The sequence below is a fragment of the Cryobacterium sp. Y57 genome (assembly GCF_002929505.1).
Classification (GTDB): domain Bacteria; phylum Actinomycetota; class Actinomycetes; order Actinomycetales; family Microbacteriaceae; genus Cryobacterium.
In genome coordinates this window covers 1-57,671 of sequence record NZ_PJJL01000058.1, presented here as the reverse complement: position 1 = coordinate 57,671, position 57,671 = coordinate 1, and the positions used below count along the sequence as shown (strand labels likewise).

The window sequence follows — 57,671 nt, the reverse complement described above, 5'->3', positions numbered from 1 at the left end:
GTGTTGTGCGAATTCGGTTATCTCGGTTGTTGAGCGGTAGCTCTTGCAGAGCTCGAGGCAGTCGGCTTCGGGGAAGATGCTGAAGATCGTCTCGAGGTTCGAGGAGCTGAACGGGTTTACCGACTGGTTCGAATCGCCGAGGATGGTCATGTTGCAGGCGAATAGTTTTCGTAGGACCGCGTATTGGATAGGGGTGTAGTCCTGCATTTCGTCGACGAGGAGGTGGCGGATGTCTTCGTAGCCGTCATGTCGTGCGGTCGTGATGAGCGTGTAGATCAGCGGTGCGACGTCTGAGTGTTCGATGCGCTTGTGGTCCAGCATCGTGAAGTGTGCTCGACGCGACGGCTCATCGTAGAAGGCTCGGTAGAGCGCGAACGCGTCCTTGAAAGGGAACATTGCCCGTACTTGCTTGCGCACGCTGGTCGAGTCAACGGCGCTCCACTTGCCATGCCTGTCTAGAACACGCTGCTTCATCAGGTGGATCGCGCTGTCGGCTACCCGGTCGAGCCGGGTATAAATGGGTGAGGTGTGACCGCTCGCGAAGGCGTCCGCCACCCAGTCGGCGCTCACCCGCTCTGAATGCTGCCCGATCTTATCGGGCGTGAAGTCGTCCGCCCGGACCGCTATCCACTCGTGCAGCTCTCTGACGAACTCCGGGGTCGCTTTGGCGCGCATGCGATCGGCGGCATCATGGTCAACGTTGTCGAGGAGGCCGCTGACCTGCTCGCTGAAAGTCTGGTGCTGAACAACTTTGCTGAGGAAGCGCTTGGCGATGCGGTCCAGATCGATCTCCGCGACCTGCTCCTCGCCGAGCTCCGGCAGCACATCGGCGATGTAGTCGGCAAACACCTTGTTAGGAGACAGGATCATGACGTTGCTGGATGACAGCGTGTCCTTGAACCGGTAAAGCAGAAAGGCCAACCGGTGCAGCGCGATAGAGGTCTTTCCTGAACCGGCAACGCCCTGCAGGATGAGCACCTTGGCAGTCTCGTTACGGATCACGGCGTTTTGCTCCCGCTGAATGGTCGCGACGATGTTGCGCATCTTGTCGTCGGCAGACTCGCTGAGTTCGCGCTGCAGGACTTCATCGCCGATGTTGATCGAGCTCTCGAGCGAATACTGCAGGCGTCCAGCCTCAATCTTGTACTGGCGCTTGCCTACGATCTCGCCCTCGGCGACCCCTTCGGGCGCGTCGAACGTTGCCGGGCCGGTCTCGAAGTCGTAATAGAGACTCGAAACCGGCGCACGCCAGTCATGCACACGGAGGTCTTGGGTCTCGGGGTCCCAGAAGCCGCGCACACCGATGTAATAAGACTTTGCCGAAACAGTGTCAGCGTGGTGGAAGTCCACTCGCCCAAAATAGGGTGAGTTTCTGAGCCGCTCGAGAGAATCGCGGGATGTGACCGCAGAATCGCCGATCGCTACGGATGTCGCCATCTGCATGCGCGCATTTGCTTTCTCGGCGTGATCCATATCGCGTTGCTGCTCCCACAGTTCGCGCTTTTGTTCGTCCATCGCAAGTTCCGAACGGTCGATCGAATCGATTAAGCTCGCGTGGGCCGATTCCACAAGCTCGAGCGTTTTCGCGAGGTAGCGATGTTCACCCGCTTCATCTGTGGCGGTGGCGTCTGTCATGAGTTTCTCCTGCGGCGGTGCACCCGACGTGCGCGCTCCGCGTCAGAGGTGTTCGCGGCGTCATGGGGCGTTCAAAGTGGTGGGGGAAAACACACCAGAACTCAACCCTAACGTTTATGTTAAGTTGAGGTCTTGCTGGATCTCAGTTGAGCATCGAACGCGGTCGAGTGAGGGCAAGCTGGGGGTCTCGGTGACCCGCGGACCAGCTTTCTTAGGGGCAACCGTTGTAGCCGCACAAAAATAGGGGTTCGACGTTAGCTTCGGGGCTAGCACACTGGTACCCGTAGGCTGAATCGTCGCTAATTCGCGGTCGCGCTCAGCTTTTTGAGCCCGGCTGTTGGCGTCGGAATGCCCACCGAGCGGGGCCGTGAAGGCCGAGAGACAGCCCGGCAATCGTGAAGTATCCCAACGCCGTCCGCCACGATTCGGCTGGCGCGCCTGCGGAGACAAATGCGGTCGTCAGGCCCACGCACCCGGTGTAGCTTGCGATTATCAGCGTTCCCGAATACACAGGATAAGATCGCCACGCTTTAGGGGTAAATGCCCACAGAATCCTGGCGCGCTCGGATGACCGCGTAGCGTCGCTGTCGGGCTGCTGCTTACGCGGAAGATGAAAATGAACACGGAGTAACCGATGGGCGGCCAGTGCCATAACAAACACCAACACGGATGCACTGGCGAGTAACCAATGCGGCGGCGCAGATGACCTCATCGCCAAACTTCCAAAAACGAGCACGCTCGCTGCAGCCAGATACGCGCTTGCGAGCGCAACCACCGCGGTGCGATGAAGCCGCCGTTCATCCGAGTCTCGAGCGGGTAATTCCATTGCCGTGCTCCCTACGATTTTGACCCGCAAAACCTGACGTAGACTCCAGCCTAAATCAAACCTCACGTAAGGGTTGATTGATGCAGCAGGAATACGTCCCGTAGAGCGCATGCCGAGTGTGCCCCTTTGGCGTTGCACCTCGGGCTACTTTTTTGCCCGAGCGCGCATCGGGAAAGATTGTGGTCGTGCGGCGCGATTGGCTTAAAACAACTCTTACGTTAGAGTAGGGTCGACTGTTTGCTATGGATGCAGACAGGAACGGGAGAAATGAATTCATACGTTACGCACGTACCGCGCCGCCACGAGCAGGAAACTGGGTACGTCACGCTTGAACCGCGTCGAGTCGTTGGCCCGACCGGCTATGTAACTCGCTCCGCCGCCGCATCGATTCCCGGCCGTTATGTTTCACCCATTGCAGACGAAGCGAAGGTACGGGTGCCGCTCCATGGACCTCGGGCGGCTCCGAGCTCGGTGTTCCAATAAGTCATTATCGACCGCAGACGGCCGAGGGGTGAGCTGAGCAGTGTGTAGTCGAAGTCGAGCGTGTCGGGATCAGCCTCGACTTACTCTTTCGAAACGTGAACTATAGCGAGATCCGCCGGTGCCGCCGCGCCCAGGAGGAGGATTTTTTCTTGCCCAATGAGATTGCGCAGCGGTATGCCACGGGGGAGCTGACTCGAGTCCAGCTCGTTGATGAGCTCGGCCGGTGGGCCTACCCGTCGGAGGTTTCGACAGACGGTTGTGACTGGCTCCTGGTGTCGACCTCTGAGTCATTCGACGAAGTGGGGCGCGCACTGAGTGAGGGGCTCATTGATAATGCGATTTACGATGCGATCTTGGATTGTGCTGCGAATTTCTCACAATCATCCCGGGCGCGGTATGCGGCGATGCCTCTGATCAAGTGTTACTTGTCATAATCGACATTATCAGCGCGTCGATTCAATCTCGCGGCTGTTAAGCGCGCTATCCAAAATGTAGATGTTGGCTTCTTCGCTGGTACCGTGGCGCCGGTCAGGCGCAGGGCGACACCCCTCTCGATGGTCTCTTCGATGTGATTTACGCCATGCATCTCACACTGTCTATGTACCCGCGACGCCCCGACAGCCCCCTTGGGCCAATTCGCAGACGTGGCAACATTTTGGCATTATTTGAACGAGATTGCTCCGTTCTGTAGCATGGCGAAATAATTGAGAAGCCGCGTAATCATGCGGATTTGAGGGCTGATTCGGCGTCTTATTGGCGGCGCCTTAGGTTTCAAATCCCAACGGTACAGCCGCGAATACCCCCGTTACCTTGTTCGTGGCTTCGGATGGTGTGAAGATCTGGGGTGTTGGCCCGTCGATTGACCGCGTGTCGGGGCTTGATTCGGTCGAAGCCGAAATCATTCGTAGTGCGGATGCCGGGACTTGACGCCGTGGATCAGGTCACCGCGACTCTTTGGCGAAATCGCCCGTGAAACACCGCTCGCGTGGCTGCGTCCATCCGATGGCTCATAACTAAGTGCGTCGCGATGAACGGGGCTAGGCTCGAGTTTCAGTTCCCACGTGGAGCGTTGGACTTTTGGCCGTTTGCTATGAGACTCACCAGGATCACAGCCATCATGCCCCTTTCTAAAACCCCGCAGAAACCCCGCATTTACCCCGCAGATTGAAATTCGCATGGGGTTGAGAGCGTGATCACGCACCCAGTGTTTCACAGGGATCAACGACCGTATGAGGCCTTCGTGACCACAATGAGTCGGGTTCACGATAATCGTGGTTTCGCGGGTAATACACCCGCAACTACTGATCGGGATGGCGGGTGGACGCTCGTATGTAAGCCTGCGCGATTCGCGCCGCCCAGTTCAGATGACCCTTGGCCCTGGTATGGTACGCGTGCACGACAAGGAAAGACTTGACGTACACACTTATATTCAACGTTTATTGCCACGAGACCCGCCGAGATGGGCCGAGGTGGTGAGATAATGGTGACGACATCTTACGCAAGAAGGTCCTGATCAGATCGAGATAAGTCGAGATCAATCGAGGTATAAATGCGCACTCGGTCTCGGCTCCAAAGGCCCCGGCGCAAACCGTCGGTCCCGGGTTCAAGTCCCGGCCGCCCTACTGTAAATTTGATCTGATCAGGGTTTCTTGTCTGTACCGAAAGGGCAAGGCTTGACGCACTCAACGTTTATTAGTCTTTTATTCAAAATTAGCCGCCTTTTCCACGTGCTCGCAGAGAAGGTGCACGACCCGGTTCGAGTTGTCTGGGATGACCTCGAACACCTACGGGTTATGGACACTGAAAAACTCTTGGGGCTGGGTCTCGAGCCCGTTTTGACGACAAGCGAGCTCGCCGAATATGTCGGCGTGCAGGTGCAGGCCATCTATGACCTGCGCACCGACGGTCGCGGACCCTCCGGCATTCGAGTCGGGCGAGAGATCCGCTACCGTATCTCCGATGTTCGGCGATGGCTCGACAGTCTGCACGAGCCTGAACCGGCTCTGGGCGATCGTGGGGGCGAGCGCTAGTGGCGGGGCGACCACGCCTGCCGATCAGCACGTTCGGATCGATCACAACCGTCAAGCTCGGCCCAGGACGGTTCAGGGCGACGACCGTTTTCCGTGACTGGGACGGACAATCCCGACAGATCGGGGCGACGCGTGAGAGCCGCAACGCGGCGCAGGCCGCGCTTAAGGTCGATCTGGCCGCGCGTCTGCGCACCGGTGGGGCAGGGGACTCGCTGACCGCGAGCTCGCCGTTTCCGCTGCTCGCCGAGGCATGGATGGAGGACGTGATGCTCGATGTCGACCGTTCCCAGGGTACGAAAGACACCTATCAACGCGAGTTGCGCGTGCTTGTTCTGCCCTACTTCGAGAACTTTGCGATTCGGGAAGTGACCGTTGGGCGCATTGAGCTCTTTCTTCGGCAGCAGAGGGAGAAATCGTATACGCGTGCAAAGCACTCCCGTACGATCCTCGGAATGATCCTGGCCTTCGCGGTGCGGCGGGAGATCATTCCGCGCAATCCGATGAAGGAGACGTCGCGGATGAAGAAGCCCCCGCACACGCCGAAGGCCCTCACAACGGATCAGATCGCTGCGATCCGCCTCGCGGCCAGCGAATGGCGCACGGAGGAAGGCCGGATGGGCCCGCGATCAGACGGCCAGGTGCGGGACATCATCGAGGTGATGCTCGGGACTGCCACGCGCATCGGAGAAGTGCTCGCCATTCGGCAGTGTGACGTCGACCTGGACGCCGATCCGCCGCGGGTGAACATCAGCGGCACTCTCGTCGTGCACAACAAAGCCGGCGTTCACCGTCAGGAGCATCCCAAGACGCACGAGTCGAACCGAGACATTGGCATGCCGCCCTTCGCAGTCGAGGTCATACGCCAGCGCTTGGCGCTGCTCGATCCGGAGGATGCGGAGCACCTGATTTCTTCCTCACGGGTGGGCACGCCCCTCGCGCCATATAACGTCAGGCGCACGTTCCGGGGAATACTTCGAAATGCGGGGCTCGAGGGGATGGACATCACGCCCCACTCCTTTCGACGCACGCGCGCGACGTTGCTCGCCAACGAGCTTGGCATGCAGGCGGCGGCCGACATGCTCGGACACACCTCCACCTCTACGACGAAGGCCCACTACGCGGAGCCTGACCGCACGGTGAAGTCAGAGCCGGCGACGGTGATGCAGCGGCTGGCTCCGCCGAAATGATCGCAGTCGGAAAACCGCGAGCTTCAGACGATAAATTCGTCAGCGATCGACAACTTTTTTCGACCCGGAATTGCAGCCCAGGCCGATTCCGCTCTCGATGTCGCGGACTGTCAGTGAGTACGTCCCGGCGAGCGAGGCGGAGTACTCCAGGGACATATCGCCCGGCAACTCTGAGTAGGTTGCGCTTCCCCCAGTAACCATCCCATCCGGCTGTATGACGAGCGTGACTGGAATGCCGTCGAACGTCTCTCCGTACTGCTCGTGCGTCTGGGCGGTCGAGGCCAGCCCGATTCACAAGTTGAAAGCAATATAACGCACGTTGGCATATAACTGGTCGCCAGGCGCGACAACGTCCGCGCCTGCAATTGGCGTGACAACGCGTGCTTTCGACCCGACGAAGGGCACGGAGATTGGAGCGGACTCCGGTGCTCGCGTGCCGGCTGCGATGGATGCGAACTGAGGCGCTGGCGGTATAGCGATCGGAAGATAGAAGACCGCCAAACTCCAGACGCATAGCGCCGTGCCAGCTATACCGAGTGTGCCGTCGAGGGCCGCTAGGAATCCGGCATTTTTGCCCTTGGACCGGCGGCTTCGGGCGGCAGCCAGCGCAAACCCCAAACCGGTCAACCCCACGGTCGTGACCGCCCAGCCGCGGGTGCCTGTTGGTCCATCCGGTAGAGAGAGAGGGGTAGCCAGCACGACATGAGCCCGAAAAGGACGGCTAGCAGTCCCAAGAGCCTGGCATTCGTGGCTCGTGTCCTGACGGCCGTCGTGGTTCGTCGTTGAGGGGGTGGTGGCTCATCCCACGAGCTGGATGGGCGCCAATCGCGCGGCCCAGTACCTGACATGTCATCACATTCCCAACTCGCACCTGTACTTAGACCATGGTTGGCCCTTTTGGAGGTCTGGACATAACTGGCGCAGAAAGACGGTGTATTTTGCTCAGGTTCTACAACACTTCGTACCTTTCTGAAGGCCTCCCGTCGTAGGTAGTCGCATTGCGATGGTGACTGCAATGGCTGGCCCGAGCCAGATCCCGCCGCGACGTGGGAAAGCCCGTCACGCGGGATGAAATACGGGTTCAGTTCCGCGACAATGTCAGGACTGAACTGTCCACTGATTTCGAGCTTGCCAGAAACACCCCAAGGGTCACTATTAAATCGACACCGCACTTTGGGCTGAACGCCGCATCCGTGCTCACAGAGATCGAGCCTACATAGGCTCGCTTGTCGACGGATGGGGCGACGGAAAACCTTGTAGTGGCGATTGTGCTGGTACGTGACGATGAGGCCATCCGTGGGGCATCGCTTCGAGGTCGGTGTTGCCGTGCGCTATAGACTCGGGAAGACGCGGCGACGAGGGAGACGAATGGGCGAGCTAGAGCATCACGTGCGGGCACTGTGGACGTTGTTCGAGCCGATTCACGCGGTGACGTATTTCTCCCCTGAGTCGCGGGAGGCGTTCGCGGAAATTGGACTCACTCGTTACTGGGACGGATACTTCGCCGGTCGTGCCGCCCCGCTCGGGGCTGTGATCGCTGCTCCGGTGGTGGCCATCTTCAGCGGGTTCGCTCCATTCTTGGTCGACCGGGTGCTGCCGGCTGTGTGGTCGACGGTGACGGTAGGCCGGGTGCTCGACGCGCGGTCGCGGGGTGCCGCAGCGACGTTGCGAAACCTCGTGCCCGACGAAGGATTTGTCACCGAAGCGGCCGACGTACTTGCCCAGGCAGCGGCTCGTGTCGATACCATTGGTCGCCCCCTCGCGGCGGCGAACAGCGCTCTGCCGGTTGAGGCGGATCCGTATCGCCGTCTCTGGCAGGCCGCGGCCACGCTTCGCGAGCATCGCGGAGACGGTCACGTGATGGCGCTGGTCGAGGACGGGATCGCGGGCATCAGCACAATCGTGTTGCGAAGCGCGGTGGATCTCGACGCGATGAGCGTGCGAAAGTCGCGTGGCTGGACGGAGGAAGAGTGGGCGATCGAAGTCGAAAAACTTGTTGCTCGCGGGTTGCTGACCGGCCAGGGCGACATCAGCGAGCACGGCAAAGCCGCAATCGAGCGCGCCGAGCATATAACTAACCGATTGGCGATCGGTCCGTGGCGAGGATTGAACGACGATGAGATCGCCGGTATCGCCCGCACGCTCGCCCCCATCGCGCGAGCGTGTCAAACCGTTTTCCCATTTCCAAACCCGATCGGAATGCCCCAACCGTGGAATCCGAATCTCGACCCGAACGCGTCCGCCGTACCGAAGTCGCCGCAGGCGATTTGAAATTATCCGCTGTGAAGAATGGCAGCGCGTGGAACATGGAAGTAGTCGGGTCTCGCGCATCGCACTTTATCTAGATTTGGGCTATGTTCACCGCATGATCGAGCGCGTATCCGGAAGAACTCTGACATGGCGCAGCGCCAATGGCTGCCTCGTTCGAGTTGCCGCACCGGGAGAGTCCGCCGAATACGAAAGACTTATTCGATTGGTGAGGACGTCGTTCGATGAGCAACGCGCGGAAATTGAGATGGGAATGGCCGGTTCCCTCATCGAGCAGGCCGATGGCCGAACTGGGCGGAAGTTGCTGCAGGGCCAACTTGCTCGCGCTCTCAACGGAGAACTGGACTTGCTGACGTTCCTGAAAGACGTCGCGGTGCCATTTGTTGCGCTAGACAGTGACGCGCGCGTGGTGGCTGCCCTTCATGCAATCGCTCCCGGCCGAGTCATTGGAGAACTCGTAACGCAGCAGTGGCCACGATCAGCATCGCTGTCGCTCGCCACACGAGCTGTGAAAATCGCAGCGCTTTGGGTCGACGTCGAGTCGCGCCGCGCAGGGTTCGGAACCGCACTGCTGCAGAGTTGCTGTGATGCGTACTTCAGCGCTGGATACCGCCTCGTCTACGGAAACTACCGGGCCCGTGAGAAAATCACCTCCGAAAGCTTCTATCGTGCAGCAGGGTTCCAGATTCTTCCCCACGGTGAAACTGTTCTCTTGGGTCTCGACAACGGTGCGCACGTCCTAAGTCTTGGTACCGATGAAGATCAGGGAATGTTTTACATGACGGCCGCCGATTGGCGCCGCCGCGCGAGCCCCGATCAACGAATGTCAGATTGAGCAAAGTACGCTGGCTCGGCCCCGGACTCGCGACGCCTGGCAACATCGTCGACGACGAACTGCACGAAGTCCTCATCACGATCGCCAATGACCACGTCTTCGACTGCGTCGGCCGGCGATTCACCTGGCCAAGCAGTCTGCCGAGTGGGACGGTCGCGCTCCAGCCGCGTCCCCGAAACTGCCACCCAGTCGCGAAGCCGCTGGCGGGCATTCGCGAAGTCGCGATGCCCGCGGAGCGGCGCTGAGCCGTGCTGGTCAGGGTCGTAGGCACCGAGCCAAAGCAGGTGCAGTGCGGAGAGCTCCCAGACTAACTCCGGGTGCCGATGCCAGAACGGTGGCACCACGGATGCCGGCAGCCCGTAGGTGCGTCGCAGCCAGTCCACCCACCGGTTGAGTTCAATCCATTCGGCCTCGGCGTCGTCGGCGCTGAGTAAGTTCCAGTTGATTGGATGTGGCGGCTCCGCCCTGAGCGGCCCGTCGAGATCGTCCAACGGGCTCGCTTCGAATGCGTCGTCGTGATCGTCGGATGCCCACTCGACGAGTGACTCTGACATCGGTGGTTCACCGCCTGGATCCGGTGTGTGCCGTTTCCGCCTCGTGCTCAACTTCGGTATCCAGTGAGGTGTTTGAGGCATTGCGACGAGTGTGGTCGACCTGATATTTGGTGCGCGCGAGGTCGTGGCCGATCTTCTTGGCAACGAACTCTTCGCGCTGAATGAATTCGCCGTCGCACGGTGAACTTGGAGGGCGGCAGTCCGGACGACTACTCGATCTCGTGGGTCGCAAACATCCCCGTAAAATAAGCGGCGTACTTCTTCTCGGAGCGGTTCTCGCGAAGGTCGCACATAGACGCTCATCGCTCTTGTTCGACGACGAATCAGCGCACCGCCAGGGAGCCTTTATATCCCCATCTGCGAAAGGCGAATGGGATCACGCTTGGGCGATCTCGTCCCGGCGCGGCTAGCGTACAAGCTCCTGAACGTTGCGCGGCGGCCAACTCCGCTCTTCCAAGTCGACTCGTATGCGACTTCTTAGTCCTCGCCTTCTGCCAGATCAAGTCGGCGCACCTTCGTTATGACGACGGAGGTGGGCTCGGTGACGGTATCGGTGCGGGTGGTGAGCGCCGGGGACGGGTACAAGTACCTGCTGTGCACGGTCGCCGCTGGTGACGGCAAACGTCTGCTGTCGACCCCGCTCACTCGCTACTACACCGAGAAAGGCACGCCGCCGGGTCGATGGATGGGCGGTGGCCTCAGCGGCCTCGGTGGACTCATCGTTGAAGGCGACGTGGTCACGGAGGTGCAGCTGCAACTGCTCATCGAGTTGGGACGAGATCCGGTCACCGGCGAACCCCTCGGTCGTGCCTACCCGGTTTATCGGCCCGGCGTCGACCGCGACACGGACGGGCCACGCGCCGCCGGTGGCGGACCGACTGAGCGGGCTGCGGCATCCGCTTTTGAGCAACCGGACGAGAAGCGGCGTCGCGCCGTCGCCGCCTACGACTTCACGTTCTCGATTCCGAAGTCGGCGAGCATCCTCTGGGGTGTGGGCGACGCGGCCGCCCAGGAACGCATCGTGCAGGCACACCATGCGGCGGTGGCCGAGGTGCTGACATACATGGAGTGCGAGGTCGCGGCGACGCACACCGGCACGACGGCGCAGGGCGGCGCCGTGGCACAGGTCGATGTGACCGGACTAATCGCCACGGCGTTCGATCATTTCGACAGCCGCGCCGGCGACCCGCACCTGCACACCCACGTCGTCATCAGCAACAAGGTGCAGACCGTGCTCGACGGCAAGTGGCGCTCACTCGACGGACGGCCGATGCACGAGGCCGTGGTGGCGCTCTCCGAACTGCACGAGAGTCTGTTTGCCGACGAGCTCACGCGATCACTCGGCGTGCAATGGCAGCAGCGGGAGCGCGGGCGAGATCGCCACCCCGCGTGGGCCCTGACGGACGTGCCGGAGGCGCTCGTTGCGGAATTCTCGACCCGGGCTCGACACATTGATGTCGAGACCGACCGGTTAATCGAGGAGTATGTGACCAGTCACGGGCGACGTCCGAAGGCGGTGACGATCATGAAGCTGCGTGCGCAAGCCACGCTCGCCACGCGGCCCGCGAAGCAGGTGCACTCGCTGGCGGACCTCACGGCGGCGTGGCGGGAACGCGCTGCAAGCGTGCTCGGGCACGACCTGTTGACGGTCGCCGGGTCGTCTCCCGGGTTGCTGCGTGCGGAGACCTGCCGCGCGAGGCTGTGGATGCTCTCGGGGTGAGCGTGATGAGGGCCGTCGGTGAGAAGCGCGCCACGCGGCGGCACTGGAACCTCACCGCCGAAGCTGCGCGCCAAACGATGGCGTACCGGTTCGCGTCAGCATCCGATCGGGAAGCCGTCGTCGGGCTCATAGTGGATGCCGCCGAGCACGCGTCCCTGCGCGTCACGCCTCCTGAGCTCGCCGTGAGCCCTTTGGAGTTTCAACGCGATGACGGGACGTCCGTCTTTCGACCGAAGCACTCCGTTGTATTCACGTCGACTGAGCTGCTCAATGCCGAGGCGCGGTTGCTCGAGCGTGCTGCGCTTTTAACCGCGCCACGCGTGATACTCGGTTCGGCTGCGTTTTCGCGGTTGCCGGGTGGCGGGCGGCTCGCCAACGATCAACTCGCGGCGCTCTCCAGGATCGCCGGCTCGGGCCGGGTGATTGATATGCTGGTGGGACCGGCTGGCGCAGGGAAGACGACGGCGATGAATGCACTTCGGCGTGCCTGGGAGGCAGCGCACGGAGGAGGCTCGGTCGTCGGGCTGGCCCCATCGGCTGCCGCTGCGACGGTGTTGGCGACGGATCTCGGAATCGCGGCCGAGAATTTGGCGAAGTGGTGGCAGAGCCATATCGATGAGGGCTCGTCGTTTCGGTCCGGTCAGCTCGTCATCATCGACGAAGCATCCTTGGCGGGCACGATGCCGCTGGATCGGATCACTGCGCTGGCTTTAGATGCGGGCGCGAAGGTGCTGCTGGTCGGCGACTATGCCCAGCTGCAGTCGGTCGACGCGGGCGGCGCGTTCTCGCTGCTCGTGCACGATCGAGCGGATGCTCCCAAACTCATCGACGTGCACCGCTTCGTGCACGAGTGGGAGAAGACGGCATCCCTCGGACTGCGCCAGGGCAAACCCGACGTGATCGACCTCTACGCCACGCACGACCGCCTGCGCGATGGCAGCACCGAGGTGATGGCGGATGCCGCCTACGAGGCGTGGCGGGCGGACATCCGCTCGGGAAAGTCGACCGTGCTGATCAGCGACTCGATTGAGGCGGTCGCAGCGCTGAACGTGCGCGCTCGCACCGAACTGATTCTGGAGGGTCGCGTCGATGCGCTGCACGAGGTCGCCCTTCATGACGGAACCCGCGCCGCCGTCGGTGACACGGTCATCACCCGCCGAAACGATCGCCGGCTGTATGCGTCCCGCAGTTGGGTGCGCAATGGCGACCGGTGGAACGTGATCGGCGTGCACCGGAACGGTTCGGTCGAGGTGCGGCGGCTTGGTCGTCGGTGGGGGAGCACGGTGCTTCTTCCCGCTTCGTACGTTGCTGAGCACGTCGAGCTGGGCTACGCGGTCACCTCGCACCGGGCGCAGGGACTCACGACCGACACCGCGCACGTCGTGGTGGCGCCGAGCATGCCGCGCGAGAACCTGTACGTCGCGATGAGGCGGGGACGCGAGGCGAACACCGCCTACGTCGCCGTCGACCGGCCCGATGTCGCCCACGTGGGGCCGCGGCCTGGTGACGCTGGGGACGTGACGGCGCGAAGCATCCTCTGTGGCATTTTGCAGCACGTCGGCGCCGAGCTCTCGGCGCACGAGACGCTGGCGGCCGAGCAGGATGCGTGGGGATCGGTGGCGCAACTTGCGGCGGAGTACGAGACCCTGGCGGCGGCCGCGCAGCACGACCGGTGGGCGACCGCCGTGCTCGACCAGGCGCTGCTGGAGGGGAGCTGTGGACTCGAGCGCTCGGGGCCGCTCCGCGGGGGTCCGCATCCGCCGTGTTGCGACAGCACGCGTGCACGGTCGCGGCCTACCGGGACCGGCACGGCATCGTCGGCGCTCGGCCGCTCGGTGCGGTACCGGATTCGACGGCGCAGAAGCTCGACGCCGCTCGTGCTCGAGCTGCGCTTGAGGCAGCCCAGCGCGTGGCGGGCGACTTCCATGCCTGCGATGTGTCCGGGCGAACAATTGCAACGGTCACCAATCGGTGCTGCTGAAGTGCTCGGCAGGGAATTCATTTGTATCTGCTTGGCCCGGTCTAGGTGGTGGCTCGTGGCCAGATAGGCTGCAAAACATGGCACCGACCGCAATGAAACTTACGTTCTTAGGCTCTAAGAGGGGCAAGGGCATAATCGCGTCGGTCCTGGTCGTTGGTGTCCTTATTATCGGTGCTGGTCTTTCGCAAAACAGCGCGGAAATTGAGGCGGAATCAAGAGCCGCATCTGAGGCTGCCGCGAGATTGGAAGATCGACGAGTGGCCCAGGCCGAAGCGGCCCAAGCGACTGCCGCCGCTAAATTGGAAGCCGATATCGTTGACGGCGACGCGTTAGTCACGAGTGCCGCTTCTTTCCTCACTGAGTCTGGTTCGTATTCGACGGTTCAACAGGCGTTATTACTCCAAGCGGCAATCGATGCTCTGTCGGTTGCCCTTGTGAGTCCAACTCAGGACGTGCTCGCAGCAAGAATGCAAAGTGTCAGGAGCGCCGTGGATTTGATTGGGACCGTCGAGCAAGCCGCCTCACGAACTGCGGCTGCAGCGCTCGAAGTCACGAACAGCGATTACTTAGCCGCGGCCCGCGCGGCGGGTAAAACGGTGCGGGATGATGTCAGCGGAGTGAGGATTGGCCATGAGTACTGCGATCGCCTGAAAAATTTTGCAGATACATCTCATGAGTTACTTATCATCGCGCTACTGAATGAATTTGACTCCCCTCGCGATGATGCAGCCATTACGTATTTCTGTCCGCAATTTGTCGAGGCGCGCGAGATAGCGGCGCGGAGGATAGTCAATGGGTCATACGCAGTTGGCGTCGACATTCCCGCGGGAACATATCGAACCCTTCAAGGCGTGGAACAGTGTTATTGGGAACGTTCTACCGGTGGTGGAGACATCATCGATAATAACTTTGTCAGTTTCGCGACCGAGAGCCTCAGCGTCACCGTTCACGACGGTGAGGGATTTACTGCTTCAAGCTGCGGGGTGTGGACTCGTGAGTAAGGTCGACCGACATCGCGTGCGTCGGCTTGGCGCGGAGTATGCAGCGGGGAGACCTTTTACGACGCGATGACGCGCGGTCGCGAGGCGAACACCGCCTAGCCCGATGTTGCCCATGTCGGGCCGCAGCCTGCTGACGTTTCGGACGTGACGGTGCCCAGCGTCCTCCTTGGCATTGTGCAGCTGTTAGTGCTGAGCTGTCTGCGCACGGGACGATTGCGGCGGAGCAGGATGCGTGGGGATCGGTGGCGCAGCTCGCGGCGCAGTACGAGACCCTGGCGGCGGCCGCGCAGCCCGACTGGTGGGTCTCTCTCGTGCGATCGAGCGGTCTTTCGCCTTCGCAGGCCTTAGATGTGAACAATTCAAATGCCTTCGGGCCGTTGACCGCATTGTGGGGTCGAGCCGAGGCCCACTTTGTCGACGTGGCGACCTGCTGCCACGGGTGGTGGTAACCCGTGGGTTCGAGGACGCCCCGGACATCGCGGCGGTGTTGCTGGCCAGGGTGGCGGCGGTGGTTTCTCGTGATGGCGGAGCTGGTCGCTCGCGCCGGCGCCGCGTCTCGTCGCCGGGCTGATCCCACGGGCGATCGGGCCGATGGATGCTGCCGTGCGCTACGCGTTAGTCGAGCGCGCCCATCTGATCGAATCGCGAGCGAGCGCCGTGCTCGACCGAGCACTGCTTGCGGGGGAGCCCTGGACTCGAGCCCTCGGCGTCGCGCCGCGCGGGTCGGCGTCCGTCGAGTGGCGCCAGAACGGACGCGCGGTCGCGGCCTACAGAGACCGCCACGGCATCGTCGGCGTGAAGCCTCGCGGTGCGGTACCGGAACGACTGCCCAGAAGCTCGCCGCCACCCGCGCCCATGCAGCACTCGAAGCAGCTCAGCGGCTGGCGAATGGCCACGCTCATGACACACCCAGGCCGACTGCCACCGTGGAACTTCCGCCCGTGGGCATCCAGTTCTAAAGTGTTCTTAGGCAACCTCTAAAAACGCGCCATCGCTCGTTGCGATCGTATGACTCTCAGTCCTTTCAGGTTCTTGTTGCCGAACATCTGAAAGGCCGCGCCATGTTCGAATTCATTTTGGCCGCCACTGCCCGCAGCTACTATTTCCTGCGCCGGTTTATGCCGACCGCCATCGTGATCGACGCCATCAGTACGCGGCGTGGGCTGAAGTGGGGGGTGTCTGCGATGCTGCTCGCGTTCCCGTATGCGGTTGCTGCAATCTATTGCCGAGCGCAGGTAGATGCTGGCCGGCCCGGTTGGGTGAACCTGCTCGTGATTCTGTGTCTCTGGAATACCCTGAAGCTTCTCTTGATCGGGCCGATCAGCCTGCTGAAGTTGATGGCGGTACGCGTTCGTGAAGCCGTGGCACGCCGTCGCATGACCGGGATGCTGCTCGCTGACGGCGTTGAGTGCTTCGATGAGCCGGTGCTCCTGTCGAGGCTCAACTGACGTCACGTCTTGTCCGGCGTACCTCCTGGTAGCGGCATGATTGGCTCACACACGTCCGCGCACAGGAGGCTTCACTATGACGATCCCGCAGGAGCAATTCGACGACCTGCTCGGCCGAACCGCGCTCGCTGCGCTGTTCTACTATCCGGAGGTCGCCGTCGACGATGACGGCCACAACCTCCAGAACGACATCGCGTACTGCCTGGAGCCCATCGCCGGGATCGCGGACGAGGATGCCGAGCGGCTCCGCGTCGTTGTTGGTCGTGTGATCACGAATCCGACGGGGCATCGCTCCGAACTTCTTGCTTTGGTCATCGAGCTGGCCCCGCCGCCTGCCGAGTAGCCGCGACCATGAACGACCCATTTGAGGAAGGCGCCGTGCTTAGGAAGCCGCTGGCGGAGCATCCGTCTCTTGATGAAGAGGCCGAGAAGCGGCGCCAGTATGTGGCGGCGAACCGTGACCGGATCCGCGAGCTGAATCGTCTCTGGCTGTCGGAACATCTCGACCGGGCCCGGGAGCTGAATCGGGATTCGATGCGTCGGGCGGCGGCTCGCCGACATCGTGAGGCGGAGGTGCGGGCGCGGGGGAGGGAGCGGGCGAAGCGCTGGCGGCTGGAGCATCCGGAGCGCCGGCGTGAGTATCAGCAGCGGTGGGTGGCGGAGAATCGCGAGAAGGTGCGCGAGTACTACAACCGCTATTACGAGGCCCATCGCGACGAGGTGAACGCCCGGTCCGCGGCCAGGCGGGATGCTGACCCTGAGCGCACGAAGCAGATCACCCGGCAGTGGGCCGAGCGCAATAAGGAGCGACGGGCCGAGTTGCAGCGCAACCGGCGCAGTGATCCGGAGATCTACCAGTCCGAGCTGGAGGCGAACGCTGCCGCGCGACGGCTCAAGCGCAGCCTGAGTCGGGCCGGGCTCCCGCCGAAACTTCTACATGCCACGACTGCGGCTGAGCGCCGGGCCAACGAGCGCGAGGCCGACGCGTATTTCAATGACCCGTCGAGGCCTGAGCATCTGCGGCAGTTCACAGTGTTCGCCGAGTCGTTCACCGAGCACATGCTCAAGCATGGCGCTCGCATGCGGGAGTTCGCCGAGGCCTACGCGGAGACCAGGGCGCGCATGGGGCTCCCGCCGATGTCAGTGGAAGACATCGTGTACGCCCGAGCTGTCGAGATAGTCGCAGAGCGGATGCGCCGGGTCGACTTGCTGACCGGCCGCGACGTCGCCGCGGCCGTGCGAGGCACAAAAGCTGAGGTCCGGCGCGACGAACATCGACGGCAGCTTGAGCGACTCGTGAAAGGTGTTGTGGCGCTGGTCCACAGCAATAGTGTGCGATTGGGCGTCGACGCGGAGATCGAGAATCAGGCGAGGGCTCATCGGGGCAAGCCGCGTGCGCCTGTCGAGTCACTGGTCGTGCAGCTCGCCATGCTTGAGGTCATCGAGCGCGTGCTCACGAGCAGCCTGACGATCGAGGATGCCCGGAGTGCAGCTCGTAATGCGAGGCTACGAATTGGGTTGTCATTCCAGGTGTGACCGGACGCGGCAGCGGAGGGGATCCGCCGCTGGTCCATCGGATAATTCAGAATTAAGATCTTTCTGTTCCGACAAGCCGTTTCGTTTATCCCCACCTGGGTGCCGCGTTCGTACTGTGCTGGGCTGGGGGCGCTGCGACATTCCAGCGCCTGTAATTTCCGCAAGGTTCGCTCCAAGGTGGTAGCGAAAGCGTGGCTGAATAGGTAGTCGCCACTTTCACTAGGCTGCTCGCGTTCTTTCACCCAGGTCATTACAACCTGTAGAGAGACGCCCGGCGCCACCATAACCGCAGTTCTGCTCGTGGTGGCGCCGGGCTTGATCAGCGCCCCGGCCGGCGTGTGCGTCACCGAATCTGGACGTTAGGCGACGTGTTGACGCCGGTCTCCCACTCGTTCACGGTGGCCAAGTCCCCGTCGCTCGCGGCAGTTTTGTACACGATCGGTTGGCATGTGGCGTCAGCATGACCAGAACTTCAGTCGCGGATGTCAGCTCGACGGGATGGGCAACCCCTTGATAACCACGGATGCTGATCAAGAGTCCGCGCCGCGATTCCGTAGGCCCTCGAGCTATTGCGGCACGTACACCGGTGGATCGACAAGGAGATGAACGCCGAGGTGCACTGCCGGTAAATGACACACGCGTATGGGCCCCGAGGAGGAGAGTCTTGCGCTGGTCGCCACGCAAAGACCACCGCTGTCTGAGACCGAGCCCCCGGTCGTGAGGACCCCGGGGTCGTTGCCCGCAAGTTCTTAGCGCAGGATTGGGGCTGAGTTCCGTTCCGCTTTTGCCAAAGACTCCAGGTAGGTGTCGTCGAACAGGTCGGTCGGCTTCAGGAAAGCCGCCGCGGTAACTCCGATAGCTGCGGTGACGATCAGGAAGAATGCTGGCGCTACCGTGATACCCGTCTGAGCGATCAGTAGCGTTGCGATAAATGGCGCACCGCCGCCGAACAGTGCAGCGGGGATGCTGTATCCGATCGACATGCCCGTCGTGCGGATCTTCGTGGGGAACAGCTCAGGCATCGTCACTGCGGATGCCGCCAGCGACGTCGCCATCAACGCACCCATTAGAACCTGCATCAGAACGGCGAGAACCGGGTTGCCCAGCGTGATCAACCAGAACGCCGGCAGCACCAGAACGCCGAAGCAGATACCACCGGCCAGCAGCACCGCACGGCGGCCTACCCGGTCGGACAGCGACGCGACCGTCGGCAGCACGACGGCAACGACGAGTCCGGTGAGGAGTGTCGACCACAGTGACAGCTCGGGGCCGAAGCCATTCACCGTGTTGATGTAGGTGGGCATGTACGTGAAGACTGTGTAAAACGCGGTGGCGTGGAATGCACCAATGCCGAAGATGATGAGCATGTTGCGCTTCATTTTGAACGCATCGCGTACCGGCGCCTTCGCAATGTCTCCCTTGGCGGCCAGCACCTTGAACTCCGGGGTGTCCTCGAGCTTCTTGCGGATATACAGCGCGATCAGCGCCAGCGGAGCAGCGAAGAGGAATGGGATGCGCCAGCCCCAGGCGGACATCGCTTCGGCACCCATAATGGCTGTTAGCGCGGTGACGACGATGATGCCGAGGAGCACGCCAACGGTGGTCCCGACGGTGAGCCAGCTGACTCCGAAGCCGCGGTGGCCGGGAGCGGACGACTCGAGCAGGAAGGTGCTTCCGCTGCCATACTCACCACCAGCGGAGAATCCCTGGATGATGCGGAGGAACACGAGGAGGATCGGCGCTGCGATGCCGATGGTCTCGTAGTTCGGCAGCACGCCGACGAGCACCGACGAGCCCGACATGAGCGTCAGCACGATGATTAGCACCCGCTTGCGACCGATCTTGTCTGCCAGCGAACCGAAGACGAGTCCGCCGAGCGGTCGCGCGAAGAAGGCCAGGCCGAACACGGCAAAGCTGCTCAGGAGTTCGGTGGTGGGATTCCCTGATGGGAAGAAGTTCTGGCCGATATAGACGGCCAGGAAACCGTAGATTGCGAAGTCAAAGAACTCGATCGCGTTGCCGGCTGAGGCGCCGGCGATCGCTCGAATCCGGGAGGATCTCGTCAGAACCGGAATAGACATCAGTGTCTCCTTAGTGGGTGTTCAGTTCGGAAATTCGGCCCGGCAGAAATCCGGGCGTGAGTCAGATGTGGGCGTTGGCGTGCAGGCCCTCGATGGCGTCGTCGGTGTAGCCGAGGACATCTCGGAGCACCGAGTCGGTGTGTTCACCAAGTTGCGGTCCGGTCGTGCGGATCGATCCGGGGGTTCGCCCCAGTCGCGGGGTGACGTTGGGCATCGGCATCCGGCCGAGGTTGGGGTCTTCCACCCATGCGACGGATTCGCGGTCGATTACCTGTGGGTCGGCAAGGATCTCTGGTGCCCGATTCACACGACCCGCCGGAACGCCGCCATTGGCGAGGACATCCAGTAGCTCATTCGACTCGATCGTTCGCGTCCAGTCCTCAATAATCGAATCGATGAGTTCCATATTCGCGCCCCGCGCCCCGTGCGTCGCGAACTGCTCGTCGTAGATCAGGTCGTCTCGCTCCATAATTGTGCACAATCGCTTGAAGACGGTGTCCTGGTTCGCCGCGATCAAAACGGATGCTCCATCACGGGTCTCGTAGGCATTCGACGGGGCGATCCCGGCTAGCACCGGACCACTGCGCTCACGCACCTTGCCGAACATCGAGTAGTCGGGAAGCATTGATTCGCTGAGGGCGAGTACCGATTCGTAGATCGACGTGTCGACAGTCTGCCCGTTGCCCGACGCGTGGCGTTCATTGAGCGCGGCGAGGACGCCTATCGTGCTGAAAATGCCGGCCATCGAGTCGCCGAGTGAGATTCCGACCCGTACCGGTGCACGGTCGGGGTAACCGGTGATGTGCCGGAGGCCGGCCATCGCCTCACCGATTGACGCGTAGCCCGCGCGCTGCGCGTACGGGCCGGTCTGACCGTACCCGCTCACCTGAGCAACGATGAGCCGCGGGTTCTCCGCCATCAGTGTCGCGGGCCCGATACCCCATTTGGCCAGGGTGCCCGGACGGAAATTCTCAACGAGCACGTCAGCCTTCGCGCAGAGGTCACGGAAGATGTCTTGTCCTTGGGGTGTACGGAGGTTAAGGGTGACGGATTCCTTGTTGCGGCCGAGGGTTGCCCACCAGACACCGTCCCCGTCGTCGGAGTGCTCACCCCAGGTGCGGAACGCGTCACCCGTTACCGGTGGCTCGATCTTGATGACCCGGGCACCGAGGTCACCAAGAAGCTGCCCGCAGTACGGGCCGGCGATCAGCGATCCCGCCTCAATCACGGTGACGCCAGCTAATGGTCCCTCAGTCATCATTGACCTTTCGTCTGTGTACAATCGCTGCTCAAAATGAGAGGCGATTCCTCCTCAAGCCCTCGATCTACGGAGAATTCCGGGAACGACGTTGCGGTGTTGAAGGATTATTGCATACAATCACATAACGATCTAGTTGTCACGCGACAGAAATTCGAATCGTGCAAAGGATCGACTCACTCGCTAGGAGCCAATGATGCCTACTTCCACACCCATCGCGGACGCCGGATTGCCGTGGTTGCGCTCGCTATCGACCGAGTCGACGGATGCCGTCCCCCTTGTAATAAACGGACGCCCGGTCCACACGGCCAACGTGCACGAGTACGCCGCCCGCGGAGCATCGGCCCTCACCCGCCGGGTCTGCTTTGCTGATGCCGAACTCGTCGCCGAAGCCGCCATTGCCAGTGACGCCGCCCGTCCGCAGTGCGCCGCTCTCACTCGCAAGGAACGCTCCGACATCCTCCGGTCGATGGCCGACCGGCTCGAATCCGGGCTCGACGAGCTCGGATACTCCATCGCTCTCGAGGTCGGAAAATCGCTCTCTGACTCCGAGGGTGAGGTCACTCGCGCGATCTCCACACTGCGATCCGCCGCCGACTCCGTTTCGGCACTCGTAGGTTCCGAAGTTGCCGTCGATTCCGTCGACGTAGGCAAGGGCCGCTTCGCCTACACGATCTGGCAGCCGATCGGCGTAATCTCCGCAATCTGCGGATTCAACTTCCCGCTGCTCCTCGCCGTGCACAAACTCGCCGCAGCGATCGGAGCCGGCTGCCCCATCCTTCTCAAGCCAAGCGAGCGGACTCCCTTCACCACCCTTGTCCTGGCGGATGCCGCAATCAGCGCCGGCTGGCCTGCCAAGGGCATCAGCATCCTGAATGGTCTCGCCGACGTGGGCGAGGTTATGAGCACCCACCCCGCGGTCCGGCTCGTCTCGTTCACTGGATCCAGCGCCGTTGGCGCGAAAATTGCGGCCTCGGCCGGAGCCCATCTCAAACGCGTGGTGCTCGAACTCGGCTCCAACGCGGCCACGATCGTAACCGATGACGCTGACCTCGATCTCGCCGCCGAACGCTGCGCCGCTGGCGCGGTCGCGAGCACGGGGCAGTCCTGCATCTCTGTGCAGCGGATCCTCGTGCAGTCCACTATCGCCGACGAATTCGGCGACCTGCTCGCCAAAAAGTTTCGCGGCCTGACCGCTGGCAACCCGCTCGACGGCACCAGCATCGGCCGCCTCGTCAGCGACGCCGAGGAGACCCGGGTGCGCGGCTTGATCGAGAACGCCACCGATAGCGGCGCCCGCCTGTTGGCCGGCCCCGGCACCCTCGAAACAATCGCCCCGACCCTCCTCACAAACGTGCCACTCACCGCCGAGATCGCGCAGCTGGAAGTGTTCGGCCCGGTCGCCGGCATCTTCACCTTCACCGACGACGACGAGGCTGTCGCGCTCGCGAACTCAACACCGTACGGTCTTATGGCCGGCGTGTTTACCGGATCCCTCGACCGCGCGATGTTCTTCGCCCAGAGCATTGAGGCGGGTGGCGTGCACATCAATGACTCATCCAACTTCCGTCCAGACAACATCCCATACGGCGGCGTAAAGGCGAGCGGCATCGGCAAGGAAGGCCCGGCGTACGCCATGCGGGAGATGTCGAATGAGAAAGTGATCACCCTTCGCCTCCCGAGGAGCGCCTCATGACCGTTCTGATTCCAGAACCAGATCTCACCGACGTTTACGGTCGGATCCTGCACAAGATCACCTCACGAGACCTCAGCGCCGGTGACCGGCTGACCGAGACCAGCCTCGCCGACGAACTGAACGTGTCCCGCACCCCGGTGCGAGAGGCCCTGCGTCGCCTGTCGGCCGAAGGGTATGTTGATCTCTCCAAGAACAAGGGCGCCACGGTCGCCACCTTCGATGAGGACCTTGATCAGCTGTTTGAACTGCGTATTCTCCTTGAGGGTTTCACTGCCGGACTCGCCTCGCAGGCAGCCACCGTCGACGAGGTCCGCAACCTCAAGGAGATCCAGAGCCGCTTCGAAAGCGCCATCGAAGAGCAGGGCGACGACGTTCGCCTGCGTGTTTCACGCATCAATATTGAATTCCATAACGCCATCCTGACGGCGGCGAAGAATAAACGACTCGAGAACTTTGTCTCGTCGCTGACCTCTGCCAGCCTGCTCAGGTCCACGTTCGAGTTGTACTCCCTCGACCAGTTGCGCCGGAGCGCCAGCCAGCACCAGCAGCTCATCGACGCGATCGAGCACCGTGACCGCTCACTCGCGGAGATGGCAATGCGTGTGCATATCAGTGGTGCCAAATACCTATTCAACCGCGACTTGATCGCCTGAAAGGACCGAAACTGTGCCTGACGACAAAGTCGATGCCATCATCGTGGGAGCAGGACTTTCCGGTGCTGTCACCGCGAATGAACTGGCTAAGGCGGGCCTCACCGTCATCTGCCTCGAGCAGGGTGATTGGCCCGAGTACGGCCGCAGCGCCGTACACCGTCGCGACTCCGAAGTCGCAGCCGAACAGTACTGGCAACGTGACCCCAATGTGAGGCAGGACACGTCTGACTATCCGATCGACGACTCCGGTTCCGATGTTGCGGCTCTAATGTGGAATGGTGTCGGAGGCAGTTCTGTGCTGTACCTGGCTAAATGGAACCGTATGACACCGAGCGACTTCCGGGTGCGTTCACACGATGGGGTCGCCGACGACTGGCCACTCAGCTACGAAGATCTCGAACCGCACTATCTCGAGGCCGAACGCCAGTTCCAGATCTCCGGGCTCGCCGGTGACCCGGCCTATCCCGAAGGTGACGGACCGCCGAACCCTCCACTGCCGATCCGCGCGTTCGGCGCCCGTATGGCCAAAGCGCTCAACGAGCTCGGCTGGTCCTGGTGGCCGGGCGCCAGCGCAACCTTCCCCGACCCGGAGCGCAGCACTAAAGAAGGACCGGAGTCGATCAAGGCGTCCACAGACGTCACCCACTGGCCGTCCGCACTCAACGCCGGAGCTGAACTCCGCACAAACGCCCGCGTTCGTCGTGTCCTCGTCGAAAATGGCGAGGCAACCGGATGCGAATACATCGACAGTGACGGTAACGTCCAGACCCTTCACGCCCGCTCCGTCATCCTCTGCGCCAATGGCATTGGAACACCACGCCTCCTCCTGCTATCGGCGACGGACGAGTATCCGGACGGACTGGCGAACTCCTCCGGCCTCGTCGGAAAGCGGCTGATGCTGCATCCATTCGGAGCCGTCGCTGGACTCTTTGACGACGACCTCGATACGGCGGTCAGTCCGCTTGGGCAGCAGATCCAAAGCATGCACTTTTATGAAACGGATGCATCGCGCGGCTTCGTGCGTGGCGCCAAATGGGGGCTCCAACCGACAGGTGGGCCGCTCGCTGTGACGCGTTCCTATCCATGGGAGGTCGCGAATGAAGTGATGTACTGCGAGAATTTCCATGAGACGTTAAAGGCTCGGTTCAACCGTGCACCTATGTGGACGCTTGTCGCTGAGGATCTGCCAGTGGACACCAATCGGGTCACCCTGTCGGACACTCTCGTCGATGGAGACGGTTTGCCTGGCGCGAAGATCGAGTATGTCGCTGACGCAAACTCCCGCGCCCTGCTCAAGTTCCACACCGAGAAGGCGGCCGAGTCTCTGATCGCCGCGGGTGCCGTCGAGACTGTCGTCGCTCCTCTGGTGCGCTCGAGCGGCTGGCACCTCATGGGCACCGCCGTCATGGGAGACGATCCCGCCAATTCGGTGACCGATAGATACGGGACGACCCACGACGTGAAGAATCTGCATATTTTCGATTCCAGTACCTGGGTCACGTCTGGCGGAGTTAACCCTGTCGCGACTCAGGCGGCCCTGGCCCTGTGGAGCTCCACCCACTTCCTCGAGGAATGGTACGCGCGATGAGGTCGACCCAACTCTCACCACTAACCAGTCCAATCTCAACGTCAGACCGGGACCTGATTGCCGAGATCGCGCAGGTGCTCATCCCCGCGGGAGCGTCAGGTCCATCGGCGGCCGAGGTCGACGTTGCCGGTGGCCGGCTCGATGAATTCTTCGAGCAGCGGCCGGACCTAAAAACGGCGTTCGTCGCGATCGCGAGTAGAGCATCCGGAACCGACGTCGACTCGTTCTGTCGTCATCTCGAAGCGTCGGAGCCCGCCGTCTTTCAGCAACTCACCTATGTGATTGTTGGTGCCTTTCTGCTGAGCCCGGATGCCCGCGGCTGGCTTGGCTTCACCGGCCTGCGCGGGGAGTTTCAGACTCCCATAGCGAACGACGATTACCGGCTGCACGAGCTTCTCGCGCCGGTGCGCTCACGGCCGCCCTCGTATCGACCAACCGCCTGGACACCCGAAGAGAGCACAGCATGACAACAATCGAAATCGTGGAGGTCGGTCCGCGAGACGGACTCCAGAATGAGAAACGGACCCTGTCGATCGACACCCGGGTCGAGCTCATCACCCGGCTGGTTGACGCCGGCGTCACCCGGATGGAAGCGGTGAGCTTCGTCCACCCGACCAAGGTGCCGCAAATGGCCGGGGCAGAAGAAGTGATGGCTCAGGTTCCCGGCGGGCGTGGGGTCGACTACATCGGCCTCGTACTGAACCGCCGGGGCGTCGAGCGGGCGATGCTCACCCCGGTGACCGAGGTCAACATCGTGCTGCCCGTCACCGACACCTTCGGCGTGCGAAACCAGGGCAAAACAGTCGCCGACATGATCATCGAAACGGTCGCCGCCGTCGAGCTCGCGAAGGAAGCGAAGCTCCGCACTTCGGTGACCCTTGCCGTCGCATTCGGCTGCCCGTTCGAAGGGAACGTTGCCCTTGATACCGTGGCCGACGTCTTTGCACGGGTGGTCGATCTGGGCGTGGATGAGATCGCATTCGCCGACACAATCGGTGTTGGGGTGCCTGCACAGGTGCGGCAGTTCGCGGAGCTGGCGAGCGTCCGGCTAAGCACGGAGAAACTGCGATTCCACTTCCACAACACCCGCAACACTGGGTATGCCAACGCACTGACCGCCGCCGAACTGGACTACGACGGCACCGTGGCACTGGATGCCTCCGTCGGAGGCTTTGGTGGATGCCCGTTCGCGCCGAAGGCCACCGGCAACATCGGGACGGAAGATCTGCTATATGCACTGGAGCGTTCGCAGATCGACGCCGGTTCCATCTCGACTTATCGACTCCTGGACATTGCCGCCTGGCTGTCGCTCGAACTCGACAGCCAGATCCAGTCTCTTCTGCCCAAAGCAGGCTGGTACCCGGCCTGACAGCCTTGTTGCGATCTTGACGATACTGATTTCGCCTCGCAGGGGTCGACCCCGCGTACGTCCATAAGGCAGCCAGCCTACGAACTCTGAAGCCGCTCTGATGCAGTCGCGCCCGTTGGGCGCTGGGCAGTTTCTGCTGGTCGTTGCGAATCCCGAGCAGGGAGAAATCAAGGGTCAGATTCGCACCTAACAAGATGCCGGCAGCAGTTAGGCGGCGCTACTTCGAATTGATTCGGGAGGGATTGTCGGGGTCTGAGGCAGCCCGACAGGTCGGAGTGTCGCTCAGCTGCGGATCGTTGTGGTTCATCGATGCTGGCAGTATGCCAGTCGTGGAACGTGTCCCCGTTAGTTCACGCTATTTCTCTTAGGACGATCGAATCGAAATCGGCGACGGTCGCGCTGCAGGCGAGGCCGTGAAAGGAATCGCAGCCCGGATCGGGAAAAGCTTTCAGAGCGTTTATCGAGAGATCGCACGCAACCGCAAGGCCGACGGTTCATGCCAGCCCTAGTTCGCCCGCACCGGGCGCATCCGGAACGGAAGCGACCGAGAACCCGCGTCTTTGCGGACATCCCTGCCCTTCGGGGCGTCGTCGCCGTGAAACTTGCGAAGCGATAGTCGCCGGGTCAGGTCAGCATGGCTGCGACGTCGATACTCGGGCACGCCGACGTGGCACGTCTGTGCTGAGACGATCTACGACGGTCTGTGTCTCGGCCGTGAAGCGACGAGTGCCGTTGATGCTGGAGGTCGCATCGTTTGAGTAGAGGAATTTCGTGCGGGCACTGTGGCGTTCTGAGACTGGGAGCGGTTCTGAGACCTGCCCCGTGTTTTACTCTGCGTTAGACAGTGCGAGAGCGCGACGTCGACGTCGACCCAGCGCCATGACGCCCGGCACGGCCAGCACCAGCGCGATCACCAGCCAGAGTCCTATGGTGAACGGACTCGAGATGAGAATTGCCGGGTCTCCCTCGGACAGAATGAGAGCTCGACGCAGTTGCTGCTCGAGGAGTGGGCCGAGGATCAGTCCCACGACCGCTGGTGCGACTGGAATGTCCGCCAGGCGCAGCAACAGTCCGAGACCACCAATCGCGGCCAGGAGATAGAGGTCCGTGATGGACCCTCCTGCGGAGTACGCTCCCAGGCACGCGAAGACCACGACCGATGAGTAGATCGCCCAGGCCGGGATGGTGAGCATTTTCGCCCACACCTTCACCAGCGGAAGGTTGAGCACGAGCAGCATGACATTGCCGATGTACAGGGACGCAATTAGCGCCCAGACCAGGTCGCCCGACTCCGCGAATAGGGCCGGCCCGGGCTGGAGACCGTATGACTGGAATGCGGTGAGCATGACCGCGGCGGTAGCAGACGTTGGCAGGCCGATGGTCAGGAGGGGAACCATGACACCCGCCGCAGCGGCATTGTTTGCGGCTTCCGGACCTGCCACGCCCTCGATTGCCCCGTGCCCGAATTGGTCCTTGTGCTTGGAGAGCCGTTTCTCCGCGGCATAGGAGAGGAACGTCGGGATCTCCGCGCCTCCGGCGGGGAGGGATCCGATGGGGAAGCCGAGTGCCGTGCCGCGCAGCCATGCGGGCCATGATCGCCGGAATTCCTCTTTCGTGAGGAGTGCCCGACCCTTAACCGGCGTGACAGTTGTTTGTCCGGTGCGTGCGAGGATATGCCCCAGTGCTTCACTGATCGCAAAGAGGCCGACCACCACGAGCACAACATCGATTCCGTCGAACAATCCACTCGATCCGAAGGTGAGGCGTGCCTGGCCGGACTGCGCATCGATCCCGACAAGGCCGAGAGTGAGTCCGATGAGGAGGCTCGCGGCGCCCTTGATCATGTTCGGCCCAAGGAGAGCGGACACTGTTACGAAGGCGATGACCATCAGGGCGACGTATTCCGGGGGACCGAGCTGGATCGCGAATTGGGCAACGGCAGGCGCTACAAAGGTGAGCGCGATCGTGCCGATGGTGCCAGCCACAAATGAACCGACGGCGGCTGTTGCCAACGCTGCAGCCCCGCGGCCGGCCTTCGCCATCTTGTTGCCTTCGATCGCCGACACGATCGACGACGACTCTCCCGGAGTGTTCAGCAGAATTGAAGTGGTTGACCCCCCGTACATGCCGCCGTAGTAGATGCCGGCGAAGAGGATCAGGGCAGATGCCGGCTCCAGTTGGAAGGTGATCGGTAGGAGGAGCGCCACGGTGAGAGCGGGCCCGATTCCGGGGAGAACCCCAACAGCGGTGCCGATCGTGACCCCGAGGAGCGCCCACAGCAGGTTCCCCGGGGTGAGCGCGGCTTCGAATCCCTGGCGGAGTAGTTCGAGTTGGTCCATGATCAGAACCCCCACGGTCCGGCGGGCAGGGCAAGGCCGATCAGACGGTCGAAGAGCAGTGTGATCAGTCCCGAGATCACGATCCCGTATAGCGGGAGCCGCCACCTGTGTGTAGAGCCGAGCAGGCGCGCGGCGACCGTGAACAGGAGAGCGGATGTGACGGTGAACCCCGCAATCGGAAGGACGAGCGCGTAAACGACGATGCTGCCCAGCAGAATGAGTACCCTGGCCAACTGGGGAGCACCCTCCCGAGTGATGTTTCGTGCAAGCACAAGTGCGGAACGTCTGTTGGACACCACCAGAGCAATTCCGACGAGGGCAAGAAGGACGGCGATGATCAGGGGGAAAGCGGCGGGTCCGAGCGGCTCACTGGAGGGTCGCAACGCAATCGCGTCGCCGAACACAATCGCTGACGTGGCGACGAGAAGCACGCCGACGACCATTGTCGCCGCGCCGCTGGTCACCAGTGGGTGTTTCCCTGCGCGCTGTGCGACTGGGGAGGGCGGCGACGTGCGTCGGTCGGACATCGAGCGCATCTCGGTCGTGTCAAGTCCCGGCGGAACATGCCCTGATCGCATAGAGGTGGGTTCGGCCATGGTCAGCTCACCAATCCAATGTCTTCAAGGACGCCACGAATGTCTTGCTCCTGCACCCTGACGAATTCGTCGAACTCGTCACCGGTGAGGAATTCGTCACCCCAACCACGCGTGGCGACGATTTCCTGCCACTGGTCGGTGCCGTGCATCTCGGTGAGGAGGTCGACTAGTGCTTTCCTGTCGGCCTCGCTGATCCCGGGTGGGGCCACGATTCCGCGCCAGTTCTGCAATTCGATGGCGACGTCCTGCTCGATGAAGGTCGGCACGTCTGGAAGGGTGGGCACCCGTCCCGGGCTCGAAACGGCTAGGGCGCGAACCGAGCCGTCCGCTATGTACGGCGCAATTTCCGAGATGCCGGAAATTCCAGCCGTCGACCGCGCGGAGAGCAGCGTGGTTAGCGCCTCGCCGCCGCCGGAATGCGCCACATAGGACACCTCTGCCGGGTCAGCCCCGATGGCTTGGGCGTACATTCCGGCCAAAATCTGTTCGACACCTCCCGCGGACCCGCCTGAGATCGATTGTGCCGCGACATCCGATTCCATCAATTCGGTCAAGTCGGCGAGGGACATGATCTCCGACGATGCCGGTACAACAACAACGAGATACTCAGTGGTCAGCCGGGCAAGCAGGGTCGTGTCGCCGAGAGAGAAGGGGGAGTCATTCGTGATGATCGCACCGACCATAATCGCGCCGGTCGTCATGAGCTGACTGGCATCGCCTTCGTGTTGCACGAACTGAGCCAGTCCCGGCGTTCCGCCCGCACCTCCCACGTTGTAGACCTCGCTTCGCCCCGCAATGTCGCCCAGCGCGACCTGAAGTGCGCGAGAGGTCTGGTCCCACCCGCCGCCGGGATTCGCCGGGGCCATGATTCGCAATTGCTGCCCGCCGAGGGCCGCCTGGATTGCGGAGGCCGGAGCCGAACTCCTGGCGATATCGGTGGTGATGAGAGCGGCGACGATCGCGCAGGCGAGCACCGAAACGCCTACCAGACCCCGCCACGGGTGCGCTCGACCGGTCGGAGTTTCATTTTCCATGTGCACGGATACCTCGCTTCGGGACAGACTTCATTGTCGACACTTGTATACACTAATCCATTGTTGGACTGAATAGGCAAGTCGTGAGGTGCTCGGCGCTGCGGACTAGGAGGGCTGCGAGAACTCTGCCCGGATAAGGTCGAGACGAATCTCGCGGGCCCTCTCCATGTGCCGCCGGGCAAGCGAGCTGGCACGGATCCCGTCGCGGTCGGAGATAGCCGCCAGGATGGAGGCGTGCTCCTGCAGTGCCTCGGCCCACCGATTTCCGACGGACAGTGTGGACCGGGGAGTGTGGATGAGGTGGCTCGACAGTCGCTGCAGGAGATCGGTCAGGACAGGATTGTGGGCGGCCACCCCGATGGCGGAATGGAATTCAAGGTTATTCACCGTGCGCTCTCGGTCCGAGGGATCCGTCAGCGACTGGTCGCGTTCGAGGAGACCCTGTAGGCGCGCGATGTCGGACGAGTCGCGGGAGAGCGCGGCCTGGGACGCGCATTCCGCCTCGAGCATGATGCGGATGTCGTACACCTGCACCACTTCCCGGGCGTCGACACGCTTTACGAACAATCCACGTGCTCCGCGCTCGAGAAGGCGTTCCTGTTCTAAGCGGCCAAGGGCCTGTCGCACCGGGGTGCGGGACACGCCGAATCGTTCTGCGAGAGTCACTTCACGCATCGCTTCGCCCGACCGGGAGGCACCGGACAGAATATCCTCACGTAGGGCGCGGTGGATAGAGTCGCCGTCGTGTCGCGTGCCCGTCGAGGCGGTCATCTGCTTCTCCAAAGAATATGCCTAACGGCTTCGGTCACCTTATTTTACGCGACCAATCCAGCTCGACGGCCGAATACGGCGCCCGCGGCAAGCCCGGACCCGCCCGGATAGTTGCCGGAGAACAGACCGCCCAGCGCCTCGCCGACGGCGAATAGGCCGGGGATAGCGACGCCCGCGTCGCTCAGGACACGGCCGTCGATGTCGCCCTTCAGACCGCCGAAGGTAAAGGTAATGCCGCACGTAACGGGATACGCGTAGAACGGCCCTATCTCGAGAGGGTTGGCCCAGTTGCTCTTGGGCGGCGAAACTCTCGCCGCCCTCCCGTCCTTGACGTTCGGGTCGAAGGTGGCGCTGCGGTCGATCGAGGCGTTGAACTCGGTGACGGTCCTCTCGAACCCAGGGCGGTCGATGCCGAGGAGATCGGCAATTTCGCCGATCGTTCCGGCCGACGTCACGCTGATTCCCGGCATGTCGTACTCCTCGGCGCGGAGCATGGGCCGCAGCCTCGCATCAAAAATTTGGTAGGCGATGCCGTCTTCCTGCTCCAGGATTCGACCGCCGAACTTTGCGTAAGTCAAGTTCCTGAAGTCCTCGCCCTCGTCGAGGAACCGCTTGCCCGACTTGTTCACGATAATCCCGAGCGGATAGCTCTGCCGGGTGAAGCGGTTCGTGAGTTCGCGATTGCTTTCGTTGTCGGTATGGAAGGCGTCCCACTGCACGCTGTGCGCAGTGCTCCAGTCGCCTCCCCGCGCGGCGCCGAGGTCGATCGCCGCGGTCAGGAGCTCTCCCGTGTTCAGCGGCGTGCCACGCACTTTCGCTTTGCCCCAGCCGGAGCCGAGGTATTGCTCGCGCATTGTCGCGTTGGCCTCAAACCCGCCTGCAGCAATCACGACCGACTCGGCCGTAATTTCTGTCGGCACACCGGCTTCGTCTATGGCACGCACGCCGATGACGGTAGCGCCGGCCGTGAGAAAGCCGGTCACCATGGTGCCGTAGCGGACGTCGTAGGCGAGGTTTGCTGCAACTCTTCGGTGGTCGGCGATGAGGCCCTTTCCTCCGTCAACGTTCCCTACGTGGAGACCGCCCCAAAATAGAAACGATCCGTCGGGGCGCTCATAGGCCTGCCGTTCGTACATCAGGCGATATCTCAGCCCCAAATCGTGAAGCCAGCGTAGAACGCTCTGTGATTCCTCGACCAGGATGCGCGTGAGTTCGGGGTCGTTCCGCCCCGATGTGACCTTTGCAACGTCGGCCGCGTAGTCTATGGCGCTGTACGGCGGAACTTCCGTGACGGAATGCCGGGGGTCGGCCTCGACGAAGGATGCCAAGTCGCCGAGGCCTGAATGCGCGATTCGAGTCGCGCCGGCAGTATAAAAGCTGTTCCCACCGGATAAATCCTCGGGGCCACGTTCCAAGAGCAGCACGGACCGCCCACGGGTGGCCGCCGCGTGGGCGGCGGTGAATCCAGCGTTGCCTCCGCCGATGACAATGACATCCACGGAGCGCGGGAGGGGGGTGGGTGGCTGCGACATGAATGCTCCTCGATGAGATATACGATCGGCTTTAGTGTATCCACTAAATGCGTGAATGCCGCCGGCGCGCGCTCAATTCGGTCTGGGAAGCGTGCGAGTAAGCGTTCTAACGGCACTGACGTGCCGTGGTCGTAGAAAGTGTCACATCATCTCGCGTGCCCATCTGGCCACCGCGTGTGCGGGTAAATAATGGAGGTGCGACCACGGTCGTTGCAGGTACGGTCTTCGTGCTGTATCTGAAGTTTGGAGTCAACAACGGCAGGACTTCTAAACGATGGCTGCAACCGGTTCTCCGGGTTCAGCACCCCGGAGTCGCCATACGTGTGAGCCTGGTGGTAGGTGGTCCCGCCATCCTATGATCTGGGGCAACGGGGCCAGACGCTTTCACCAGCTGTACTGGTCTCAAATATTGCCCGGCTCGACACGCGGGGCCGGAGTGACCGTTCCATGGTCTCGTTCCGTCCGGAGTAGGCCGCGAGCTGGTCGATGATGTCCGGACTGGGCCGCGCGGCGAGAGCGGCGGTGAGGCGGTACACCTGAGCGTCGGTCAGGCTGATGCTCTCAGCCATCTCCATGTCGCAGCCCAGCGCGACGGCGTTACCGAAGAGCACGACCGGCCTGCCGAGCCGGTGGGCGATGACGGTCACACGCAGGTTCAGCGGTGACTCGTTGATGGGTCCTTCATCGTCAACAAACACGTCGCTATCGTCCTCGAGGCCGACGACGTCGAAGTTATCGGACCCGATGCTCTCCTGCAGCGCCTCCACGGTGCGGCCCGGATCGATAGTGATGGGTTCAAGGTGTTTCACGGTGCCGCTACGCAGCGCGCGGGGCTGGGTGGTGGGGGTGACGGTCAATGTGATCTCTCCTGAGAAAGGCGTTGCTGTCGGTGGAGCGCGAGACGGTGCAGGTCTCATCAGGCCGGGTATCAACCACGAGCGTCGTAGTGCTACCGGCGGCAATCGAGCCGTTACGCGTCAGGAAACGCCATCTCGTGGGCGCTGACCCACAGCCCATTTCCGATGCCACGACACGCCATTCGTGTCCAGCACAATGGTGATGTCGATTATTGAGCGGTGGCGGCCCACGGGCGGCGTGATCAACGAAACGCGGGTCAGTCACGAGTTCCGTCTGCTGCATGGCCGCAGGGAGACGGGCGAACACTGAATTCTGATTAGCGGCGATCACGACCCACTTCTCGTCAAAAGGAGGGTAGATGTTGGAAAGGGCTATACCGGTGAGCTTCGACCCGCTGGCTTGGGCCACGTACTGGGTGGCCGAATAGTCGGGTACCGTGCTCTCGCGCAGCGAGAAGCAAGACTCGACCAGGGAGACGTCGACGATCTGGCAGGTACCGCCGCGCACATCTCGCCACTACAGCGCCATCATGAGGCCCTGCACCGCGAACTGCGCGGCGCGGCTGTCCCCGAGCGAAATTCCAGACCGTGGGGCGGGGCATCAGGGTGACCGTTAAGGTGGCGAAGCCCACCTGCGGCTTCAGCGACTGAGACATATCCCCGTTTATGCGCGTTGCTGCCGGTTTGGCCATAGCCAGAGATTCGCGCGATCTCGAGACCGGGGTTAGGGCTCCGCAAGTGCTCAGGTGACGGACAAGAATTTTTCGAATCTACCAAGCCGGAAGGTCTCATGATCACGTCGGAACCTCGACCAGTTCCTCGATGAGCTCCCTACCGTGCCGTGATTTAAGGTCGACTTTGATCAAATTCTTGCCGCGAGACTGAACCGACCACCAGCGCACGCGACCATTCACCCATGCCATGCCCCAGTCGCGCATTGGATCGCCGGATGTCGGACTGTCAACTTTCAGGACCTCAGCACCGAAATCCGCGAGGACGCGACCTGCAAAAGGGGCCCGCAAGGAGACTCCCGAGTTCGAGGACACGCACTCCTTCGAGGGGCGGACGTTCTGTGTATCGGTCAGCTCTGACCCTGCTCTTCTTCCCAATACCGCTGGATTGTATGGAATTCTTCCAAAAAATCGTGACTTATTGGAAATAAATAGTGTAGTTTCCACTTATTGCATACAATTTCTGGCAACAACGACGTTAAGGAGCACAGGGTGCAGAGTTTCGCCATTTTCGTAAACGGCGTGTGGCGTCAGGCCGCTGGAGGGCGGACTTTCCAATCGATCGAGCCCTTCACTGGCCAGCCGTGGGCGACCATCCCCGACAGTACCGAGGCGGATGTCGCGGACGCCGTGTCGGGCGCGTACGCCGCTCTCACCGGCGCCTGGCGAGACACGATGCCCACCGAACGCGGTCGACTCATGTTCGCCCTCGCGGACATCCTCGACGAGAATGCCGAGGAGCTGGCACACATCGAGGCTAGGGACAACGGCAAGGTGTTACGCGAGATGGTCGGGCAGGCGCGCGCCCTCTCCGGCTGGTATCGCTACTTTGGTGGATTCGCCGACAAGATCAGCGGTCGTACCATCGCCGCTGACAAGAAAGACTTCCACACTTACACTCTCAAGGAACCGGTCGGCGTGGTAGGGGCGATCACCGCTTGGAACTCGCCCGTGCTACTGCTTGCCTACAAGCTCGCCCCTGCCCTCGCCGCCGGCTGCACTGTCGTGGTCAAGCCCAGCGAGCTCGCGAGCGCATCGACCCTGAAGTTTGCCGAGTACTTCGAACGTGCCGGGTTCCCCGCCGGCGTGCTTTCCGTCGTTACCGGCGGCCCGGCCGTCGGGCAGGCGCTTGTTGCCCACCCTGATGTGAACATGGTTTCCTTCACCGGCTCCACCGACGTCGGTCGGAAGATCGGGGCGGCCGCGATCGCTCACTTCGCCAAGGTCTCCCTTGAACTTGGCGGTAAATCCGCCAATATCGTCTTCGCGGATGCCGACCTTGATAAGGCGGTCAACGGCGTGATTGCGGGCATCTACGCAGCTGCCGGTCAGACCTGTATGGCCGGCTCGCGCCTGCTCGTGCACGAGTCGATTGCCGACGAGCTCGTCGCACGGGTTTCAGAGCGCGCCCGCACGATTGTGGTGGGTGACCCGCTCTCCCTCGACACTGAAATGGGCCCGTTGATCGGTCCTGCATCCGTTTCCCGTATCCATAACATCGTATCCGGCGCGCTCGACGACGGTGCGGACGCACCGGCGGGCGGTGCGCCGCTCGTCGACCTCGGCCCGGCCTTCTACTCGCCGACTGTCATTGACCACGTCACCCCATCTATGGCCATCGCGACGACAGAGCTCTTCGGGCCGGTCATCGCCGTCCAGCGATTCTCGACCGAGGAGGAGGCAATCGCCATCGCTAATTCTACCGAGTATGGGCTCGCCGCCGGCCTCTGGACCGAAAACGTCTCCCGCGCCCATCGGGTCGCCGATCGGCTTGTGGCCGGCACGATATGGGTGAACTCATACCGCACCGTCTCTTTCGCTGTGCCCACCAGTGGTCGCAAAAACAGCGGCATAGGCACCGAAAACGGAATTGAGGCCGTAGACGAATTCCTCAAGACCAAAGCCGTGTGGATCAATCTTTCCGATACCACCCGCGACCCATTCACCATCGGCTGATCACCAAATCACTCGCACCCGCACGAAAGAAGAGTACATTATGTCCCTCGAAGGCAAAGTCGCCATCATCACCGGAGCCGGGCAGGGAATCGGTCGCGGCTACGCGCACGGTTTCTCCGACGCAGGAGCAGCAGTCGTGGTAGCCGATATCAACCTGAGCAACGCCGAGAATGTGGTGGAAGAGATCGTGAACCGCGGCGGCAGGGCAATCGCGGTTCACGTGGATATCTCTTCTGAGACGGCAGTGAAGACCATGGTCGCCCGAGTAGTCGAGGAGTACGGCACCATCGACATTCTGATTAATAACGCCGCCCTTTTCTCGGCACTTAAGATGAAGCCGTTTACCGAGATCACCGTCACCGAATGGGATCAGGTTTTCGCCATCAACACCCGCGGCACCTTTCTCTGTGTGCGCGAAGTCACCCCCGTGATGAAGGCAAACGGCGGCGGTCGCATCGTAAACATTTCCTCCGGCGTAGTGGACGATGGCCGTCCGAACTACCTGCACTACCTCTCGTCCAAATCAGCCATCAATGGGATGACGCGGGGCCTGGCCACGGAGCTGGGCGAATATGGCATCGGCATCAACACTCTCAGCCCCTACGGCATCGCGACCGAGGTACCCCGTGAAACCATCTCCGAAAGTCAATGGAGCGGAATCGTGCAGAAGCAAGCACTCCATGTGAAGGGCTCTACCGATTCGATGGTCGGCGCGGCGCTCTTCCTCGCCGACGAGGCCGCGAGCTTCATCACTGGTCAGACGTTACACGTCAATGGCGGAACCCTGTACCACTAGACACGACACATCGCACAGAACAGAAAGCAGGAAATCAACGTGGATATCCGAGAGACCATCATCGGGCCAGAAATCGCGCGGGTCACCCACAGGCGGGTGGTCTGGCGCATCCTCCCCTTCGTCTTCCTGATGTACCTGGTGAATTATGTTGACAGAACGGCCCTAGCCTTCGCCGCCCCCAACGGCATGAACGACGACCTGCAACTTACCGCCACGATGTTCGGCTTCGCCGCGGGAATCTTCTTCATCGGCTACATCCTTCTAGAGGTACCCAGCAATCTACTCATGCAAAAGTTCGGTGCACGAAAGTGGATCGCCCGCATCATGGTGAGTTGGGGAATCATCGCCGCCCTCACCGCCTTCGTGCAGAACTACGAACTACTTCTACTCGCGCGTTTCCTTCTCGGTGTCGCGGAGGCCGGGTTCGCCCCCGCAATCTTCCTGTATCTCACTTTCTGGTTCTCGAACCGCAATCGGGTAAAGGCGTTCTCGATCTTCTTGCTCGGTATCCCCGTCTCTTCCGTCATCACCGCACCGCTCGCCACCTGGCTCATTGGAGTGGGTAACGCGACCCCCGGCCTCGAGGGCTGGCGCTTCATGATCTTCACCACGGGAGTACCGGCGATCATCATCGGCGTCATCGCCTTCTTCTACCTGACCGACCGACCAGAGCAGGCAAAGTGGCTCACGCCCCAGCAGAAGGATTTCCTCCACAAGGAGATCGAGGCGGAGACGGATACTAGTGCCCGACACGACACGAGTATCAAGGCGGCGCTGAGGAACGCAAAAGTATGGGCTCTCTCTATTGCGTATATGGGCATCGTTTACGGGCTCTACGGCATCGGCTTCTTTGTACCAAGCATCATCGACGGTTTCTCAAAACAGTTCGGCACCACGTTCTCGCCGATCCAAACCAGCCTACTCATCGCCACCCCCTACGCGATCGCGGCGATCTGCATGCTTTTCTGGGCCCGCCACAGCGCGCGCACCGGTGACATCGGCTGGCACGTGTTCATCACCACGACGCTCGGCGCGATAGGCATCTTGATCTCCGCTTACGTGAATAACCCCTTCATGATCATGGTCGGCGTGACCCTCTGCGCCCTCGGCGTGATTTCGTCGATGCCGGTGCTCTGGGGCCTCCCCGCGAAGATCCTCTCCGGGGTCGGCGCCGCCGCAGGTCTCGCGGTGGTAAACACCGTTGGCAACTTCGGCGGATTCGCCGGGCCGTACCTCACCGGCTGGCTGACGGACGCTTCCGGTAGCTACAAGCTGCCCTTCACCCTGCTGGCAATCTTCCTTATCCTCTCCGGGGTTATTTCGGTACTGGTCCAGCGCAGCAATAGAGTTCTGGTGAAGGCGCACTCCGACCAGGAACTTGAACGCAGCCTCAGCACGCACTGATGAAAGAGGGCCTCATGGCACAAGACGGAGACAGCAACCGTGGCGTCTATGAGGCTCTACTCTCGGATATTTCGGAAGGTGCCCTCGAGCCGGGCTCTTGGCTACGGGAGGAAGCCCTGGCCACTCGGCTCGGCACCAGCCGTACCCCCGTACGCGAAGCCCTTCGGGCACTAGCAGCCGAAGGCCTCGTCGAAGTCGTGCGCAACAAGGGCGCGCGGGTGCGCAACTGGACTGGTGAGGAGCTCTCCGAGACGTACGGACTCCGGGCACTTCTCGAGGGATATGCCGCACGCCGCGCGGCGGAGAAGCACGGCGCCGGCATGTTCGACCAGCTCCAGGAAGCAGAGTCCGCCCTGGAATCGGCCCTCGAGGTGCGCGCGCCCGGCTACCTCGACGAGGTAGCGGAACACAATGCCAAATTCCACCGGATCGTGCTCGAGATGGCCGAGAGCTCACTCCTCGGCGGGTTTATCTCGACCCTCAGCTCTGTCGCCGTGGTGAAGCGAGCGTTCCGCGGCTATACCGAGGCTGACCTTGCCCGCACCGTGGTGCAGCACCGCGACATCCTCTTAGCCGTCCGTGTCGGCAGCGGCGACCTGGCTGAGACCGCTATGCGCAGCCATATCTATGCCGCGATGTACTCGGCCTCCACCGCTCTGCACAACGACGGATAACAACCAGCGTCAGTCGAAGAGGGTAATCAGGAATGGCTTGTGAGTTCGTCGATTATCGATGCGAAAGGTTCGTGGCGTGTGGTGTTCGGTAACGATCGTTCGCAAAACGCTGCGGGACAGGTTCAGCAATCCTAGAGAACACGCAGCAGCTTAGGTAACGCTTGGCGTATACGCACCTAGATGACGTTTAATCGGATTGATTGTATGTTCTAGGTGTGCCAACCTGATCTGGTCGGGTCCTTACCCGCCGTGGACGAACACATCGATTGAAGTCGTCACAACATCCAGCGCACCCCACGCGCTCATAGCAAAGACTTGAGGCAAGCACGTTTAGGCAACCTCCCGTAAGGCAGCCCGACGATTATTCCGGCCTACGATGTCGTCCCGCAAACTCACTTCAATAGCGACGGCAGGATGGCACCCAGCATTAACCGAAAATACGGCCCCGTGGCCATCACTGTCGATGACCTGATCGCCGAAGGCGAGTCGTGGAACGTGCGCGCTCCCCGGTTGATCATCACCTCAGCGCTCGAGGCTGTGGACGCTTTTGTCCGTTCAGAGGGCCCCGTTGCGCGGGCCTACGCCGGACTGCAGGACGACGTCGCGCGCTTCACCCAGAACCATCTCAGGAGATGCCCCAAGGGCAGCGTCCACAAGGGGAGACTTGACGCACACACTTATATTCAACGTTTATTGCCTCGAGACCGACCAAGATGGGCCGAGGTGTTGAAATAATGGTGACAACATCACACGCAAGAAGCTCCTGATCAGATCGAGATACGTCGAGATCAACCGAGGTATCAGTCCGCACTCGGTCGGCCCAACAAATCCCCGGCGCAATCCGTCGGTCCCGGGTTCAAGTCCCGGCCGCCCTACTGTAATTTGGATCTGATCAGGGTTTTAATTTGGTGGAAATCGTCGAGATTCGAGTATAGGAACATCGGTCCCGGGTTCAAATCCCGAGCATATCGACAAAACAGTTTCTGATCAGGCCTTCTGTTTGCTTGCGACCGAGTCAACATTCGTGAATTTTGCATTGGTCCCGGATTCGAGTCCCCGCATCGATTGCGGAATTCCATCTGATCAGGAATCTTCCGTTGGTAGAGGCGCGACGAGATTTGATGCGATTCACGTTTATTCAACGTTAATTCTTAAAAACTGCCGATTGTGGGCGTTTACGCAAACAGGGCTCGAGCCATTTTGAGTGGCTCAGAGAGACCTCGATCGTTCTCGGTTGAGGGGATCAAACGCTTCCTCAGATTCGGCAGTGATGTGAACGCACGACGGGCGAGTTTGCCGAATAGTTCGGCGTCCATGCTCAAATGAGTCAGCTCGTTCCCGTCGTCAACGACCGCGAAGGAAAGCGATGATGGCTGGGCGACCTCGACTGCCGGTCAGCACGTTCGGCTAGATCAAGATAACCGCACTTGGAGCACCGAGCAACGCGACTACTGACGTTCGCTGGCACTTTCCCGGTGTTCATTGCCAAGAAGGGCCCGCTTCAGGTGCGAAGCCGATCGGCGTGTTGCACCCAGCACGGTCGGGGTCGTGACTCGGACAGACGCCGACCCTCGGATTGGGGGCTAACGACGAGCGATCTAGGTGTCAGCAATAAGTTACACATAGAAAAGCTTGTGAGTTGAGGACTTCTCGAATGCGAGCATCGCATCGGTCGGAGCGTCCAGCCTGGCTTGGGCACCCAAGAAACGAAGCCAGCCGAATTCGGCCACTAGCAAGGATTACATCCAGATCAAAGGAGACTCATGAAGAAAATTACGTTCGCGCTCGTAACCGGTATCTTGCTCTCGAGCTTTGTGCTCACAGGATGCAGTTCAGCTGCGCCTGGTGTCGATGACGGCGCAGCGCCAGCCGCCGACGTAGCCACATCCGAGGCGGCGACAGCGACAAACAACACCGTGACTTACGAAGTGACCAGCGACGCTGCCACTGCTGGCAACATCTCATATCTGACGTTCAACGACGGTAGCTCGGGCCAAGAGCAGGCCACCGAGGCGCCTCTACCCTTCACAAATGAAGTGACTCTCGAAGACGGTGGTTTGTTCTCGTCCAGCATCTTCTCGCTTGTCGCACAGGCGTCAGCAGAGGCAACAACGATTTCATGCAAGATCACCGTCAACGGAGAAGTCATCGCTGACCAAACTTCCAGTGGTGCCTATGCCGTCGTCACTTGCTCCGGCAGTAGCAAGTAGCCAACGTCATAGGCATAAGCCCTCTTCCTGACTTCCCTCGGGAAGGGGGGTGTAAACCCAACTATCTCGGGTGCTTTCGCAATAGGTATAATTATCGGGCCAGAAATGCTGATATTTTCGTTCTCGGATCACGCTGGCACCGGGGTAGACGCACAAACTGTGCGTGCGGTCATGGCAGTCGACAGCTGATTTCGGACCCGCAACCCTTGACAGCTTCACCTCGCCGGGCCTTCCTGTCCTCCCCAACGCCGCACAATTCGCCGGCATCGTTAAAGACGCCCTCATGCAAGCCCACACAGCCAACAGTGTCGTCCGCTCGCGTCGCTCTGCCTCGCCATGGAGGCCATCTTGTACGCACGAGCTATCGAGATAGTCGCAGAGCGGATGCACCGGGTCGAACTGCTGACGTCGCGGCCGCTGTGCGGAGTGCGAAGGCTGAGGTGCGGCGGGAAGAGCGGCAGCAGTAGATGGATGAGCTTATGAAGGCCATCGTGGTGCATTCTCACCAAGACAGTGGGCGGTTGGAAGCCGAGGCAGAGATGGAGAACCGGGCGCGGGCACATGGGGGGGGGTTGCCGCGGGTGCCTGCTGAGTCGTTGGTGGTGCAGCTTGTGCTGCAGGACGTCATCGAGTGGGTACCCACGAGCAGGTTGACCACAGCGGATGTTCGGACCGCCGCCCGCATCGCGGGCCTGCACATCAAGACCTCGCTCGAATCTCGCGACGTGGTCGACCAATCGGTTCATCGACGGGCGCTCTCGTAGTCGATGGCGACGAAAGGGCCGAGCAAACCGAGCTCGTTCGAATGCCGGTGCTGGACGAGGCAGGGATCAGGCCAGGCGACTGATTGAGCTCGTGGGGCGTCCATGCGCTTTGAGCTCCCAAGAACCGACCTCTGACGTGAACAGATACGCAACCATGGGTACGCTCGATGAGGTGCGTTTGCAGAACTTGTTGACGTGCCGCTCGGCGGGCACCGTCCCGTCGCGCTTGGCCTGAACGTGAAGGAAACACCGTGTCTGATCACGCAAGAATCAAGGGCCACACCGTGACCCGCACCGTGCACATCGAAGCCTCGCGCGCGCGCGTCTGGAAGGCGCTGACCGATCCCGAGGTGATGATCAAGTGGTTTGGCGACGGTGTAGGTTTCGCCGCGCTCGAGCCCGGTGCAACTGGCAGCATCGACTGGGATGACTACGGCAGCTTTCCGATCGAAATCACCGAGGTCGTGCCCGACAGCTCGTTCGGCTTCCGTTGGTCGGGAATCCCCGCCGAACAGCTCGACGAGTACTCGACGCACGTGCGCTTCACCATCGCCGATGCCGGTTCCGGGACGGATGCCACGGTGATCGAATCGGGCTTCGACACACTCCCCGGCACCACCCGCTACCGTCGCGAACGACTTGAGCAGAACCGAGAGGGCTGGGACGTCGAACTCGACGAGCTCGCGCTCCTCTTCGAAGGTGCGACTGAGTAGCTCACGACTACGGGGGAGTCGCTCGACGAGTTGGCCACGTTGCTCGGCCAGTAGAGGACAATTTGGCGCAGCAGGTCACCGACGCTATCGACGCTGCCCGCGCCGAAGCGGAGGGTGGGTCTAAAGCCGTCGGCCCCGGCCGCTGGCAGCACGAGGCCAGCTCGCGCCGCCGTGGGATTCGTGGTCGGCTCGCCCTGAGCACCGTATCTGCGACCGGCAAGGCGCTGTGGCCGGGCGCCGCGATCGAGATCGGGTTGTTGCCTATCACCGCCTGGGCGCCATCGATGGCAGGCATGAGCGGCGCGGTGTTCGCTGCCATGATCGCGACCGTGCCGGCTTCGGCCATCCGATCACTGAACGCTCCCCGCGGCCAAAATGATCAGCGCTTCGCGACACCAGCGTAGCCATGCCGTTCGCCCGCGCGCGATGCCGACCAGGCGCCGAAGCTGTGACCGGAATCGAGGATCACCCCGGTCGTCGACTCCTGCTCGACCTGCACCGCGTCGTCTCCGACTACGGCGTCGTTGCGCAGACGCTCGAGGTAGATGCCGAGGCGGGAGACACCGTGAGAGGGGGCTCCCGTGCAGGTCGGCGTCTGAGAGGCACTCGGCGTCTGTCACTGCGACTTCACCTACCCGGCCCTGCGCCATGAGGACGTCACGCATGGTCTCGCGCAGGCGCTCAGGTGCGCCGGCGCCTGTAGTGCTCTATCCCTTTAGGCGGCCTGCAGTCGACCGCGCTTGGCAGCGGCAATCGCAAACATGCCGGCTGCGGCCAACACCTGCTCGGCGTGGGGCAGCAGCCTGCAGCCCTCCTCTGTCAGCGTCACGCGCGGTGCGCGAGCTCGAAGCCGAGCGAGATCTCGAGCTGTTTGATCTGCAGCGACAGAGCTGGCTGCGTGATGAACAGGCTGGCAGCGGCTCGGCCGAAGTGCAGCTCAGCGGCGAGCGCGATGAAGCACTGCAGGCGCCAAAGGCTCACGTCGCAGCTCATACCGACACCGATTCGAGTCTGCGCGGACCGTCCACTAACTTGCCGTCCACGAGGTACTCGTCGGGCTTGAATCGGCCGCTCTCACGTCGGAACCTGGTCATGAAGTCCGGCCAGACCGTCGTTAGGCGGCCGTAGCGGTGATCGACGGACCAGGAGTAGCAGCCGCCGTTAAGCCACACGGTGTCTGCGGCACGCTCATCGATGGCGGCGACGAAATTGTCCTGTGCCTGCTGAGGGATCTCGATCGTGGACGCCCCAGTCGAGTCCATGAACTCGAGCGCGCCCAAGATGTACTGGATCTGAGACTCGACGACGTAGATGATCGAGCCGGCACCAAGGCCTGAGTTCGGTCCGTTCATGATGAATAGGTTCGGGTATCCGGCGACCGTCGAGCAGGCGTACGCCGCTCCACCCGAGGTCCATGACTCGGCCATTGAGCGGCCGTTCTCGTCGAAGATGCGATGCGTGATGGGCAGGTCGGCAGCCTCGAAGCCGGTGCCGAGCACGAGGGCGTCGAGCTCGATCTCGCCGTCATTGGTGATGATGCTGCGCTCCCTCACCTCGACGATGCCGCTGGTCTCAAGCGCTACGTTGTCCCGAAGAAAGGCCGGATAGTAGTCATTCGAGATGAGGATGCGCTTGCAGCCGATCATGTAGTCGGGCGTGAGCTTATCGCGCAGCTCGCCCTCTGGCACCTGCGCCGCCAGGTGGTCGAGCGCAGTGGTCTCGATTTTGGCGATGAAGTCAGCGATGCCACGGCGTTGTGGGAACCTTGCCTCGTTTCCCCAGAACAGCTCGTCGCGCAGTGCCTGCGCGGTCTCGGGCATGCGCCGGAACATTGACTTCTGCGCTGTCGTGTACGCGTGGTCCACGCGGGGGATAATGTACGGTGCAGAGCGCTGGAAGACCGTCAGCTGCCCAGCGGTCTTCGCGAGCTCCGGCACGATCTGGATGCCGGATGCGCCGGACCCAATAACGCCGATGCTTTTGCCCTCCCGCTTGAACGAGTGATCCCACCGCGCCGAGTGAAACATCGGGCGCTCGAACTTCTCCAGCCCGGTGATGTTCGGAAGCTTTGGATCGGACAGGTGGCCGGCAGCCGTCACGACGAAGTCGGCCGTGAACGAGCCTGCCGAAGTCTCCAGCGCCCAGTGCGCCGCACGCGCCTGCCAGGTGCAGGAGAGCAGTTCGGCGCCGAAGTTAATGTGGGGCTGCACGCCCTCGTCGATCGACGCCTCTCGCAGATAGGCGTGGATCTCCGGTTGGGTGGCATATACGCGCGACCAGTCTGGGTTCGGGCGGAACGAGAAGGAGTAGAGGTGCGACTGGATGTCGCACGCGGCACCAGGATACGTATTGTCGCGCCAAGTACCGCCCACGTCGTCGGCCCGCTCCAACACGATGAAGTCAGACTCTCCGCGCCGCCGCAGCTGGATGGCGAGCCCAAGGCCCGCAAAGCCGGAGCCGATGATTGCGATCTTCGCGTGCGTCGTCGTCGACTGGGGCTCGATGGTAGATGTCTGGTGCATGATAAATCCTCGGCGTCTCTGGTCGTCAGGCGTGGTCATTGCGGATGATGGTGCCTGCCGGGTGCTCGTGCGGGTCGAGGGAGAAGTCGTCGACGACGACGGCGAGCTCGGCAGGCCGCTCGACAGAGACGGCATGGCCGCTCTCGATCTCCAGATAACGCGCATCCGCAATCGCGCCGAAAAGCATGCGGCTGTGATGTAGGGGCACCATATCGTCGTACCTGCAGCCGATGACGAGGGTGGGCACGTCGATGCGGCTGAGACCCAACTCGATGTCGATGTCGCGGTTGAGTCGCATGATCTGCACTGGGTAGGGCCGTGCCGCCGCTGCCTGTTGCAGCTCGCGCCAGTCGCGTTCGTTGCGGCCAACGAGGAAGCCGGCCGAATAGGCCATCAGCAGCGTGAGTTGGCAGAGCGCCTCGGGGTCAGCGTCGTGCAGTCGCAGCCATAGGTTGTTACGGAGAAGCTGGTACCGATCGGTCTTCGACCAGCCGGCAACCAGCGAGAGCGAAGCGACGGCCGGAGGCCGCTCGGAGGCGTAGGCCGCTGCCACTACGGCGCCGAAGGAGTAGCCGACGAGCGCCACGGGACCTTCACCGGACGCGTGGTCCACGACAGCACGGAGCTGTGCAACAGCGTCCGCGAGCGTCAGATCTGCGTCATCAGCAGGCAGCTGCAGGTCGAAAGCGACCACCCGGCGGGTGAAAGTGAGGATGGGATAGACGGCCCAGAAGCTTCCGCGTGCGGAGCCGGAGCTGCCGTGCACGAGCACGATGGTCGCCGTGCTCGTCTCGTTGCCGCTGTCGTAGATCGGGATCACCCTACCCGCATGCTCAACGTACCCCGTCGGCTCGATCAGCAGCGGCTCGTGCAACGTGCCGTCGGCGTGCCACGCGCTCTGCCGTGGTTCTGTCAAATTCGTGACCATGGTCACCTCACTTCGTTGTGATTCGAATAATGAGAGCAGACAATCAAAATATGCTCTGCGTCGAGACTACATGCTTACCTAAAGGATGCCAATAGGTATATCTGATTGCCTACTCTCGTTTTGTTTCGTACGATCGGCATGCGGCGAAGATGCCGGCGCGCGTCGTGCGCCGCGATCGTGGCAAGACAAAAATGCGAGGTGCGACCCATGGCCGAATCAACGAGGGAAAGGGTGCTGGTCACCGGCGGAGCGAGTGGAATCGGCGCGGCGATCGTCGCGCAGCAGCGAGCGATCGGGCGCGAGGTCATCGTGATTGACAAGCAGCCCGGCGGCATTGTGGCCGATTTCGGCGAGGCCGAAGAGGTCGAAATGGCCCTCGCTGAGGCACTGGTCGGTGGACCGATCCACCGACTGGTTAACAACGTCGGCTACATCCGAGTCGCGAACCTCGAGGAGCTCGACATCGCCGACGCGTTGCGCACCTACGAGATCAACGTACTCGCTGCTATGCACTGTGCCAAGGCGTTGCTGCCTGGCATGCGGGAGGCGGGTTTCGGAAGGATCGTGAACATCGCCTCCCGCGCGGCGCTTGGCAAGGCGGGCCGCTCGGCGTACTCGGGCTCGAAGGCCGGAATTATCGGCGTCACCCGCACCTGGGCGCTCGAGCTGGGGCAGCACGGCATCACGGTCAACGCGGTCAGCCCTGGTCCGATTCGCACCGCGATGTTCGAAGCGGCCAACCCCGCGGGGGAGCCACGCACGCAGCAGATCATCGATGCGATACCGGTCAAGCGGGTCGGCGAGCCCGACGACATCGCTGCGGCAGTCGGGTTTTTACTCGACGATCGGGGTTTCATTACAGGTCAGAACCTCAATGTCTGCGGTGGAATGACGATTGGAGCCGTGCCACTTTGAGTGCCTCGCCCACGCTCGCCGCGACAATCGCCGCGTATGTGGCGCGCTCGGGCTCCCAGCCGCTGCGGAAGTCGACCAGGCAGGCCGCGAAGGTGGTGCTGTTGCACAACCTTGTGGTTGGCCTTGCAGCCCACGGTAGGCCGCTGCCTGGCTTGTCGTGTGGACGTGGCCTACCTTGGGCGCAGCGGCCGATGACCACACCCGACTTGGCTTTCGCGACGTCCCTGCAAATGGGTGCTCGTGCACAACACGACGAGCACCCGAGCTCGGTCACTCACCTGGGTAGCACTGTGATCCCCGCGTGCCTCGTCATTGCGCCAGCAGGCATCGACGGCGCGCGCCTGCTGTCGGCGATCGCTGTCGGCTACCAGGTCGGCGGGGTGCTCGGGAACGCTCTCCTTCCGTACATCCGTGCCCGTGGCATGCGTGCAACCGGCGTCGTCGGCCCGATCGCAGCGGCCGCCGCAGCGGCCGCTGTGCAGGAGCTCGATGAAACTGCGATCGCGCAGGCGATCTCGCTCGCGGTCAATCGCGCCGCCGGCTACACCCAAGTGTGGCACTCCGGCACCGACGAATGGCGCCTGCAGACTGCTGCCGCAGCGCGCGACGGCCTCGAATCAGCGCTCTGGGCAGCGGGCGGCGCCCGCGGCGCCGATGCCGCACTCGAGGGAGCTTCTGGTCTTCTACACGCACTCGGGGTGGACGGTATGGAAGCCGCCGAGCTGGCCGAGGCACTCGCAGGCCCGCCAGTGATCGAGCACATGCTGCTGAAGGCGCACCCGGTGTGCGCCATCAACCAGGCAGCGGTCGAAGTCGCCATTGACCTCCGCGAACTCGCGGCCATTGAAGCCCAGCAGATCGTGAGTGTCACCGTGTGCCTCGCCGAGGCCGACGCTGTGTACCCGGGCATCGATGTCGCGTGGCCGCCCACGTCGTGGTCCCAGGCGATGATGGATGTGCGGCAGGCGGTTGCGGTTGTCCTGGCCGAGGGACGGGTAGATATTGATGCCTTATACCCGGCCAGTGTCGAGGCGCAGCGGGTGCGCGAGCGAGTCTCGGTGGTGGGCGGCATGCCGGGCGGCGCGGGGCACGGCGCCGAGATCGTGATCGAGCTGGCCGACGGGCGCCGTCTCGAGGGACGTGCCGAGAGCGTCGAGGTGGACGGTGAGCGTTCCGCGCAGATGGCGGCAGAGCTCCTACCCGCAGTCGGCATCTCGGTTGCGCTCGCGGTGCACCTGCCGGGGTTCGTCGATGCTATAGACGAGCCCGACGGCGTGGGGCGACTGGTTGCGGCGATGGAGGGGATCGAGCCGTGGGCGTCGCTGTGCAGCCGATGATGCAGGCGATCGCCGCAACCGCCTGGGGAGGACCGCAGGTCCTGCAACTCGTCGAGGTGCCCGTCCCGTCGCTGTCGCTGGGCGACGTCCTCGTGCGGGTGGAGGCCGCCGGCGTAAACCCGACCGATTGGAAGTCCCGCGCGACAGGCGGCCGTGGGTTCTGGCGCGACCCGGCCATTCTCGGCTTCGACATCGCCGGTGTCGTCGAGGAGGTGGCGGATGGCTCGAACCTGCTCTCGCGCGGCGATCGGGTCTTCGGCATGCCCCGCTTCCCGCTGCCTGCTGAGGGCTACGCGCAATACGCCGCGGCTCCTGCGCGGCAGCTCGCGCGCATGCCCGCCGGGCTGACGTTCTCTGAGGCGGCATCGTTGCCGCTCGCCGGCCTGACGGCACTGCAAGCGCTTGAGGAGGCCGGCAAGCTCATGCCAGGGCAATCCGTCCTCGTCTGCGCGGCGGGCGGCGGGGTCGGTCGACTCGCGGTGCAGATCGCCGTCGCGCTCGGCGCGGTGGTCACAGCCTGCGCACGCGCCGAGCGACTCGGAGATGCCGCAAGAGCAGGGGCCTCTGTCGTCGAGGCAGCAGACGACGGCACGCCTGCCAGCCCATCGCGGCACGACGTCGTCATCGACCCATTCGGCGGTGAGCGCACCGAGGCACTCCTCGACTGGTGCGCGCCCGGCGGCATACTCGTCTCCCTGATCCCGCGCACGGACCCGGCGGTGCAGGATGCCGCGAGCACGCGAGGTATCGTGCTGCGCCGGGTGGTTGTGGAGCCCTCGGGAGCGGGGCTGGAACGCATCGCCGAATGGATCGAAATGGGTCATCTGTGGCCGCACGTGGCGCTGACGCTCCCCCTAGCGGATGCCGCCCAGGCGCACCGTGCAGGGGAACGAGGCGGATTGGATGGCAAGATTGTACTTCAGCCGTGGCATCGGAGTCGCGGCAGGATCGCTGAGGGGATGGCATCGTGACCACTGCATCGGAGATGTCTGTGCGTCAGCGCGGCAAGGAGCGCAAACGCGACGCGATCCAGACGGCTGCTGCCGCGCTGCTGCGCTCAAAGCAGTTCGACGAGATGACAATGCGTGAGGTGGCACAGCTCGCAGGAGTCGGAGAGGCGACGCTCTTCCGCTATGTTTCAAGCAAGCACCAGCTGCTGCACATGGTCTACGGCGATGAGCTCGATGCCGTCCTCGAACGCATCGAGGAGCAGGATGCCGCGATTGTCGCCGCACAGGGCGATGATCCGACCGGGACCAACTTTGTGGAGCGCATCCGCGCCATCTACCTGGAGCGCAGCGCCTTTTATCGACGCAACCCGGCGAATTCGTCGCGCTACCTGCGCGAGGGCTTCACCCTCAGCGATCTCAGCGCACGCAACGTGGCGCAGGGTGACCGCACGATCGCGCTGGTTCGCAGCATCGTGGAGGATGGGCAGGGTCGGAAGCTGCTCGATTCGCGGGGTGGGGCGCTGTTCGTAGCGCAGAACTGTCACGCAATTTACATGCACGAGATCGATCGCACGCCCGTCCGCGGCTTCGACCCGGATCGGATCTGGGAACGGCTGGGGCCGCGCCTCGATGCCCAGCTACGGCCCCTGGTGCTTGTCTCACTAGGGTGACCAGCAGCTCTGGGACGGTCGCCGATCAGGGAGTCCGATCGTCAATCGTTATCGCAGGTTGACGTGCCGCATCGAGCTCGACTAGGTTGGCGTCAGGACAAATTGAGAGTGCACTATCGAAAGTGCGCTCCACTAACAACGAAGTTAGGAGCCCGCCATGCACAGCATGAGCAAGAGGTACCGTCGGTCGCTTATTACAGCCGGCGCCATAATGGGAGTCATGTTGCTCGCGGGCTGTAGCGGCGCTGCCGGCGCCGGCAACTCCGCCGCTCCGGATGGCGAGGCCGCGGCCTTTCCAAACGGCGACATCCGATTCGTCATCCCCTATTCGGCCGGTGGCCCTACCGACGTTACAGCTCGGGCGCTCGCGCCCTGCCTCGGAGACGCGCTCGACACGAACGTGATCGCAGAGAACATCACCGGAGGCTCTGGCTCGGTCGGGTTGCAGGACATGATTTCGAAGCCCGCCGATGGCCAGACCCTCGCCATCGTCTCACCCGGCATGGTGGCGCTTTCGCCGATTGCCAATGGCCTCGACTACTCGCGCGAAGATGTCTCCTCGGTTGGCGTTATCTCCTACTCGTACTCGCCGATGGTCCTCGTCGTCGGCGAGGATTCGCCATACAGCAGCGGCGAAGAGTTCTTCGCTGCTGCTGAGGAGGCCCCCGCGACGCTGACAGTGGGCGTTTCGGGCGCTTCAACGCCACAAGCTATCGAGCTCCAGCGCCTCGCCGATGAGTATAACGTCGAGGTGATCGTGGTGCCCTTCGACGGCAGCGCCGGTGCCATCACCGCCCTGCTCGGCGGACACGTCGACTCGGTCTTTGTGAACGACCAAGAGGATGTCGTGCAGCGCATCGGCTCCGGCGATTTCACAGCGCTGGCCGTCTCGTCGCCGGAGCGCCAGGCGCACCTGCCCGACACGCCGACGCTGGTCGAGCTCGGCTACGACGACCTCACGCTGGCCGTCACGATCTACGCGCTGGCTGCCCCGGCAGGCATGCCCGATGATGTCGTCGCAACGCTCTCCGACGCTCTCGAGGAGTGTCTCAGCAACCCGGAGACCGTCAGCGCGATCGGCGAGAACTACATACTTCCTGAGTACCAGACCGGTGAGGAGTTCGACGGCTTCCTGTCCGAAGCCGAGAAGGTCTACACCCGAATCCTGGGCAGCTGAACGCAATGACCGACGTTGTCCGCACCGAGCACGACACTGGAACCATAACTGAGCACAACACATCCGACCCCGTCCAGCCCCTCGAGGGCATCCGCGGGCGAGGGATCGCCCGCTGGGCGGCGGTCGCCGTGCTCGCGGCGGTCGGCGTCGGCGCGATTGTCCTGAGCATCGGCTACGGGCTCGGCACGGGCACCCGGCCGGGGCCGGGGCTGTGGCCGTTCGTCGCCGCAGTGCTCATGCTCGGCGCCACCGCGGTGGTGGCGATCACCGACACCCTCGAGGACTACGAGCCGTGGGGCACCGAATCGGTGCGCACGCTCATCGCCATTGCCTCGCTCGTCTTCTTCGCCGTGCTGTTCACCCTCCTGGGCTTCACAGTGTCCGCAATCCTGCTGATGCTCCTTTGGCTGCGTATGTTCGGCCAGATGCGCTGGTTGCAGGGAGGCCTGCTCGCCGTCGGCGGTGGCATCGCCCTTTTCATGCTATTCGACGTCGTGCTCGGCGTCCCGATGCCCCGGGACCTGCTCATGACCCCACTAACGTCTCGGATGTGATCCGCCATGCTAGATGGCCTGTTTATCGGCTTCGGAGTCGCGCTCGACCCGATTAACCTTCTCTACGTCTTCGTCGGGGTTGTGATCGGCACCGCGATTGGCGTTCTGCCCGGCCTCGGCCCAACCGCCACGATCGCCCTGCTGCTCCCGCTGACCTACGCGCTCGACCCTGCCACCGCCATCATCATGCTCGCCGGCATCTATTACGGGTCAATGTACGGCGGCACCATCACCTCCGTGCTGCTGCGCATGCCGGGCGAGGCTGCGTCGGTCGTCACGACGTTCGACGGCTACCAGATGGCCAAGCAAGGTCGAGCTGGCCCCGCGTTGGGCATCGCGGCGATCGGATCGTTCATCGGCGGCATCGTCTCAGTGATCGGGCTGGCAATCTTCGCCCCGATGCTTGCTGATGCCGCGCTCGCTTTCGGCCCCGTGGCGATGGTGGCGCTGATGGTGCTCGGCCTGTTGCTAGTGACCTCGTTGGGCATGGGCTCGTCATGGAAGGCGCTCGTGATGGCGACAGTCGGGCTCCTGCTCGCGACGGTCGGCCAGGATCAGATCAGCGGCATGCCGCGTTTCAACTTCGGCTCGGCATCGCTGCTTGACGGCTTCGACTTCGTCGCCATCGCGATGGGTCTGTTCGGGGTCGGTGAGATCCTGCACAACCTCGAGCAGGGCGGTCACCTTAATAAGATTGCCAAGAAGGTCACGAAGATCATGCCGACGCGCGACGACGCGAAGCGGTCGGCGATGCCGATCGTGCGTGGCTCACTTCTGGGGTTCTTCATCGGAATCCTGCCCGGTGGTGGTGGCGTGCTCTCCTCGCTCGCCTCTTATGCACTCGAGAAGCGCGTCGCGAAGCATCCCGAGAGATTCGGCAAGGGCGCCATCGAGGGGGTCGCCGGTCCGGAGACCGCCAATAACGCATCCTCCACCTCGGCCTTCGTGCCGCTGCTGGTGCTCGGAATACCGTCGAACGTGGTGCTCGCGCTCATCTTCGGCGCGCTGCTCATTCAGGGCATCACGCCCGGCCCCAGCCTCATCCCGAACCACCCTGAGATCTTCTGGGGCGTCGTGGCGTCGATGGTGATCGGCAACACGATGCTGCTCATCCTCAACATGCCGATGGTGGGCGTGTTCGTGCAGCTGCTGCGGGTGCCGATGGGTATTCTCGTCACCTTCGCCATCGCGATCGTACTGATCGGCACATACTCGATCGCCAACGATCCCTTCGACATCTGGCTCGTGCTAGGCTTCGGCATCCTCGGTTGGCTCATGAAGCGCACCGGATTCGACCCCGGCCCCCTGGTTCTGGCGTTCGTCCTCGGCCCGATACTTGAGGCCTCGGTGCGGCAGTCGCTTCTCATCTCCGGCGGAGACTTCACCGTCTTCATCGGTGACCCTATTGCCATCACGATATACACGCTGATCGCCGTCGGCATCGCCTTCGCTACGATCCGCAGATTTACGAAGGGTCGCCCGTCGGTCCTTGAGCAGGCCCGTAACATCCCCCCAGTCACCGGTCTGATCGAGCTCGTCCGCAGCAGGCGCGACGCGAAGACGAGGACGACCACGGACGCATCGGCCGACGCGGCCGCCTACACCGCGACGGGCGAGGGTGAGCACGCGGACAGCACGTCGAAGCAATGAGACCGGACCGTCGGGAGCGCCGGCTCGTCGCAGCGCTCTTCGTCTCTGGGTTCGCGACCTTCTCGCAGCTGTTCGACGCGCAGGCGATCCTGCCGAGCCTCGCTCGCGACCTCGAGATAACCAGCGCCACCGCGGCCCTCGCGGTCTCGGCGACGACCACCGGTATCGCCTTGTCAGTGCTGGCGTGGGCCTGGCTGTCGGATCGCATCGGTCTCACGGTGGTCATGCGTATCAGCCTGATCGCCACCACCGTTTCGGCGCTTGCCGCGCCCTTGGCGCCAACTTTCGAGCTGCTGATCGCAATGCGAGGCATCACAGGGATCGCGCTCGGCGGTATTCAGGCTGTCGCCACGGCGCTGCTGGTCGAGGTGCTACCGCGGCACCGCGTGCCGACTGCTGCTGCCGTATACATCACTGGCAATACCGTCGGTGGAGTCACCGGCCGCCTGATCGCCGGCCCGGTGAGCGAATTGCTGCACTGGCGGATCGGTCTGCTCATGGTCGCGGCGCTCGGAGTCGTCGCCTGCGTGCTCTTCTTGGCCCTCCTGCCACGCGGATTAGAGGAGCGCATCAGCCGTCCTGCATCGTTCCGCTCGGCGCTGGGGCACGTCGGTCATCACCTCTCGCGCTGGACGACCGCCTCGATCTATGTGCAGGGATTCCTGATCATGGGCTCGTTCACCGCTGTCTACAACTACCTCGGCTTCCACCTCACCCGCGAGCCGTTCTCGGTACCGGCCGCGCTGGCAAGCCTGTTCTTCCTCGTGTACTTTGTGGGCGCATTGAGCGCGCGCGTGGCCGGTGAGTTGGCCTCGCGCGTCCCGCCGTGGTTCGTCGTCCTGTGCGGTGGTGCTTCCGTCGCGGTCTCGGCACTTCCGATGCTTTCTGCGAGCGTAGAGATACTGCTAGTCGGAATCACGCTGCTCACGATCGGCACGTTCATGGCGCACCCGATGTCCAGCACGCTCTCGGGATTGGAAGCTGGCCGCGGGCGTGTGCAGTCGACGGCGCTCTATCAGCTGAGCTGGCTCACAGGCGCTGCCGTGTGGGGATGGTTTGGTGGCGTGTTGTACGACCGATACGGATGGGCCGGCGTTGTCGGGTTGTCGACAACGCTCGTGATCGCGGCAGGCGGCATCGCCGCCAGCCGGGCGTGGGCGACCAGGATGGGTTTGAGTGGGCAAGGGAGCAGGGCGTGAAGGCGATGCAGTTCGAAGTGGGCGGAACGTTGACGTGGGAAGATGCGCCGGAGCCGGCGGCGGCGGCGGGTGAGGTGATCGTGGAGATCGCCGCGACGGCTGTGAACCGTGCAGACCTCATGCAGCGGGCGGGCAGGTATCCGTCGCTTGCGGGGGAGTCGAACGTCTTAGGCCTAGAGTGCTCAGGAACGATCGTCAAACTTGGAGACGACGTCGAGGGCTGGGCCGTGGGAGGGCGGGTGTGTGCGCTGCTCTCGGGCGGCGGATACGCCGAGCGTGTCACGGTGCCGGTGACGCAGCTCCTGCCGGTTCCTGATGCGGTCTCACTCGAGGCGGCGGCTGCTCTGCCCGAGGCTGTCTGCACGGTTTGGAGCGCCCTGCGCGACGCGCCCGAACCAGGGGAGGGGCGGGCGGGCTTGCCCTCGTGCACGGGGGTAGCGGCGGCATAGGCACCATGGCCATACAGCTGCTTCGTGCTCGTGGCTACCGAGTCGCTGTTACCGCCAGCGCCCGCAGCCACGAGCTCTGCCGCTCGCTCGGGGCTGAGTTTACGATTGACTACCGCGACGAGGATTTCGTTGATGCGGTTCTCGCGGCCACCGACGGGGTCGGCGCAGAGTACATCCTCGACGTCATCGGTGCCGATTACCTGAGTCGGAATGTTGATGCGCTCGCGCTCGACAGGACGCTCACGGTGATCGCCGTGCAGGGCGGCACGAGGGCGGATGTCGACCTGCGCAGGCTTATGCAGCGCCGAGTCACGCTGCGCGCGATGACGCTACGGGCGCGACCGCGCGTGGGTGGCCGCGGCTCCAAGGAAGCGGTGATCTCGCAGGTGCGCGATCACGTCTGGCCCCTCATCGCCGCCGGCTCCGTGCGGCCGGTGATCGGTGCGACACTGCCATTCGCAGAGGTCGAGCGCGCGCACGAGTTGATGGGCTCGGAGCAAGCGCCCGGCGGCAAGATCCTGCTCGTGCGCTGACGCGCCGTTCGTCAGAAGTGACGCCGCCCTCCTCAGATGACGCTTACCCTTGGGTGGTACACGTGCAAGGCAAGGCAAGGCAAGGCAAAGGAAGACTTGACGCGCATACGTATATTCAACGTTTATTGCCTCGCGACCCGCCGAGATGACCCGAGGTGTTGCGATAATGGTAAAGACATCTGATACAAGAACCTTCTGATCAGATCCAGATAAGTCGAGTTCAAACGAGGTATCAGTCCGCACTTGGTCTAGGCCAAAAGAGCCCCGGCGCAAACCGTCGGTCCCGGGTTCAAGTCCCGGCCGCCCTACTGTAAATTAGATCTGATCAGGGCTTCTTGTCTGTACCGAAAGGGCAAGACTTGACGCACTATCCGATTATTTGTCATTTATTACCCTAATCTCGGAATTCTGCCACTCGGAAGGCCCGGAAGTCCGCGGGTCTTTCATCGAGGGGAGATTGTTTGTAGGCGGTAGGTTTCGGGTTCAAGTCCCCATTGAGGCTGACGAAAGTCGCTTGATCAGCACTTTTGCTCCTGCGGAATCGGCGACTTTTGATGCGCCCATGGTTTATCCATCGTTTATCCAAGAACGACTGACTAATTCAGGTGCGCGGGTGAGAAGGTGCGCGATCTGCTTCGAGTCGTCTCGGATGACCTCAACCACTTTCGGGCTATTTTGCAACCAAGCCAACACGGATGTGATTCGCCCGAGTGCGTTCGATCACCGACTCGGCCTTCGCGGACTACGTGTTCGTGTTCCTGCGGCGCCACGCGCTCTCATCTACCCTGCAAGCGCCGCGCTACGAAGTCGCTCGCGCCAACTGGCTCGAAGCATCGGGGAGCAGAAGCGCGCCCACCCGTGCCCGTTGGGATGGCGACCGCCATCGGCGACACCGGAGGTCATGGCCTTGTTTGCGACACCTGGCAGCTGAATACCGTTAGTCACCACGACCGCATCATGGCCGGATTTCAATCGTCCGTTTACCGGTCCCGGCCGTTGTGACTCGGACGAGTACGAGGAGATCGTCGCGGCCGACGTTATATTTGCGGCGCGCCCGCGTGCAGCAGTGACGGCAGATTTTCATGTCTGGAACGAAAGAACGGCTCAGTCGAGAATTGTCAGGGAGGCACTCGCCATCGGCCCTGCCAGACGTGCACGGAAGCGAGCTTGGCTCTCATTCAAGCCACCCGCGAACGCTTGCGACTGCCCGATTTCGAAGCCGGTGGCAAAGACGTCGTCCTCCGCAGCTTCGGCAACGCCGAAGAACTCAACAGCTGCTCCGTGCAGAATTTGATCGATGACATGAGCGATGCCCTCGTGGTCGAACTCGCCGTCACTGGCGGCGACAAAACGCAATAGGGTTCCCGAGCCAGCGATAAGCCAAATCTCTTCGCCTCGCAGCGAAAGCCGAATCGTGATCTCTGAGTCGCCGTCCCAAATCACGGCCGCCGACGCATCGCCGTCGCACATGTAAGCGCGTGCCAAAGTGCTTGATCTGCGAATAAGAGTTGCGAACTGCTCCCTAAATGGTGATGCCATAGACACCTCCGATCAAAATCACATCCGCGACAAAGTGGGCCACGATAATCCAGATAACGGATCCCGTGGACACTTCTCGGATGATACACATCGCGAAGCCGAACAAACCCGCAAACGCCATCCCGATTATACCGCCGGGCGTTCCGTTGATATGAGAAAGTCCGAAAATCAGCGACGACAGTTTCAAGCGGTCAATGCAACGATTGCGGCGTTGAAGACCTCGTGAGGAGTCTGCCGCTTTAAAGCTCTACGGGGGCGATTGTTGAGTTCGGTCACGATCTCCGCAAGTCGCGTGGTGTCGGTCGGGTTGAGATCGGTGCTTTTGGGGAGGTATTGACGAAGAAGTTCGTTGGTGTTTTCGTTGGTGCCGCGTTGCCAGGGCGAGTACGCGTCGCAGAAGAACACGGGAATCCCGGTCGCTGTGGTGAAGTCAACGTGGCGGGCCATCTCATTGCCACGGTCCCAGGTCAATGTTCGACGCATGGTTGCGGGCAACGTGTTGAACTTTTCGATGAGCGCGGCGATCACTCTCTCACTCTTCGCGCCGAACGGAAGGGGCAGGGCGATCAGGAGGCGGCTGTGCCGTTCAACTAGGGTCACGATGTGTGACGCGCCGTAGCGTCCAACGATCATGTCTCCCTCCTTACGATGTTGTGAGTGTCGGAGGCGGAGTAATGTTCCGGCAACCCTCGGGCGATGGGTATGGCTGAGGTCTCCTTGC

The 57,671-nt window shown here is 62.4% G+C and carries 53 protein-coding genes and 1 pseudogene (1 of these 54 running past the window's edge); 35 read left to right on the top strand and 19 right to left on the bottom strand.

Features of this window, described 5'->3' with window-relative positions; all coding sequences use genetic code 11:
• Positions 1–1,635: the 5' portion of a UvrD-helicase domain-containing protein gene (locus CXY72_RS05305; RefSeq protein WP_104126653.1), read on the bottom strand. Its footprint begins 474 nt before the window's first position; the window shows 1,635 of its 2,109 coding nt (coding positions 1–1,635); its start codon is at positions 1,633–1,635; its stop codon lies off the left edge, out of view.
• A 3,036-nt stretch (positions 1,636–4,671) separates the two neighbouring features.
• On the opposite strand from CXY72_RS05305, the gene CXY72_RS05295 reads away from it, so the two are divergent.
• The 4 genes from CXY72_RS05295 (at position 4,672) to CXY72_RS05280 (ending at position 9,264) form a co-directional block, all read left to right on the top strand.
• The gene (locus tag CXY72_RS05295; protein ID WP_233197664.1) at positions 4,672–4,974 is read left to right on the top strand and encodes an AlpA family transcriptional regulator; all 303 of its coding nucleotides are present in this window, start codon (positions 4,672–4,674) and stop codon (positions 4,972–4,974) included.
• Positions 4,974–6,161 carry a site-specific integrase gene (locus CXY72_RS05290; RefSeq protein ID WP_104126651.1) on the top strand — a complete coding sequence of 396 codons (1,188 nt, stop codon included), beginning with the start codon at positions 4,974–4,976 and terminating at the stop codon, positions 6,159–6,161. The genes CXY72_RS05295 and CXY72_RS05290 overlap by 1 nt, the downstream gene beginning before the upstream one ends.
• A gap of 1,368 nt (positions 6,162–7,529) precedes the next feature.
• Positions 7,530–8,432, top strand: a complete 903-nt coding sequence (locus tag CXY72_RS05285) for a hypothetical protein (RefSeq protein WP_199183963.1) — start codon at positions 7,530–7,532, stop codon at positions 8,430–8,432.
• Positions 8,433–8,682: 250 nt separating this feature from the next.
• Positions 8,683–9,264, top strand: coding sequence for a GNAT family N-acetyltransferase (locus CXY72_RS05280; RefSeq protein ID WP_146071068.1), 582 nt, complete (start codon positions 8,683–8,685; stop codon positions 9,262–9,264).
• Here CXY72_RS05280 and CXY72_RS05275 read toward each other — a convergent pair.
• Positions 9,246–9,818, bottom strand: a complete 573-nt coding sequence (locus tag CXY72_RS05275) for a hypothetical protein (RefSeq protein WP_104126649.1) — start codon at positions 9,816–9,818, stop codon at positions 9,246–9,248. The genes CXY72_RS05280 and CXY72_RS05275 overlap by 19 nt on opposite strands.
• 520 nt (positions 9,819–10,338) lie before the next feature.
• Here CXY72_RS05275 and mobF point away from each other — a divergent pair.
• The 6 genes and pseudogenes from mobF (at position 10,339) to CXY72_RS05235 (ending at position 17,504) form a co-directional block, all read left to right on the top strand.
• Positions 10,339–13,519, top strand: a pseudogene (gene mobF, locus CXY72_RS05265) (MobF family relaxase).
• A 77-nt stretch (positions 13,520–13,596) separates the two neighbouring features.
• On the top strand, positions 13,597–14,520 hold the full coding sequence (locus CXY72_RS05260) for a hypothetical protein (protein WP_104126648.1): 924 nt from the start codon (positions 13,597–13,599) through the stop codon (positions 14,518–14,520).
• A gap of 603 nt (positions 14,521–15,123) precedes the next feature.
• Positions 15,124–15,501, top strand: a complete 378-nt coding sequence (locus tag CXY72_RS05250) for a hypothetical protein (RefSeq protein ID WP_104126646.1) — start codon at positions 15,124–15,126, stop codon at positions 15,499–15,501.
• 80 nt (positions 15,502–15,581) lie between these two features.
• Positions 15,582–15,968: a sulfate permease gene (locus CXY72_RS05245; protein ID WP_199183962.1), complete on the top strand. Its 387-nt coding sequence runs from the start codon at positions 15,582–15,584 to the stop codon at positions 15,966–15,968.
• Between the two features lie 76 nt (positions 15,969–16,044).
• The gene (locus tag CXY72_RS05240) at positions 16,045–16,311 is read left to right on the top strand and encodes a hypothetical protein (RefSeq protein ID WP_104126645.1); all 267 of its coding nucleotides are present in this window, start codon (positions 16,045–16,047) and stop codon (positions 16,309–16,311) included.
• Positions 16,312–16,319: 8 nt separating this feature from the next.
• Entirely contained in the window at positions 16,320–17,504 is a 1,185-nt protein-coding gene (locus CXY72_RS05235) for a hypothetical protein (protein WP_104126644.1), read from the top strand.
• A 749-nt stretch (positions 17,505–18,253) separates the two neighbouring features.
• Here the strand turns inward: CXY72_RS05235 and CXY72_RS05230 are convergent.
• Together CXY72_RS05230 and CXY72_RS05225 are read right to left on the bottom strand one after the other, a co-directional pair.
• The gene (locus CXY72_RS05230) at positions 18,254–19,585 is read right to left on the bottom strand and encodes an MFS transporter (protein ID WP_104126643.1); all 1,332 of its coding nucleotides are present in this window, start codon (positions 19,583–19,585) and stop codon (positions 18,254–18,256) included.
• A 61-nt stretch (positions 19,586–19,646) separates the two neighbouring features.
• Positions 19,647–20,846 (bottom strand): CaiB/BaiF CoA-transferase family protein, encoded by a 1,200-nt coding sequence (locus CXY72_RS05225; protein ID WP_233197663.1) that lies wholly within the window; start codon positions 20,844–20,846, stop codon positions 19,647–19,649.
• Positions 20,847–21,039: 193 nt separating this feature from the next.
• On the opposite strand from CXY72_RS05225, the gene CXY72_RS05220 reads away from it, so the two are divergent.
• The 6 genes from CXY72_RS05220 to CXY72_RS20585 all read left to right on the top strand — a co-directional run bounded on the left by CXY72_RS05220 (position 21,040) and on the right by CXY72_RS20585 (position 26,658).
• Positions 21,040–22,539 carry an aldehyde dehydrogenase family protein gene (locus tag CXY72_RS05220; RefSeq protein ID WP_158252484.1) on the top strand — a complete coding sequence of 500 codons (1,500 nt, stop codon included), beginning with the start codon at positions 21,040–21,042 and terminating at the stop codon, positions 22,537–22,539.
• Positions 22,536–23,192 (top strand): GntR family transcriptional regulator, encoded by a 657-nt coding sequence (locus tag CXY72_RS05215; RefSeq protein WP_104126641.1) that lies wholly within the window; start codon positions 22,536–22,538, stop codon positions 23,190–23,192. The genes CXY72_RS05220 and CXY72_RS05215 overlap by 4 nt, the downstream gene beginning before the upstream one ends.
• 13 nt (positions 23,193–23,205) lie before the next feature.
• Positions 23,206–24,780 carry a GMC family oxidoreductase gene (locus CXY72_RS05210; RefSeq protein WP_146071067.1) on the top strand — a complete coding sequence of 525 codons (1,575 nt, stop codon included), beginning with the start codon at positions 23,206–23,208 and terminating at the stop codon, positions 24,778–24,780.
• Positions 24,777–25,247, top strand: coding sequence for a hypothetical protein (locus CXY72_RS05205; protein ID WP_104126640.1), 471 nt, complete (start codon positions 24,777–24,779; stop codon positions 25,245–25,247). The genes CXY72_RS05210 and CXY72_RS05205 overlap by 4 nt, the downstream gene beginning before the upstream one ends.
• On the top strand, positions 25,244–26,149 hold the full coding sequence (locus CXY72_RS05200; RefSeq protein WP_104126639.1) for a hydroxymethylglutaryl-CoA lyase: 906 nt from the start codon (positions 25,244–25,246) through the stop codon (positions 26,147–26,149). Before CXY72_RS05205 ends, CXY72_RS05200 begins: the two co-directional genes overlap by 4 nt.
• Positions 26,150–26,526: 377 nt before the next feature.
• Entirely contained in the window at positions 26,527–26,658 is a 132-nt protein-coding gene (locus CXY72_RS20585) for a helix-turn-helix domain-containing protein (RefSeq protein ID WP_104126638.1), read from the top strand.
• Positions 26,659–26,976: 318 nt separating this feature from the next.
• Here CXY72_RS20585 and CXY72_RS05190 read toward each other — a convergent pair whose 3' ends face one another.
• The 9 genes from CXY72_RS05190 to CXY72_RS20570 all read right to left on the bottom strand — a co-directional run bounded on the left by CXY72_RS05190 (position 26,977) and on the right by CXY72_RS20570 (position 34,324).
• Complete coding sequence (locus CXY72_RS05190) at positions 26,977–28,488, bottom strand: tripartite tricarboxylate transporter permease (RefSeq protein ID WP_104126668.1); 1,512 nt, start codon at positions 28,486–28,488, stop codon at positions 26,977–26,979.
• Between the two features lie 2 nt (positions 28,489–28,490).
• Positions 28,491–28,952, bottom strand: a complete 462-nt coding sequence (locus CXY72_RS05185) for a tripartite tricarboxylate transporter TctB family protein (RefSeq protein ID WP_158252483.1) — start codon at positions 28,950–28,952, stop codon at positions 28,491–28,493.
• Positions 28,953–29,086: 134 nt separating this feature from the next.
• Positions 29,087–30,118: a tripartite tricarboxylate transporter substrate binding protein gene (locus tag CXY72_RS05180; RefSeq protein ID WP_104126636.1), complete on the bottom strand. Its 1,032-nt coding sequence runs from the start codon at positions 30,116–30,118 to the stop codon at positions 29,087–29,089.
• 105 nt (positions 30,119–30,223) lie between these two features.
• Entirely contained in the window at positions 30,224–30,889 is a 666-nt protein-coding gene (locus CXY72_RS05175; RefSeq protein WP_104126635.1) for a GntR family transcriptional regulator, read from the bottom strand.
• Positions 30,890–30,933: 44 nt separating this feature from the next.
• Positions 30,934–32,421, bottom strand: coding sequence for an FAD-dependent tricarballylate dehydrogenase TcuA (gene tcuA / locus CXY72_RS05170; protein ID WP_104126634.1), 1,488 nt, complete (start codon positions 32,419–32,421; stop codon positions 30,934–30,936).
• Between the two features lie 353 nt (positions 32,422–32,774).
• Positions 32,775–33,278, bottom strand: a complete 504-nt coding sequence (locus CXY72_RS05165) for a DUF3846 domain-containing protein (RefSeq protein WP_158252482.1) — start codon at positions 33,276–33,278, stop codon at positions 32,775–32,777.
• The gene (locus CXY72_RS20580) at positions 33,238–33,786 is read right to left on the bottom strand and encodes a CoA transferase (RefSeq protein ID WP_104126632.1); all 549 of its coding nucleotides are present in this window, start codon (positions 33,784–33,786) and stop codon (positions 33,238–33,240) included. Before CXY72_RS20580 ends, CXY72_RS05165 begins: the two co-directional genes overlap by 41 nt.
• Positions 33,787–33,806: 20 nt before the next feature.
• The gene (locus CXY72_RS20575) at positions 33,807–34,070 is read right to left on the bottom strand and encodes a CoA transferase (protein ID WP_370446211.1); all 264 of its coding nucleotides are present in this window, start codon (positions 34,068–34,070) and stop codon (positions 33,807–33,809) included.
• 2 nt (positions 34,071–34,072) lie between these two features.
• Positions 34,073–34,324 carry a CoA transferase gene (locus CXY72_RS20570; RefSeq protein ID WP_370446210.1) on the bottom strand — a complete coding sequence of 84 codons (252 nt, stop codon included), beginning with the start codon at positions 34,322–34,324 and terminating at the stop codon, positions 34,073–34,075.
• 177 nt (positions 34,325–34,501) lie between these two features.
• Here CXY72_RS20570 and CXY72_RS05145 point away from each other — a divergent pair, with 177 nt between their 5' ends.
• The 8 genes from CXY72_RS05145 to CXY72_RS05110 all read left to right on the top strand — a co-directional run bounded on the left by CXY72_RS05145 (position 34,502) and on the right by CXY72_RS05110 (position 42,526).
• Entirely contained in the window at positions 34,502–35,965 is a 1,464-nt protein-coding gene (locus CXY72_RS05145; RefSeq protein WP_104126629.1) for an aldehyde dehydrogenase, read from the top strand.
• 40 nt (positions 35,966–36,005) lie between these two features.
• Positions 36,006–36,761: an SDR family NAD(P)-dependent oxidoreductase gene (locus CXY72_RS05140; protein ID WP_104126628.1), complete on the top strand. Its 756-nt coding sequence runs from the start codon at positions 36,006–36,008 to the stop codon at positions 36,759–36,761.
• Positions 36,762–36,800: 39 nt separating this feature from the next.
• Complete coding sequence (locus tag CXY72_RS05135) at positions 36,801–38,165, top strand: MFS transporter (RefSeq protein ID WP_199183960.1); 1,365 nt, start codon at positions 36,801–36,803, stop codon at positions 38,163–38,165.
• Between the two features lie 14 nt (positions 38,166–38,179).
• Positions 38,180–38,839, top strand: coding sequence for a GntR family transcriptional regulator (locus tag CXY72_RS05130; protein WP_158252480.1), 660 nt, complete (start codon positions 38,180–38,182; stop codon positions 38,837–38,839).
• A 414-nt stretch (positions 38,840–39,253) separates the two neighbouring features.
• Entirely contained in the window at positions 39,254–39,574 is a 321-nt protein-coding gene (locus tag CXY72_RS05125; protein ID WP_146071066.1) for a hypothetical protein, read from the top strand.
• Between the two features lie 1,028 nt (positions 39,575–40,602).
• A complete protein-coding gene (locus CXY72_RS05120; RefSeq protein WP_104126625.1) occupies positions 40,603–41,049 on the top strand; it encodes an MmpS family transport accessory protein in 447 nt (148 codons plus the stop codon).
• A 581-nt stretch (positions 41,050–41,630) separates the two neighbouring features.
• Positions 41,631–41,813, top strand: coding sequence for a hypothetical protein (locus tag CXY72_RS19495; protein WP_158252479.1), 183 nt, complete (start codon positions 41,631–41,633; stop codon positions 41,811–41,813).
• Positions 41,814–42,064: 251 nt separating this feature from the next.
• The gene (locus tag CXY72_RS05110) at positions 42,065–42,526 is read left to right on the top strand and encodes an SRPBCC domain-containing protein (RefSeq protein WP_104126623.1); all 462 of its coding nucleotides are present in this window, start codon (positions 42,065–42,067) and stop codon (positions 42,524–42,526) included.
• Between the two features lie 7 nt (positions 42,527–42,533).
• Here the strand turns inward: CXY72_RS05110 and CXY72_RS20565 are convergent, their stop codons facing one another.
• From CXY72_RS20565 to CXY72_RS05090, 4 genes are all read right to left on the bottom strand, one after another.
• Complete coding sequence (locus CXY72_RS20565; protein WP_370446209.1) at positions 42,534–42,845, bottom strand: hypothetical protein; 312 nt, start codon at positions 42,843–42,845, stop codon at positions 42,534–42,536.
• Positions 42,846–43,351: 506 nt separating this feature from the next.
• Positions 43,352–43,507 carry a LysR family transcriptional regulator gene (locus CXY72_RS05100; RefSeq protein WP_158252478.1) on the bottom strand — a complete coding sequence of 52 codons (156 nt, stop codon included), beginning with the start codon at positions 43,505–43,507 and terminating at the stop codon, positions 43,352–43,354.
• Between the two features lie 8 nt (positions 43,508–43,515).
• Complete coding sequence (locus CXY72_RS05095) at positions 43,516–45,048, bottom strand: NAD(P)/FAD-dependent oxidoreductase (protein ID WP_104126620.1); 1,533 nt, start codon at positions 45,046–45,048, stop codon at positions 43,516–43,518.
• A gap of 25 nt (positions 45,049–45,073) precedes the next feature.
• Positions 45,074–45,976 carry an alpha/beta fold hydrolase gene (locus CXY72_RS05090; protein WP_146071063.1) on the bottom strand — a complete coding sequence of 301 codons (903 nt, stop codon included), beginning with the start codon at positions 45,974–45,976 and terminating at the stop codon, positions 45,074–45,076.
• 207 nt (positions 45,977–46,183) lie between these two features.
• On the opposite strand from CXY72_RS05090, the gene CXY72_RS05085 reads away from it, so the two are divergent.
• The 11 genes from CXY72_RS05085 to CXY72_RS19185 all read left to right on the top strand — a co-directional run bounded on the left by CXY72_RS05085 (position 46,184) and on the right by CXY72_RS19185 (position 56,770).
• Positions 46,184–46,891: an SDR family NAD(P)-dependent oxidoreductase gene (locus CXY72_RS05085; RefSeq protein WP_104126618.1), complete on the top strand. Its 708-nt coding sequence runs from the start codon at positions 46,184–46,186 to the stop codon at positions 46,889–46,891.
• 38 nt (positions 46,892–46,929) lie between these two features.
• Complete coding sequence (locus tag CXY72_RS05080) at positions 46,930–48,228, top strand: MmgE/PrpD family protein (protein ID WP_233197666.1); 1,299 nt, start codon at positions 46,930–46,932, stop codon at positions 48,226–48,228.
• A gap of 56 nt (positions 48,229–48,284) precedes the next feature.
• Positions 48,285–49,199, top strand: coding sequence for an NADP-dependent oxidoreductase (locus tag CXY72_RS05075; protein WP_199183959.1), 915 nt, complete (start codon positions 48,285–48,287; stop codon positions 49,197–49,199).
• 20 nt (positions 49,200–49,219) lie between these two features.
• Positions 49,220–49,849: a TetR/AcrR family transcriptional regulator gene (locus CXY72_RS05070; RefSeq protein ID WP_158252476.1), complete on the top strand. Its 630-nt coding sequence runs from the start codon at positions 49,220–49,222 to the stop codon at positions 49,847–49,849.
• 157 nt (positions 49,850–50,006) lie between these two features.
• Positions 50,007–51,026, top strand: coding sequence for a tripartite tricarboxylate transporter substrate binding protein (locus CXY72_RS05065; RefSeq protein ID WP_104126615.1), 1,020 nt, complete (start codon positions 50,007–50,009; stop codon positions 51,024–51,026).
• A gap of 5 nt (positions 51,027–51,031) precedes the next feature.
• Complete coding sequence (locus CXY72_RS05060) at positions 51,032–51,580, top strand: tripartite tricarboxylate transporter TctB family protein (protein WP_104126614.1); 549 nt, start codon at positions 51,032–51,034, stop codon at positions 51,578–51,580.
• Between the two features lie 6 nt (positions 51,581–51,586).
• Complete coding sequence (locus CXY72_RS05055) at positions 51,587–53,230, top strand: tripartite tricarboxylate transporter permease (protein ID WP_104126613.1); 1,644 nt, start codon at positions 51,587–51,589, stop codon at positions 53,228–53,230.
• A complete protein-coding gene (locus tag CXY72_RS05050) occupies positions 53,227–54,429 on the top strand; it encodes an MFS transporter (RefSeq protein ID WP_104126612.1) in 1,203 nt (400 codons plus the stop codon). Before CXY72_RS05055 ends, CXY72_RS05050 begins: the two co-directional genes overlap by 4 nt.
• Before the next feature lie 5 nt (positions 54,430–54,434).
• On the top strand, positions 54,435–54,878 hold the full coding sequence (locus CXY72_RS20010) for an alcohol dehydrogenase catalytic domain-containing protein (RefSeq protein WP_233197665.1): 444 nt from the start codon (positions 54,435–54,437) through the stop codon (positions 54,876–54,878).
• Positions 54,879–54,883: 5 nt separating this feature from the next.
• Positions 54,884–55,411, top strand: coding sequence for a zinc-binding dehydrogenase (locus tag CXY72_RS20005; protein WP_233197661.1), 528 nt, complete (start codon positions 54,884–54,886; stop codon positions 55,409–55,411).
• A 1,167-nt stretch (positions 55,412–56,578) separates the two neighbouring features.
• Entirely contained in the window at positions 56,579–56,770 is a 192-nt protein-coding gene (locus tag CXY72_RS19185; protein ID WP_146071062.1) for a hypothetical protein, read from the top strand.
• Between the two features lie 163 nt (positions 56,771–56,933).
• Here CXY72_RS19185 and CXY72_RS20560 read toward each other — a convergent pair whose 3' ends face one another.
• Complete coding sequence (locus tag CXY72_RS20560; protein ID WP_158252475.1) at positions 56,934–57,137, bottom strand: type II CAAX prenyl endopeptidase Rce1 family protein; 204 nt, start codon at positions 57,135–57,137, stop codon at positions 56,934–56,936.
• Complete coding sequence (locus CXY72_RS05030) at positions 57,134–57,583, bottom strand: IS30 family transposase (RefSeq protein ID WP_104126609.1); 450 nt, start codon at positions 57,581–57,583, stop codon at positions 57,134–57,136. The genes CXY72_RS20560 and CXY72_RS05030 overlap by 4 nt, the downstream gene beginning before the upstream one ends.
• Positions 57,584–57,671 lie beyond the last annotated feature (88 nt).

Coding starts and splice junctions, on each gene's coding strand:
- CXY72_RS05275 (WP_104126649.1), bottom strand. CDS start 9,818: ATGTCAGAGTCACTCGTCGAGTGGGCATCCGACGATCACGACGACGCA.
- CXY72_RS05060 (WP_104126614.1), top strand. CDS start 51,032: ATGACCGACGTTGTCCGCACCGAGCACGACACTGGAACCATAACTGAG.
- CXY72_RS20005 (WP_233197661.1), top strand. CDS start 54,884: ATGGCCATACAGCTGCTTCGTGCTCGTGGCTACCGAGTCGCTGTTACC.
- CXY72_RS20575 (WP_370446211.1), bottom strand. CDS start 34,070: ATGAGACCTTCCGGCTTGGTAGATTCGAAAAATTCTTGTCCGTCACCT.
- CXY72_RS05055 (WP_104126613.1), top strand. CDS start 51,587: ATGCTAGATGGCCTGTTTATCGGCTTCGGAGTCGCGCTCGACCCGATT.
- CXY72_RS05190 (WP_104126668.1), bottom strand. CDS start 28,488: ATGGACCAACTCGAACTACTCCGCCAGGGATTCGAAGCCGCGCTCACC.
- CXY72_RS05120 (WP_104126625.1), top strand. CDS start 40,603: ATGAAGAAAATTACGTTCGCGCTCGTAACCGGTATCTTGCTCTCGAGC.
- CXY72_RS05285 (WP_199183963.1), top strand. CDS start 7,530: ATGGGCGAGCTAGAGCATCACGTGCGGGCACTGTGGACGTTGTTCGAG.
- CXY72_RS05200 (WP_104126639.1), top strand. CDS start 25,244: ATGACAACAATCGAAATCGTGGAGGTCGGTCCGCGAGACGGACTCCAG.
- CXY72_RS20010 (WP_233197665.1), top strand. CDS start 54,435: ATGCAGTTCGAAGTGGGCGGAACGTTGACGTGGGAAGATGCGCCGGAG.
- CXY72_RS05175 (WP_104126635.1), bottom strand. CDS start 30,889: ATGACCGCCTCGACGGGCACGCGACACGACGGCGACTCTATCCACCGC.
- CXY72_RS05225 (WP_233197663.1), bottom strand. CDS start 20,846: ATGATGACTGAGGGACCATTAGCTGGCGTCACCGTGATTGAGGCGGGA.
- CXY72_RS05180 (WP_104126636.1), bottom strand. CDS start 30,118: ATGGAAAATGAAACTCCGACCGGTCGAGCGCACCCGTGGCGGGGTCTG.
- CXY72_RS05260 (WP_104126648.1), top strand. CDS start 13,597: ATGGCACCGACCGCAATGAAACTTACGTTCTTAGGCTCTAAGAGGGGC.
- CXY72_RS05240 (WP_104126645.1), top strand. CDS start 16,045: ATGACGATCCCGCAGGAGCAATTCGACGACCTGCTCGGCCGAACCGCG.
- CXY72_RS05030 (WP_104126609.1), bottom strand. CDS start 57,583: ATGATCGTTGGACGCTACGGCGCGTCACACATCGTGACCCTAGTTGAA.
- CXY72_RS05245 (WP_199183962.1), top strand. CDS start 15,582: ATGTTCGAATTCATTTTGGCCGCCACTGCCCGCAGCTACTATTTCCTG.
- CXY72_RS20565 (WP_370446209.1), bottom strand. CDS start 42,845: ATGGCAGCGAACACCGCGCCGCTCATGCCTGCCATCGATGGCGCCCAG.
- CXY72_RS05050 (WP_104126612.1), top strand. CDS start 53,227: ATGAGACCGGACCGTCGGGAGCGCCGGCTCGTCGCAGCGCTCTTCGTC.
- CXY72_RS05235 (WP_104126644.1), top strand. CDS start 16,320: ATGAACGACCCATTTGAGGAAGGCGCCGTGCTTAGGAAGCCGCTGGCG.
- CXY72_RS05280 (WP_146071068.1), top strand. CDS start 8,683: ATGGCCGGTTCCCTCATCGAGCAGGCCGATGGCCGAACTGGGCGGAAG.
- CXY72_RS05085 (WP_104126618.1), top strand. CDS start 46,184: ATGGCCGAATCAACGAGGGAAAGGGTGCTGGTCACCGGCGGAGCGAGT.
- CXY72_RS05230 (WP_104126643.1), bottom strand. CDS start 19,585: ATGTCTATTCCGGTTCTGACGAGATCCTCCCGGATTCGAGCGATCGCC.
- CXY72_RS05125 (WP_146071066.1), top strand. CDS start 39,254: ATGGCACCCAGCATTAACCGAAAATACGGCCCCGTGGCCATCACTGTC.
- CXY72_RS05130 (WP_158252480.1), top strand. CDS start 38,180: ATGGCACAAGACGGAGACAGCAACCGTGGCGTCTATGAGGCTCTACTC.
- CXY72_RS05220 (WP_158252484.1), top strand. CDS start 21,040: ATGCCTACTTCCACACCCATCGCGGACGCCGGATTGCCGTGGTTGCGC.
- CXY72_RS05205 (WP_104126640.1), top strand. CDS start 24,777: ATGAGGTCGACCCAACTCTCACCACTAACCAGTCCAATCTCAACGTCA.
- CXY72_RS05095 (WP_104126620.1), bottom strand. CDS start 45,048: ATGCACCAGACATCTACCATCGAGCCCCAGTCGACGACGACGCACGCG.
- CXY72_RS05140 (WP_104126628.1), top strand. CDS start 36,006: ATGTCCCTCGAAGGCAAAGTCGCCATCATCACCGGAGCCGGGCAGGGA.
- CXY72_RS05090 (WP_146071063.1), bottom strand. CDS start 45,976: ATGGTCACGAATTTGACAGAACCACGGCAGAGCGCGTGGCACGCCGAC.
- CXY72_RS05215 (WP_104126641.1), top strand. CDS start 22,536: ATGACCGTTCTGATTCCAGAACCAGATCTCACCGACGTTTACGGTCGG.
- CXY72_RS05065 (WP_104126615.1), top strand. CDS start 50,007: ATGCACAGCATGAGCAAGAGGTACCGTCGGTCGCTTATTACAGCCGGC.
- tcuA (WP_104126634.1), bottom strand. CDS start 32,421: ATGTCGCAGCCACCCACCCCCCTCCCGCGCTCCGTGGATGTCATTGTC.